This is a genomic window from Burkholderia anthinoferrum (genome assembly GCF_002925705.1).
GTDB classification, from domain to species: Bacteria; Pseudomonadota; Gammaproteobacteria; order Burkholderiales; family Burkholderiaceae; genus Burkholderia; species Burkholderia semiarida.
Window position 1 is genome coordinate 55517 of sequence record NZ_LFZP01000004.1, and the last position, 55827, is coordinate 111343.

A 55827-nucleotide genomic window follows, 5' to 3' on the forward strand; every position below is an offset into this window, starting at 1 on the left:
CGATCCCGCTGTCGCGCGTGAGCGGTTCGAGCACCAGCTGGATCGTGCCGCCGCACGGCAGCCCGAAGCGGTGCGCTTCCTCGGCGGTCACGCCGTACTTGAGCGCTTCCGGGCGCGCATCGGCCGCGATGCCGCTCGCATGCACGCGGGCGATCAGGTCGTCCTCGATGCATCCGCCGGACACGGAGCCGACCACGAGGCCGTCCTCGCGCACCGCGAGCATCGCGCCTTCGGGGCGCGGCGACGAGCCCCACGTTTTCACGACTGTCACGAGCAGCACGCGCCGCCCTTCTTCGAGCCAGCGCGCGCTGGATTTCAGTACATCGAGATCGACGCTTTCCATCGTTTTTCCTGTTGCCGGACGGCCCGCCGCGCGGCGCCGTCGTTCGATGGCGGGATTATGAACCGCCCGGCGCGCGCGTGCAGGCGGCGCGCGGCTCGCGCGGGCAAATCCGGAGGATCGGGCAAGATTTCGCGACGATCGGACAGTGATCGCGCGGGCGCCGAGGGGGCGGGAGAGAAGGGGGCGTGCGGGGCCGGCAGCGGCCCCGCGCGGGAGGCGTCATCGCGCCATGACGGCGCTCAGTGCGCGTCGGGGTGGCCGTGCGCGAGCTTCGAGTGGTGCCGCGAGTACAGGAAGTAGATCACGAGGCCGATCACGAGCCAGATGGCGAACGCGGCCCACGTGACGGCCTGCAGATTCAGCATCAGGAACAGGCACGACGCGACCGCGAGGATCGGCACCACGGGCACGCCCGGGCAGCGGAACGCGCGCGGCAGCTCGGGGTGCGTGCGGCGCAGCACGAGCACGGCGATCGACACCATCGAGAACGCCGCGAGCGTGCCGATGTTGATCAGCTCGGCGAGCACGTTGAGCGGCACGAGCGCGGCGATCAGCCCGAAGAACAGGCCGACCAGCCAGGTGGTCAGGAACGGCGTCGCAAAGCGCGGATGCACGCGCGACAGCGTGGCCGGCAGCAGCCCGTCGCGCGACATCGCGAAGATCACGCGCGTCTGGCCGTAGCTCATCACGAGGATCACGGTCAGCATGCCGAGCACCGCGCCGAGATCGATGAAACCCGCGACCCACTTCTCGCCGGCGACCTGCAGCGCATACGAGATCGGGTGCGAGATGTTCGCGTACTCGGCCGACGGCACGATGCCGGTCGCGACCGCGGCGACCGTCACGTACAGCACCGCGCACACCGCGAGCGACGCGATGATGCCGATCGGCAGGTCGCGCTTCGGGTTCTTCACTTCCTCGGCCGCCGACGACACCGCGTCGAAGCCGATGAACGCGAAGAACATCACGGCCGCCGCGCCGAACACGCCGTTCCAGCCGTGCGGCATGAACGGCTGCCAGTTCGCGGGCGTTACGTGGAACAGGCCGACCGCGATCACGAGCAGCACGACCGACACCTTGATGAACACCATGATGTTGTTGATGCGGGTCGATTCGCGGATGCCGATCGACAACAGCGTCGTGATCACGATCATCACGAGGAACGCGGGCAGGTTGAACCACGTGGTGACGCCCGGCACCGCGCCCGGCGCGGCCGTCAGCACGGCCGGCAGCGTGAGCCCGAAGCCCTGCAGCAGCGACTGCAGATAGCCCGACCAGCCGACCGACACGGCCGACGACGCGAGGCCGTACTCGAGCATCAGGTCCCAGCCGATGATCCACGCCACCAGCTCGCCGAGCGTCGCGTACGAATACGTGTAGATCGAGCCGGCGACGGGGATCGTCGACGCGAACTCCGCGTACGACAGTGCGGCGAGGCCGCACGCGATCGCGGCGATCACGAACGACAGCATCAGCGCGGGGCCGGCCTGGACGGCGCCGGTGCCCGTCAGCACGAAGATGCCGGTGCCGATGATCGCGCCGATGCCGAGGAAGGTGAGGTCGATCGCGCCGAGCGCTTTCTTGAGCCCGGCGGCTTGCGCGCCGGCGATCATGCGATCGACGTTTTTCTTGCGGAAGAGAGACATTGCGGAGGAATCGCCGGCACGCGCGGGCACGGCGCGCCGATTGAGTGAAAACCCGTAATTTTAGCCGATTTGGCGTGCAAGCCCTGCTGCGGTGCAGCGGCGCGCCGCGGAATCGGCCGAGAAAACAAGCGCCTGCGTGCGCAACGGGCGCGCCTGGGCGCGGCGCGGCATGCACCGCGCCGCCGGATCGGACGAATTCGAACTGGCCGGGGGATCAGGCGCCGGCCGTGGGCGCCATGTCGACGAGCTGGTTGCTCATCACGTAGAACGTGAGTTCCGCGTTGTTCGACAGCCGCATCTTCTCGAGCAGCCGCGACCGGTACACGCTCACCGTCTTCACCGACAGCGACAGCGTGTTCGCGATATCGGTGAGCCGCTTGCCCGACGCGAGCATGCAGAGCGTCTGGTATTCGCGGTCGGACAGCTTCTCGTGCGGCAGCGGCTCGTTCTCGAACGACACGTATTCGGCGAGCGCCTCGGCCATCGCGGGGCTCACGTACTTGCGGCCGGCCGCGACCTGCTGGATCGCGCCGATCATCTGCGCGGCGTTCACCGTCTTCGACAGGTAGCCGGACGCGCCTGCCTTCAGCGCGCGCACCGCGTACTGGTCCTCGCGGTACATCGAGAACATCAGCACCGGCGTGCGCGACAGCTTGCGCTTCAGGCGCTTGAGCAGCTCGATGCCGTTCGTGTCGGGCAGCGAGATGTCGAGCAGGATCACGTCGAATTCCTGCTTGTCGACGGCGGCCATCGCATCGCCGCCGTTCTCGGCCTCGGTCACGTCGCGCGCGACGCCGCGATCGATCAGCAACTGGCGGATCCCTTGCCGGACAATCGCGTGATCGTCCACGAGCAGGATGTTCAGGCTCATCGCGGCCTCACGAAAGCGACGTGCGACGTGCCGCGACGGGCACCGCGAGCAGCGAATTCCACGCGAAGCGCGCGATGACGCGCGTGCCGCGGCCGGTTGCCGGCGTGACCGTCTCGAAGCTGCCGCCGAACGCCTCGCAGCGCGCGCGCATGCCGGCGAGGCCGTAGCCGTTGCGGCGGCGCCGGGCGAAACCGGTCCCATCGTCGGTGACACTCAGCGACAGATGGGTGCCGTCGGTGACGATCCGGACGTCGACCGACGTCGCGCGGGCGTGCTTCGCGACGTTCGACAGCGCTTCCTGCGCGACGCGGAACACCGCGAGCGCACCGGCGCCGGCGATCTGCGTCAGGCGCGCGTCGGCCGCGCACACGAAGCTCGTGCGCAGGCCCGTGCGCGCCGCATGGGTGTCGATCCACGACGACAGCGCGCCGACCACGCCTGCGTCCAGCGCCGGCGTATCGCGTTCGTCGATGAGCCGGCGATTCGCGTCGGTCGCGGCATCGAGCGCCTGCTGCGCCAGCGCCAGCGCGCGCAGGCAGCCTTCCGGCGCGTCGGCCGGCAGCCACGTTTGAACGTTTGCGAGTGCGAAGCGGGCGGCGGTCAGTTCGGCGCCGAGCCCGTCGTGCAGCTCGCCGGCCAGATGGCGGCGGGCCGCTTCGTCGGCGGCCAGAAGCTCGGCGGAAAGGGCGGCGATCCGTGCGGCGGACGCGTCGCGTTTCGACGCGGCGTCGGCCATGGGCGGAGTAGCAGCGCAGCCAGGCATGCGCTGCCGTGACGGGAACGGGGCGTGGGCGCCCGAGGGCGCGTTAAGCGACGTATCCATGACTCTCCTGCTCTCAGAAAGCGGTTCAGACACCGGCTGGCTGCGTGCGCTGGCTGCCGTTTCGATGACGGTCGCCGCCAGAGAATCGCTCCATGCCGAGGTAACAAAAGTTACATCTTGTAACACATGCATCCGACCCTTCCATGCTCTTCCGAACGGCAACCACGCGCGCCGAATAATATCTCAAAACTACTGAAAACGTCATGTCGGGCGGACATTTAAGGGTAAATGTGAATAATCGGAATGAAGGTGTTGTAGGAAAAACACTGACATCCGACCACCGGGCGATGACGTATCCAAATGTAACTATTTGAGATGGAATGGTCCCAGTTTGTTACGAATTCGCCAAGTGGGGACGAAAAAAAACCGGAGCTTTTGCTCCGGTTCTTGATGACGCGCAATGAGGGCCTGTTCCCGTTATTGGCGGGAACGGCCCTGAGGGATCGGTCAATCCACGAACGCGCGCTCGATCACGTAGTGGCCCGGCGCGCTGTTCTTGCCTTCGACGAGGCCGGCCTGCTTCAGCAGCTCGGTCGTGTCCTTCAGCATCGCGGTGCTGCCGCACAGCATCACGCGGTCGTTTTCCGGCGAGAACGCGGGCACGCCGAGATCCGTGAACAGCTTGCCCGTCGCGATGAGGTCGGTGATCCGGCCTTCGTTGTCGAACGCTTCGCGCGTGACCGTCGGGTAGTAGACGAGCTTTTCCTTGATGATGTCGCCCAGGTACTCGTGGCCCGGCAGGTCGTGCTTGATGTAGTCCATGTACGCGAGCTCGCCCTTCAGGCGGCACGTGTGGGTCAGGATCACCTTGTCGAAGCGGTCGTAGATGTCCGGATCCCGGATGATCGACATGAACGGCGCGAGGCCCGTGCCCGTCGACAGCATCCACAGCGTCTTGCCCGGCAGCAGGTTGTCGGCGACCAGCGTGCCCGTCGGCTTCTTGCCGATCAGCACCGTGTCGCCCACCTTCAGGTGCTGCAGGCGCGACGTCAGCGGGCCGTTCTGCACCTTGATGCTGAAGAATTCGAGATGCTCTTCGTAGTTCGGGCTGACGATCGAGTAGGCGCGCGCGAGCGGCTTGCCGTCGACTTCGAGGCCGACCATCGTGAATTCGCCGTTGTTGAAGCGCAGGCTCGGCTCGCGGGTGCAGGTGAAGCTGAAAAGCGTGTCGGTCCAGTGATGGACGGATTGGACGGTGGCGGTGTCGTATTTGCTCATGGCTTTGAAAACGGACGCGCGTAGCGGACGCGTGTAACGGGCCCAAAAACGGGCAAAAAAACCGAGTGCGTCGGCCCGATCGCGGACCGGCCGGCCGGCGCGTCGGACACGCGCCTTCTCGATGACAGACGTTTGAGGAACTCGTTATTTTACCCTGCTTGGGGCAGATGCGGGCTTGACCCGCGCGGCCGCGCGGATTTGGCGCAACGCATCCTTTCAACGGGCTTTCGTCGATCGGCCGCGCTCGACCATGCGTTTCGCGCCGAGGCCGACACGTTCGGGCGGCGCCTTGACGGGAGCGCGCGGCCGCCGGCGCGTTACTGCGGATCGAGGCGCAGCCGCGCGATGTACGGCAGGTGGTCCGACAGCCAGGCGGCTTCGCCGGACGGCGCGCGCCATTCGAGCGGCGTCAGGCCGCGCACGAACATCTTGTCGAGCGCGAGCGCCGGCGAGAACGCGGGGAACGTGCGGCCCGATTCACCGAGCAGCGTCGCGACCTCGGACAGCCCGATCTCGCCGAACAGCGCGACCGAGTCGTTGCGCCAGTCGTTGAAGTCGCCGGCGAGCATCAACGGGCCGTCGCCCGCGTTGCGCACGATCCAGTGCGCGATCCAGTGCATCTGGCGCAGCCGCGCGGCGCGCGTGAGCGCGAGGTGCGCGCACAGCAGCGTGACCGGGCGCGCGCCCGCGAGCGTCGCGCGCGCGACCAGCAGCCCGCGCCGCTCGAAGCGGTGCGCGGAGATGTCCCAGCGGCCGCCGAGGTCGAGCGGATGCGGCGACAGGATCGCGTTGCCGTGCCGCCACGACGGCTTGAACACGTTCGGCCCGAGCGCGATCTGCCAGTCGAGCGCCTGCGCGATCTCGGTGGCCTGGCAATGCCACACGTCGTCGACCGCGTCGTCCATCGGCGAGCCGAAGCCCGGTGCGAGCATCGGGCGCGGCATGCGGCGCGCCATCGCTTCCTGCAGGAAATACACGTCGGCATGCATCGACTGCATCCAGTCGCGCATCGCGTTCCACGCGGTGAAGCCGAGCGGCGAGCGGCCCTTGTGCAAGTTCCAGCTCACGGCGGTGATTTCATCGGGCGTGGCGTGCGGCTCGGCGAACGGCAGGGACAGGGCGTCGGCGGACATGACGCTCAATCCTTCGCGACGTGCGCACGCACGCGGTACACGAGATGCGGATGCTGCTCGACGAGCGTCCAGTCGGTCCATGCATCGCCCCCGACCGCCAGGCCGGGGTGGCTCGCGACGATCTGCCGCGGCGCCGCGGGCACGCACGCATCGCCATGCGTCGCATTGTCGTCGTCGAGCGTTTCCTGCACGTCGAGCCCGAGCGACACGGTGTGCGCGTTGGCGTCGACGGCGAGCGGGGCGACCGTCACCGAGCGCGAGCGCTCGGTCGGCACGACGCGCGCGGCATTGCCGCAGCCCACCGGCACGGAGGACGGATAGCGATGGGTATCGGTGCGGGACTGACCCACGGTGGTGTTTTGCTGGAACGTGTCGATCGTCTGACCGTCGCGCACCACCTGGATTTCCCATGCGACGACGGCCGGCGCGGGGCTCTGCGCATGGGCGGCGAGCACGATGCTCGCAAGCAGGACGGCCAGGCCGTGTTTCAGCATGAAACGTCTCCGGAAACGCGCGATAGCAGGGAACGGACGCACATCTTACGCCCGATCGATTTCGGCCGTGATGTGACAGGACGTGCCGCGGCAGGTTCGCAGCACGATGCGGTCCTGCCCGACAAGTGAGGCCGCGTCATGCGTTTTCAAGCGAAAAAGCGCGTGAACTCGGCGACGCTCGCGCGCTCGGTGACGAGGCGGTTCTCGATCGCGTCGGGGTCCGCATGGCCGAGCGCCATGCCGCAGACGAACTGCTCGTTGGCGGGAATGCCGAGGTGTTCGGCGACGATCCGGTGAAACGGCACGAACGCGGCCTGCGGGCAGGTGTCGAGGCCGCGGGCGCGCGCCGCCGTCATCACGCCCTGCAGGAACATCCCGCAGTCGAGCCACGCGCCCTGCGCCATGATGCGCTCGAGCGTGAAGAACAGCGCGACCGGCGCATCGAAGAAACGGAAATTGCGCGCGTGCTGCGCGTGCATGCGCGCCTTCTCGTCGCGGCGGATGTTCAACAGCCCGTACAGGTCCCAGCCGACCTTGCGGCGCCGGTCGAGATACGGCGACACCCATTCGCGCGGATAGTAGTCGTATTCGGCGACGTATTTCTCGTCGCGCGCGGGATCGTCGTAGGCCGCGGTGAGCGCGGCCGCGAGCGCGTCGCGCGTCGCGCCCGTGGCGACGTACACGCGCCATGGCTGGATGTTGGTGCCCGACGGCGCGCGGCTCGCGGCTTCGAGGATCGCCTCGATCGTGTCGCGCGGCACGGGCGTCGGCAGGAACGCGCGGACCGCGCGGCGCGACTTGAGCGCGGCGTCGACGGCATCGACCGCATCGACGCAACGGAGCGCGTCGGCGTCGACGCGCGGGGAAGCGGGGACGGACATCGGCAACCCTTCGGGCGAGGTGTCAGGCGAGGTGCGGAGCGGCATGCGCGCGGCCGCCATCGGCGAGCCCCGCGCGAGCGTCGTGAATCTTCGATGATACGCCGCGGCGCGCGGCCGTGCAGCGTGCGCGCGCTGTTAGCAGCAGACGCGCCCGGCTGCTTGCTTGCGCGGCGATGCGGGATCGCTACACTGAAATCGTAAGGGTCTGATGCATGTATGACGGCAAGTGCAGCGAGGTGAGTATGACGACGGCGATGGTGAAACATGAACTGGCGGTGGCGTCCTTCAGCACGGTGTACGACCTCGAGCAGGTCGAGACGGCGCTGGGCGACCTGAACGAGAGCGCGAGCGACGCACTGCGCTCGACCTACGAGAAGATGCTCAAGACGGGGAATCTGCGTTTCTGCGTGAAGCCGAACCGGATGCCGTCGTTCGACGCGCTCGGCGAGGCGTTGCCGAATTTCGGCGAGCCGCTCGACGACGTGCGCAAGCAGATCGCGCTGTGCCTCGAAACGGACGACCGGCTCGAACTGATGCCGATCCTGCTGCTCGGGCCGCCCGGGATCGGCAAGACGCATTTCGCGAAGGCGCTCGCGCAACTGCTCGGCACCGCGTATCACTACGTGCCGATGAGTTCGCTGACGGCCGGCTGGATCCTGTCGGGCGCGTCGTCGCAATGGAAGAACGCGAAGCCCGGCAAGGTGTTCGATGCGCTCGTGAACGGCAGCTACGCGAACCCGGTGATCGCCGTCGACGAGATCGACAAGGCCGGCAGCGATGCGCAATACGATCCGCTCGGCGCGCTGTACGCGTTGCTCGAGCACGACACCGCGCGCGCGTTCGTCGACGAATTCGCGGAAGTGCCGATCAACGCGGGCAACGTGATCTGGATCGCGACCGCGAACGACGCGCAGGCGATTCCGGAGCCGCTGCTCAACCGGATGAACGTGTACGAGATCGCGCCGCCTGATGCGGCCGGCGCGCGCCGGATCGCGCAGACGATCTACGACGAGATCCGCACGTCGCATGCGTGGGGGCGGCGCTTCCCCGAGACGCTCGGCGACGATGCGCTCGACGTGCTGGCCGCGACGCCGCCGCGCACGATGCGCCGCGCGCTGCTGCACGCGTTCGGCGCGGCGCGGCTCGACGGCCGCGATGCGATCGGGCCGGCCGACATCCGCGCCGACGAAGGCGCGGCGAAGCGCCGGCCGATCGGCTTCTGACGCGGCCGGGCGCGCACGGCCGCGGCGCGCGCGCGTGGCGTTCGTGGCGCGCGCGCCCGCATCGTCGGCCTCGTCGCGATGCGCGGGCGTTCGGCAAGCGGGCGAACCGGGACGTACAATCGTCCTCTCTCCCTTCGACGCGCGAGCAGCGCGAAAAGCCATGGAGCAGACGGATTGTGTCGTGATCGGCGCGGGTGTCGTCGGTCTGGCGATTGCACGCGAACTGGCCGCGCGCGGGCGTGAAACGATCGTGCTCGAGGCGGCCGACGCGATCGGCACGGGCACGAGTTCGCGCAACAGCGAGGTGATTCACGCGGGGCTCTACTATCCGCGCGGGTCGCTGAAGGCGACGTCGTGCGTGCACGGGCGCGACCTGCTGTACGAGTTCTGCGACACGCATCACGTGCCGCACCGGCGCACCGGCAAGCTGCTCGTCGCGACGAGCGCCGCGCAGGTGAAGCAGTTGAAGGCGATCGCCGCGCGCGCGGCCGAAAACGGCGTGCTCGACCTGTTGCCGCTCACGCGCGCCGAGGCGCAGACGCTCGAGCCCGCGCTCGAATGCGTCGAGGCGCTGTTCTCGCCGTCGACCGGCATCGTCGACAGCCATCAGCTGATGCTCGCGCTGCTGGGCGACGCGGAACGCGACGGCGCCGTATGCGCGCTGCACGCGCCGGTCGAATCGATCGACGTGCTGCGCGGCGGGCGCTTCGTCGTGCGCACCGGCGGCGCCGCGCCGGCCGAGATCGACGCCGCGTGCGTGATCAACAGCGCGGGGCTCGGCGCGCAGACGCTCGCGCGCCGCACGCGCGGCCTCGATCCGCGCTGGGTGCCGCCGCTCTATCTCGCGCGCGGCAATTATTTCAGCCTGTCGGGCCGTGCGCCGTTCTCGCACCTGATCTACCCGATGCCCGAGCGCGCGGGGCTCGGCGTGCACCTGACGTTCGATCTCGGCGGGCAGGCGCGCTTCGGCCCGGACGTCGAGTGGTGCGATTCGCTGCGCTACGAAGTCGATCCGGCGCGCGCGGGGGCGTTCTATGCGTCGATCCGCGCGTTCTGGCCAGGCCTGCCCGACGATGCGCTGCAGCCCGCGTACGCGGGCATCCGGCCGAAGCTCGCGGGGCCCGGCGAGCCGCCGGCCGACTTCATCGTGCAGGGCGCCGCGCAGCACGGCGTGCGCGGGCTCGTGAACCTGTTCGGCATCGAGTCGCCGGGGCTGACCGCGTCGCTCGCGCTCGCGCAGCGCGTGGGCGACATGGTGTCGCGCGCGTGACGCATGGGCCGCCGCCGCGCGGGCCGGCCGCGTGAAGCGCGTGTGAAGCGCGTGTGAAATCCCTTATCTCCGGAATTTCGGCGCGCACATTTATCCGCTTGAGCGTTATTCTGTTGGACGCCGTCGCCAGAACGGCTTTCAAACCGATAACGTTGGAGCGAGTCCCCCATGAAAACATCCCGTCGGAGTTTCCTGATTACGAGCATTGGTGCCGTGTCCGCGCTGGCGCTGTCGCGCGAAGCACTGGCCGATGCGCCGATGCTGTCGGAAACCGATCCGACCGCGGTGGCCCTCGGCTACAAGGCCGATGCCACGAAGGTCGACAAGACGAAGTACCCGAAATACGCCGCAGGCCAGGATTGCGCGGCCTGCATGCTGTACCAGGGCAAGAAGGGCTCGGCTTCGGGCCCGTGCGGCGCGTTCCCCGGCAAGCAGGTGTCGGCGAAGGGCTGGTGCAGCGCCTTCTCGAAGATGGGTTGAGGCCCGTGCGGCATCGTGCGATGCCGCAATGCGGCGAAAACCACAAACGCCCGCCGTCGTTCGATGGCGGGCGTTTTTTTAATGCTTGAAAACGGTTCCGTCGCTTTCTACACTCGCTGCACACCAGCGCGCCGCGGCACCCCGCGCGCCGAACCGCCCGATACGGCGAATCCACGAGGACGAGGCACGCATGGCGACGATTGCGAATTCAACGAAAACGACCCGGCCCGAGCGCGCGCTGAACCGGCGTGCCGTCGTGGCGGCCGTGATCGGCAATGCGCTCGAGTGGTACGACTTCACGGTGTTCGGCTTCATGACGGTCGTGATCGCCGAGCTGTTCTTCCCCACCTCCAGCGAATACTCGTCGCTGCTGCTCACCACCGCGACGTTCGGCGTCGCATTCTTCATGCGTCCGATCGGCGGCATCGTGTTCGGCCTGTACGCGGACCGCGCGGGCCGCAAGGCCGCGCTGTCGCTCGTGATCCTGCTGATGACGGCCGGCATCTTCCTGCTCGCGATCGCGCCGCCCTATGCGGCGATCGGCATCGGCGGCCCGCTTCTGATCGTGCTCGGCCGCCTGCTGCAGGGCTTCTCCGCGGGCGGCGAATTCGGCAGCGCGACGGCGCTGCTGATCGAGGCCGCGCCGTTCTCGAAACGCGGCTTTTACGGCAGTTGGCAGATGGCGAGCCAGGCGGCCGCGCTGCTGATCGGCGCGCTCGTCGGCGCGGCCGTCACGCGCGGGCTGTCGCCCGACGCGCTGCGCAGCTGGGGCTGGCGCGTGCCGTTCGTCCTCGGGCTCGTGATCGGCCCGATCGGCTTCTACATCCGCCGCCATCTCGCGGATTCCGAAGCATTCCTGCATGCGCAGCAAAGCGCGCGCCGCGCGACGCTCGGCGAAGTGTTCACGCGCCACCCGCGCGAGGTGCTGTGCGGGCTCGGCTCGGTGATCGCGCTCACCGTGACGATCTACGTGCTGATCAGCTATCTGCCGACGTTCGCGGTGAAGCAGCTGAAGCTGCCCTATGCGGAATCGTTCTACGCGGTGATCGCGGGCAACCTGCTGCTGATGGTGCTGTCGCCGGTCGCGGGCGCATGGTCGGACCGCATCGGCCGCAAGGGGCTGTCGTTGTGGTCGCTGGTGCTGACGCTCGCGCTGATGTATCCGCTGTTCGCGTGGCTCGACGCGGCGCCGAGCATCGGGCGGCTGATCGCGGTGCAGGCCGTGCTGTCGGTGACGCTCGCGGGCTACTACGGGCCGTTCGGCGCGATGATCGCCGAGCTGTTCCCGGCCAACGTGCGCTCGACCGGGCTGTCGATCGCGTACAACGTCGCGGTGATGCTGTTCGGCGGCTTCGGGCAGTTCATCGTCACGTGGCTGATCAAGGTCACGGGCACGCCGCTCGCGCCCACCTACTACGTGATGGCGGGCATCGCGCTGTCGATCGTCGCGGTCGCGTTCGTGCCCGCGCGCAGCGCCGACCTCGATGCGCCGGCGTGAGCGCGTGACGGATCGAATCCCGTCATTACATCGTTTCGCAAAACGCAACGATCGGCGGCCGAACGACGAGGATCGCGTGCCGCACCTTCGTGTTCGCGTCCGGATTGTTTAGTCGCCGAACGAAACACGCGCGAAATGAACGGAATCGCCGCTCACGCGCGCTGTCGCATTTTTTACCCACACTAAACATCGGCAAAAACCCGGCGGGCGTCTGGAAGAGTTTTTTCTCCAGCTTGTTGCAGAATCGATAGCTCAAGTAATATCCGCGTACGCCGGCTCCCTGGCGGGACCGGTTCCGATCTGGAGACCTGGAGGAAACATGGAATACAACCGTCTGTTGCACACCCTGCGTGTTACCGCCATGGCAGGCGTGGCAGCGGCATCGCTCGGCGTCGCGGGTTCTGCATTCGCACAGATCCCGAACAAAACGCTCGTCTACTGCTCAGAAGGCAGCCCGGCGGGTTTCGATTCCGCGCAATTCACGACCGGCGTCGATTTCACCGCCGCCACGTTCACCGTCTACAACCGCCTCGTCGAATTCGAGCGCGGCGGCACGAAGGTCGAGCCCGGCCTCGCCGAGAAGTGGGACGTCTCGTCCGACGGCAAGGTGTACACGTTCCACCTGCGCCATGGCGTGAAGTTCCACACGACCGACTTCTTCAAGCCGACGCGCGAATTCAATGCGGACGACGTGCTGTTCACGTTCCAGCGCATGCTCGACCCGAACAACGCGTTCCGCAAGGCGTACCCGGTGTCGTTCCCGTACTTCACCGACATGGGCCTCGACAAGCTGATCACGAAGATCGAGAAGGTCGATCCGTTCACCGTGAAGTTCACGCTGGCCGAGCCGAACGCGCCGTTCATCCAGAACATGGCGATGGAATTCGCGTCGATCCTGTCGGCCGAATACGGCGACCAGCTGATGAAGGCCGGCAAGGCCGCCGACATCAACCAGAAGCCGGTCGGCACGGGTCCGTTCATCTTCCGCAGCTATACGAAGGACGCGACGATCCGCTTCGACGGGAATCCTGATTACTGGAAGAAGGGCGAAGTGAAGCTGTCGAAGCTGATCTTCTCGATCACGCCGGACCCGGGCGTGCGCGTGCAGAAGATCAAGCGCAACGAATGCCAGGTGATGAGCTATCCGCGCCCGGCCGACATCGCGACGCTGAAGGCCGACTCGGGCATCGACATGCCGTCGCAGCCGGGCTTCAACCTCGGCTACCTCGCGTACAACGTCGAGCACAAGCCGGTCGACAAGCTCGAAGTGCGTCAGGCGCTCGACATGGCGATCAACAAGAAGGCGATCCTCGATTCGGTCTACCAGGGCGCCGGTCAGGCCGCGACCGCGCCGATGCCGCCGACCCAATGGTCGTACGACAAGAACCTGAAGATGGCTGCCTACGACACCGCGAAGGCGAAGGCGCTGCTCGCGAAGGCCGGCTTCCCGAACGGTTTCGAGATCACGCTGTGGGCGATGCCGGTGCAGCGCGCGTACAACCCGAACGCCCGCCTGATGGCCGAGATGATCCAGGCCGACTGGGCGAAGATCGGCGTGAAGGCGAAGATCGTCACGTACGAGTGGGGCGAGTACATCAAGCGCGCGCACGCGGGCGAGCAGGACACGATGCTGATCGGCTGGACGGGCGACAACGGCGATCCGGACAACTGGCTCGGCACGCTGCTCGGCTGCGAGGCGATCAAGGGCAACAACTTCTCGCACTGGTGCTACAAGCCGTTCGACGAGCTGATCCAGAAGGGCCGCACGACGACGGGCCAGGATGCGCGCACGAAGCTCTACACGCAGGCGCAGCAGATCTTCGCGCAACAGCTGCCGTTCTCGCCGATCGCGAACTCGACGGTCTACCAGCCGGTGCGCAAGAACGTGGTCGACATGCGTATCGAGCCGCTCGGCTATGCGCGTTTCGACGGTGTCAGCGTGAAGTAACGGGGCTGGCGTAAGCTGTCGTCATTGAGAAAACCGGCTTGAAATCATCCGGCGGCGAGGGGCCAGAAGCCCCTCGTCGCCGGTCGCACATTTCCCACAAGAAAATACGAGACGCATCATGTTCAGATTCGTGTTGCGCCGCGTGGGGATGGTGATCCCGACCTTCATCGGCATCACCATCCTGGCGTTTGCGCTGATTCACCTGATACCGGGCGACCCCATCGAAGTGATGATGGGCGAGCGCGGCGTCGATCCCGCGATGCATGCGGAGGCGATGAAACGCCTCGGGCTCGACCAGCCGCTGCCGCTGCAGTATCTGCACTACATCGGCCGGGCGCTGCACGGCGACCTCGGCATGTCGATCATCACCAACACGAGCGTCGCGGGCGAATTCTTCGCGCGCTTCCCGGCGACCGTCGAACTGTCGCTGTGCGCGCTCGTGTTCGCCCTCGCGGTCGGGCTGCCGGCCGGCGTGATCGCCGCGCTGCGGCGCGGCTCGGTCATCGATCACGGCGTGATGGGCACCGCGCTCACCGGCTATTCGATGCCGATCTTCTGGTGGGGGCTGATCCTCATCATGGTGTTTTCGTCGACGCTCGGCTGGACGCCCGTGTCGGGGCGCATCGCGGTCGAATACGATTTCCCGCACCCGACCGGCTTCATGCTGATCGACGCGCTGCTCGCGCCGGACGAAGGCGCGTTCAAGTCGGCGGTGAGCCACCTGATCCTGCCCGCGATCGTGCTCGGCACGATCCCGCTCGCGGTGATCGCGCGGATGACGCGCTCGTCGATGCTCGAAGTGCTGCGCGAGGACTACATCCGCACGGCTCGCGCGAAGGGGCTGTCGCCCGTGCGCGTGGTCGTCGTGCATGCGCTGCGCAATGCGCTGATTCCGGTCGTCACCGTGATCGGCCTGCAGATCGGCACGCTGCTTGCTGGCGCCGTGCTGACCGAGACGCTCTTTTCGTGGCCCGGCGTCGGCAAGTGGCTGATCGACGCGATCGGCCGCCGCGACTATCCGGTCGTCCAGGGCGGCATCCTGCTGATCGCGACGCTCGTGATCGTCGTGAACCTGGTCGTCGACCTGCTGTACGGCGTGCTGAATCCGCGCATCCGCCACACGAGGTAATTCCATGAGCAATCTGCAAAATACCCTGCCGACCGAATCCGCGCCGGCCGGCGGCCGTGCGCTCGCGCTGCGCGAGTTCTGGGCCAACTTCTCGCGCAACCGCGGCGCCGTCGGCGCGGGCATCGTCGTGATCGTGCTGATCGCAGTCGCGCTGCTCGCGCCGCTGATCGCGCCGCACAGCCCGGTCGAGCAATATCGCGACTACGTGAAGATTCCGCCCGCGTGGCTCGCCGGCGGCAACTGGCAATTCATCCTCGGCACCGACGAAGCGGGCCGCGACATCCTTTCGCGGCTGATGTTCGGCGCGCGGATGTCGTTCTGGATCGGCTTCGTGTCGGTCGTGCTCGCGCTGATTCCCGGCATCGTGCTCGGGCTCGTCGCCGCGTTCTTCCAGAAGTGGGCCGACACGCCGGTGATGCGCATCATGGACGTGCTGCTCGCGCTGCCGTCGCTGCTGCTCGCGGTCGCGGTCGTCGCGATCATTGGCCCGGGCCTCACCAACACGATGTTCGCGATCGCGATCGTCGCGCTGCCGGCCTACGTGCGCCTCACGCGCGCGTCGGCGCTCGGCGAGTTGCAGAAGGAATACGTGACCGCGTCGCGCGTGGCCGGCGCCGGCACGCTGCGCCTGATGTTCTCGCAGGTGCTGCCGAACTGCACGGCGCCGCTGATCGTGCAGGCGACGCTCGGCTTCTCGTCGGCGATTCTCGACGCGGCCGCGCTCGGCTTTCTCGGCCTCGGCGTGCAGCCGCCGACCGCCGAGTGGGGCGCGATGCTGGCCTCCGCGCGCGACTACATCGACAACGCATGGTGGATCGTGACGATGCCCGGCCTGTCGATCCTGATTTCGGTGCTCGCGATCAACCTGCTCGGCGACGGGCTGCGCGACGCGCTCGATCCCAAACTGAAACGGATGGCGTGAACATGAGCAGCCAGAATCTTCTGACCATCCGCAATCTCGCGGTGAATTTCAACGGCCTGCCCGCGGTCGACCGGATCAACCTGTCGGTCGCGCCGGGCGAGGTGGTGGGCGTCGTCGGCGAATCGGGCTCGGGCAAGAGCGTGACGATGATGGCGCTGATGGGCCTGATCGACGCGCCCGGCAAGGTGACGGCCGACGAGGTCACGTTCAACGGCGTGGATCTCCTGAAGGCGTCGCCGAAGGCGCGCCGCAGGATCGTCGGCAAGGACATCGCGATGGTGTTCCAGGACGCGCTGACGAGCCTGAACCCGAGCTACACGGTCGGCTACCAGATCAAGGAAGTGCTGAAGCTGCACGAAGGGCTGCGCGGCGACGCGCTGCACCGGCGCGCGCTCGAGCTGCTCGACCAGGTCGGCATTCCCGATGCGAAGAACCGCATCGCGTCGTTCCCGCACCAGATGTCGGGCGGGATGAACCAGCGCGTGATGATCGCGATGGCCGTCGCGTGCAACCCGAAGCTGCTGATCGCCGACGAGCCGACCACCGCGCTCGACGTGACGATCCAGGCGCAGATCATGGATCTGCTCGTGAAGCTGCAGAAGGAACGCGGGATGGCGCTCGTGCTGATCTCGCACGATCTGGCCGTGGTGTCGGAGGTCGCGCATCGCGTCGCGGTGATGTACGCGGGCGAGATCATCGAGACCAACCGCGTGCCCGACATCTTCCGCGCGCCGCATCATCCGTACACCGAAGCGCTGCTCGCGGCGATTCCCGAGCACAATCAGGGGGCGCGTCGCCTTGCCGCATTGCCCGGCATGGTGCCGGGCCGCGATGATCGCCCGTCCGGGTGCCTGTTCGCGCCGCGCTGCAAGTACGTCGTCGACGATTGCCGCAAGGCGCGGCCGGCGCTCGACACGCTGGTGCCGGCCAACGATGCGATGCGCGCGCGCTGCATCAAGCCGCTCAATGTTTCGAACCTCGACCTGACGGCTTTGCATGGGGCCGGAGTAAGCGCTAAAGCGCAAACTCCGGTCGACAGGAGTTCACGATGAATGTAAATCAAGAAGTCCGTGCCACGCCGCACGACGAGGAAGCGGTACTGGTGGCCGACGGACTCGCGAAACACTACACGGTGAAGCGCGGGATGTTCGGCCAGGGCACGGTGAAGGCGCTGAACGGCGTGTCGTTCTCGCTCAAGCGCGGCAAGACGCTTGCCGTCGTCGGCGAGTCGGGCTGCGGGAAGTCGACGCTCGCGCGCCAGCTCACGATGATCGAGGCGCCTACCGCGGGCAGCCTCGTGATCGACGGCAAGAACGTGGCCGGCGCGAGCCGCGACACGGTCGCCGACCTGCGCCGCCGCGTGCAGATGGTGTTCCAGAATCCGTTCGCGTCGCTGAACCCGCGCAAGACCGTCGAGCAGACGCTCGCCGAGCCGCTCGAGATCAACGCGAACCTGACGGCCGCCGAGCGCGCCGCGCGCGTCGCGCAGATCATGCGCACGGTCGGCCTGCGGCCCGAGCACGCGAAGCGCTATCCGCACATGTTCTCCGGCGGCCAGCGCCAGCGGGTCGCGATCGCGCGCGCGATGATCCTCGATCCGCGCATCGTCGTCGCCGACGAGCCGGTGTCCGCGCTCGACGTGTCGATCCAGGCGCAGATCCTGAATCTGTTCATGGATCTGCAGGAGCAGTTCAAGACGAGCTACGTGTTCATCTCGCACAACCTGTCGGTGGTCGAGCACGTCGCGGACGACGTGATGGTCATGTACTTCGGCAGCGTCGCCGAGCTCGGCGACAAGGCGACGATCTACGCACGGCCGCGCCATCCGTACACGCAGGCGCTGATGTCGGCGACGCCGGCGATCTTCGAGGAAGACCGCCGCGTGCAGATCAAGCTGCAGGGCGAACTGCCGTCGCCGCTCAATCCGCCGTCGGGCTGCGCGTTCCATCAGCGCTGCCCGTACGCGATCGAGCGGTGCCGCGTCGAGGAGCCGCAACTGCGCGAAGTGGACGGCCGGCGCGTGGCCTGCCATCGCGCCGAGGAAGTCGGGGAGGCGAATGCCTGAAGCGTTGGCGGCGCGCGTGTCCGGCGCGCGCCGTGCGGGGGCAGGCGGCGCGCGCGCAATGCGCGCGTACCGCGACGCGCGGCGCTGGAGCGTGCGTACCGTCACGGGCGCGGCGCTGGCCGGCGCGTGCGTGGCGGCCAGCGTCGTGGCCCCCGTCGAACCGGCGCGCGCCGAAGGGCGTGCGCCGGCGACCGCGCCGATTCATCCGTCGCAGGTTCCGCCGCCCGGCATGAGCCTGCCGGGCTTCCATGCGCCGGCCGTGTCCGACGGCACGGTGTCGCGCGGCACCGTGCGTGTGCAGCCGGCACGCATGCCGTTCTACGTCGCGACCAGGGGCAAGGTCACGCTCTACGTGCTCGGCACGCTGCACACGGGCGATCCGTCCGACTACCCGAGCGCGCAGCCGTTCCGGCCGCCCATCCTCGCGGCGCTCGCCGCGTCGCCGACGCTCGCGCTCGAGCTGTCGCCCGACGATCTGCTCGAATCGCAGGACGACGTGTCGAAGTACGGCGTGTGCCGCTATCCGTGCCTGCAGCGCCTGCTGCCCGAGCCGCTGTGGCAGCGGCTCGCGGCGCGCCTGCGCGGCAACCCGGCCGCGCTCGCCGAGATCCGCAAGATGCGGCCGTGGCTCGCGGCGCTCGTCGTCGAGACCTACGATTCGCTGTCGGCCGGCCTGCAGACCGAATACGGCACCGAGGCGCAGCTGCAGAACGTGTTCCTGAGGAAGAAGGGCGGCCGCGTGATCGGGCTCGAGACGCTCGCCGAGCAGATGCGCGCGTTCACCGGGCTGACGCTCGCGGAGCAGCGCGAGATGCTCGCGCAGGACATGGTGCAGACGCCCGCGCAGAACGCCGACGACATCAAGGCGCTGCACCGGCTGTGGCGAATTGGCGACGCCGATGCGATCTCGGCGTGGGCCGTCGCGAAGAGCGAACGGCTCGCGCGTTCGAAGGCGTTGTCGGCGTCGCTCGACAACAAGATCGTGTACGAGCGCAACCGGCGCTTCGTTGCACGGATGACGGCAATCGCCGCGCCGAACCGGCCGCTGTTCGTCGCGATCGGCGCGCTGCATCTGGGCGGCCCGCGCGGCGTGCTCGAATTGTTGCGCCAGCAAGGATACCGGGTCGACGCGAACTGATCGCGCCCGGCTGCCCGCCGTGATCATCCCCTGTTTGATCGACGACTCGCGCGCCGCGCGACGCGCCGGCGCGGTGGCGTCGGCCGATAAGGAAAACCCTTGAATCGTCGGAAAATAGCGTTTAAAACGATTGACATCCCGTTCGGCCGATCTCTATTCTTCATCCCACAAGTTGAAAAAATGAAAAGAATAGATAAGTTCTACGGGGTAGCAGAAATAAAGCGCGGGGTGAGCGTCGCCGGCACGTGAAGCACGTGCCGGCCGCGGAGAGTCTGCATGCACGGCGGGGCCAACGTCGTCTACAACACATGCATGCGGGCCGACTTGCACATAAGCGACGTTCCGTCGTCTGACCGGGGAAGGCAGTGATCGGGCGGCGGCGGACGTTTTTTAATCCGGAATATTTTTCCGGTCACCGTCGAAAGACGGTTTCGGGGGGGGAATCGACAGACGGCGAAGCCGCGGCGATTGCACCAACGGAAAAGCGCCGCGAGGGCGCTTTTTTCTTTGCCTCGACGAACACGTGCGGCCCGCGGCAATGTGCCGAATACGCCGAATACGCGAATGCTTCGTTACGCGCGTTCGTCGGCCTGCAGTGCGCCGGGCGCCACGACGTCGACACCGGCGGCCTCGAGCGCCGCGCGGATCCGCTTCGCGAACGCCAGCGCATGCGGCCCGTCGCCATGCAGGCAGACGGTCTGCGCATTGAGCGGCACCCACTCGCCGCTCAACGCGCGCACCTGCCGGTTGCGCACCATGTCGAGCGTGCGCGCGAGCACCGCGTCTTCGTCGTCGATCAGCGCGCCGGGCTGACTGCGCGGCACCAGCGAACCGTCCGCGCGGTAGCCGCGATCGGCGAACACCTCTTCCACCGCCGCGAGCCCCGCATGCCGCGCGGCCGCGATGAACACGCTATTCGCGAGGCCGAACACCGCGAGCGACGGATCGAAATCGTGGATCGCGGACACCACGGCGTCGGCGATCATCGGGTCGCGCGCGGCCTGGTTGTACAGCGCGCCGTGCGGCTTCACGTGCGCGATGCGCCCGCCCTCGGCCTGCGCGATCGCCGACAGCGCGCCGAGCTGGTACAGCACGCCCGCATAGATGTCGCCGGCCGGCAGCTGCATTTCCTTGCGGCCGAAATTCTCCGGATCGTGAAAGCTCGGGTGCGCGCCGATCGACACGCCCTTGCGCACGGCCCAGCGCACGCAGTCGCGCATCGCGTTCGCGCCGCCTGCATGCCAGCCGCATGCGATGTTCGCCGACGTGACGAGGTCGAGCAGCGCCTCGTCCGATCCGCATCCTTCGCCGAGATCGGCATTCAGATCGATTTCCATATGTTCCTCGTCCACTGGTTGCGTGGCGCGTCTTTCGCTGCTGCTTCCGCCATTGTCACGCCGCGCGCGATCCGGCGCGGCGGCGCGCCTCCTCGCGCATTTCGATCGCGACGTCGATCTGCCGCAGGTACGCCCGTTCCGCGACGAGGGCGGCACGCGCGGCACCGGGCGTCGTGCGCACGAAGCGGATCGGCAGGTTGAGCCGCGCCTGCGCGAGCTTCCACAGATCGGCGCGGATCACCGTGCCGATCTTCGGGTAGCCGCCGGTGGTCTGCGCGTCGTGCATCAGCACGATCGGCTGGCCGTTCGGCGGCACCTGGACCGTGCCGGGCAGTACCGCGTGCGACAGCAGCTCGACCGGCCGCTCGCGCGCGAGCTCGGCGCCGGCGAGGCGATAGCCCATCCGGTTGCTGTTCGCGGTGACGAGCCATTCCTCGTCCCAGAACGCCTGCTGCGCATCGGCCGCGAACGACGCGTAGTCGGGGCCCGGCAGCACGCGCACGGGCATCGCCCACGGCGCGTGCGCGGGGCGGTGACGGCGCGGCGGCTCGTCGACCCGCACGAACGCGCACCACGCGGGCGCCTTCACGCCGAATTCGGGCGCATCGGGCGCCAGGCAGCCCGCGCCGGCCGGCGGCACGCCGACCGGCAGGCGATCGCCGTCGCGCAGCGCGCGGCCGCCGAGGCCGCCGAAGCGCGACGCGAGATCGGTGCTGCGCGAGCCGAGCATCGGCAGCACGTCGATGCCGCCCGCGATGCACAGGTAGCCGCGCATCCCGCGTTTCGCGGCCGGCAGCACGAGCGTCTGCCCGGCGTCGACCGGCAGGCTCCACCACGCGTGCACGGGCTTGCCGTCGAGCGTCGCGCCGAATTCGGTGCCGGTGATCGCGATGCGCGTGGCGCGCGGGAAGCGGAACGCGGCGGGGCCGATCGTGATTTCGACGGCCGCGGCGTCGGGGCGGTTGCCGACGAGCCGGTTGCCGACCTCGAGCGCGAGGCCGTCGAGCGCGCCGCCCTGCGCGACGCCGAGATGGCGCATGCCGCGGCGCCCGAGATCCTGCACGGTCGACAGCGGCCCGGCCCGCACGACTTCGATGGTGCCCGGTGCGTTGCTCTGGGTCATCGTGTGTGGACTCCGGCGATGGTGAAGCGTACGCGGTCGCCGGGCAGCAGCAGCGTCGGCTGCGGCCGCGCCGGATCGAACAGCACCTGCGACGTGCGGCCGATCAACTGCCAGCCGCCGGGCGACGTGGCCGGGTAGATGCCCGTCTGCGCGCCGCCGATGCCGACCGAGCCGGCCGGCACCTCGAGCCGCGGCGCCGCGCGGCGCGGCGTGTGCAGCGACGCGTCGAGGCCGCCCAGATACGCGAAGCCCGGCTGGAAGCCGACGAAGAACACGACGTAGGCGCCGCCCGCGTGGCGCGCGACGACTTCATCGGCCGACAGGCCCGTGTGCGCGGCGACGGCGGCCAGGTCGGGGCCGGCGGCCCCGCCGTATTCGACCGGAATCTCGACCTCGCGGCCGTCGGCGTGCTCGACGTCGGCCGTCTCCCACGCGTCGCGCAGCGCGGGCGTGAGCGAGTCGGCCGTCGCGGCGAGCGCGTCGAACACGATGGTCAGGTTGTTCATGCCGGGGACGACGTCGATCACGTCGGGCCATGCGCGCGCGGCCTCCGCCACGGCCCAGACGCGGCGCTGGCAATCGAGCGTGGCGGGCGGCGGCACCTCGCAGACGAGGGCGGCATCGCCGAGCGGATAAATGCGGGGTTGCGTCATCGGACTGGCACGGTTCGGACGGCAATGTTAGCGCACATTGTCAATAAAATATCGACAACTTCTCAATAAGCGTTTTCGCCTAGCTCGTCGGCCGGGGCTTCTGGCGTACACTCGGGCACATCCTGTCATCCGGCTTGCGCCGCCTTTCCATGAAGCGTCCTGCGACCAAGATCGTGTCATCCGAACACCTCGTTTCCGAATCGAGCGCGGAGCTGTCGGAGCTCGAATACGGGCTCATCATGGCCGGCAACGCGTTCAACCGCTGGATGGTGCGCTGCATGTCGGCGGCGGGCGCGAAGGACATGACGGCGGTCGAGGTCTCGCTGCTGCATCACGTCAGCCATCGCGAACGCAAGAAGAAGCTCGCCGACATCTGCTTCGTGCTCAATATCGAGGATACGCACGTCGCGACCTATGCGCTGAAAAAACTGATCGCCCGCGGCTATGTGAAGAGCGAGAAGAGCGGCAAGGAAGTGTTCTTCTTCGCGACCGACGCGGGCCGCGAGCTGTGCCTGAAATACCGCGAGGTGCGCGAGCACTGCCTGATCGAGACGCTGAAGGACAGCGGCCTCACCAACGAGCAGATCGGCGACGCGGCGCAGTTGCTGCGCCACGCTTCGGGCCTCTACGACACGGCCGCGCGCGCGGCGGCGTCGCTGTAGGCGCCGGCGCAAAGCGGCGCGCGCGGCGATGCGCTCACGGGCGCATGGCGACGATCGCGGCGCCGCGCGCGGCATTATCCGGCGCCCGGGTAAAGCGCGCCGTCGGTGACGATCCAGCGCAGCGCGAGATCGTGCGCTTCGGCCGGCAGCGCATCGACGCGGCATGCTTCGTACGCGATGCCGACCGTCACGGGCAGCGCGTCGCCCGGCCACGCGGCGAGCGTGCGGTCGTAGTAGCCGCCGCCGTAGCCGAGCCGGTAGCGCTGAAGATCGAATCCCACGCAGGGAATCAGCAAAAGATCGGGCACGACGACGATTCCCGACGCCGGTTCGGGAATCCGGTGATGGCCTTCGCGCATCGGCGTGCGCGCATCCCACGCGTGGAACGCGAGCGGCGTGTGACGCTCGCCGATCACCGGCAGCGCGGCGCGCCGGCCGGCGCCCGCCGCGCACCATGCGAGCACCGCGTCGCGCGCATCGAATTCGCCCGGCAGCGGCCAGTAGAACCCGACCGTGCGCGGCGCCAGACGGTCGAGCAGCGCGCGCAGCCGCGCGTCGAGCGCGGCGTTCGCGGCGGGTTGCGACGCGGCGTCGCGACGGGCGCCGGACAGCGTTTTGCGCAGCGCAACCTTCGGGTTCGGCACAGGGTTGCGTGCTATGCTTTCGCTCACTTCGTGCTCCATTCAAAACGATGTCGAACAGCCTTTTCCGAGTATATCGCGCGCTCGCGCTGACGCTTTCGGCCGCCGCGCTCGTCGCGGGCACGGCCGCATGCGCCGCACCGAACGACGACACGCTCCCCGGGGATGACCAGATCTTCGTGCAGCTTCGCGAAGCCGCACGCCGCAACGACGCCGCGAAGGCCGCGCAGCTTGCGTCGATGATCCCGAACTATCCGGTTCCGTCCTACGTCGAGTATTTCCAGATCAAGCCGCAGTTGTTCGATTCGACGGGCCGCGCGCGCGTCGATGCGCCGGACGCGCCCGTGCAGTCGTTCCTGCAGCGCTACGACGGGCAGGCGATCGCCGATCGCCTGCGCAACGACTACCTGCTCGTGCTCGGCGCGCGTCACGACTGGCGCAATTTCGACGACCAGTACAAGCGCTTCGTGCTCGACGACGACACGCAGGTCAAGTGCTATGCGCTCGAATCGCGCGCGGCGCGCAACGAGAACGTCGCCGACGCGGCGCGCGCGCTGCTCGTCGAGCCGAAGAACTACGGCGACGCGTGCGTCGACCTGATCACCGCGCTCGCCGTCAACCAGCAGTTCACGAGCGACGACGTGTGGCAGCAGGCGCGCCTCGCGTACGAGCAGAACTACACGACGCTCGGCGGCAAGATCGTCGACGCGCTCGGCCCGCGCCCGGCCGGCTTCGACCAGGCGACGAGCGCGCCGCCGCTGTATCTCGCGCGCGGCGTCGGGCCCGACGCCGCGTCGCATCAGCTCGCGCTGATCGCGCTCGGCCGCATGGCGCGCAACGATCCGGACGCGGCCGCCGGGATGCTGACGACGGTCGCGCCGTCGCTGACCAAGCAGGAACAGGCGATCGCGTGGGGCGCGATCGGCTACCAGGGCGCGATCAAGCGCTCGCCGATGGCCTCGGTCTGGTATGCGAAATCGGCGAACGCGCCGCTGTCGAACCCGGGCTACGAATGGCGCACGCGCGCCGCGCTGCTCGCCGGCAACTGGCCGATGGTGCGCTGGTCGATCGAGCAGATGCCGCCGTCGCTGCGCAACGATCCGGCGTGGATCTACTGGCATGCGCGCGCGCTCAAGCAGAGCGGCGACACGCTGCAGGCGAACCAGGAATTCGAGCAGGTGGCCGGCCAGTTCAACTTCTACGGGCAGTTGGCCGGCGAGGAGCTCGGCCAGCGCACGACGATTCCGCCGCGCACGAAGGTGAGCGACGCCGAGATCGACGCGATGAGCAAGATCCCGGGCTTCGCGCTCGCGCAGCGCTTCTATGCGCTGAACCTGCGCCTCGAAGGCAATCGCGAATGGAACTGGCCGCTGCGCGGGATGACCGATCGCCAACTGCTCGCGGCCGCCGAATACGGCAAGCGCGTCGAGCTGCTCGACCGCACGGTCAACACGGCCGACCGCACGAAGGCCGAGCACGACTTCACGCTGCGCTATCCGTCGCCGTACCGCACGACCGTCGAGCGCTACGCGCAGTCGACGGGCCTCGACGTCGAGTGGGCGTACGGGCTGATCCGCCAGGAATCGCGCTTCATCATCAGCGCGCGTTCGTCGGTCGGCGCGGGCGGCCTGATGCAGCTGATGCCGGCGACGGCCCAGATGGTCGCGAAGAAGCTCGGCATGGGCACGATCTCGCGTGCGCAGATGCACGACATCGACACCAACATCCAGCTCGGCACCTGGTATCTCGCGGACATCTACAACAACTTCGACAGCTCGCCGGTGCTCGCCACCGCCGGCTACAACGCGGGCCCGGGCCGGCCGCGCCAGTGGCGCCAGGTGTTGACGCAGCCGGTCGAAGGCGCGATCTTCGCGGAGACGATTCCGTTCAACGAGACGCGCGACTACGTGAAGAACGTACTGTCGAACACCGTCTACTACGCGGCGCTCTTCGAGGGCAAACCGCAGTCGTTGAAGAAGCGTCTAGGCATGATCTCGCCCTGATACATGAACTGCCGCGCGAGACGCGGCAGTGTTCTTTCGAGGCCCACATCATGGATCGCCAGACCGTCGCGCTGCTGGGCGGCACCGGCTTCATCGGCAGCCGGCTCGTCAATGCGCTGATCGACGCCGGCAAGCACGTGCGGATCGGCACGCGGCGGCGCGACCACGCGCGCCACCTGCAGATGCTGCCGGTCGACATCGTCGAGCTCGACGCGCTCGACACGCGCACGCTCGCGCGCTTCGTCGCCGGCGCGCACGCGGCGATCAACCTGGTCGGCGTGCTGCACGGCGGGCGCGGCACGCCGTACGGGCCGGGCTTCGAGCGCGCGCACGTCGCGCTGCCGGCCGCGCTCGCGACGGCCTGCACCGAGGCCGGCGTGCGGCGTCTGCTGCACATGAGCGCGCTCGGCGCCGATTCGCACGGCGCGAGCATGTACCAGCGCTCGAAGGGCGACGGCGAAGCCGCGCTGCATGCGATCGCGGCCACCGATTCGCTCGCGCTGACGATCTTCCGTCCGTCGGTCGTGTTCGGCCCGGGCGACGCCTTCCTCAATACGTTCGCGACCCTGCAGCGCACGGTGCCCGTGCTGCCGCTCGCGATGCCCGACGCGCGCTTCCAGCCGGTGTTCGTCGGCGACGTCGTGCGCGCGTTCGTCAACACGCTCGATCTCGCGGGCGCGCACGGCAAGACCTACGAGCTCGGCGGCCCGACCGTCTACACGCTCGAGCAACTGGTGCGCTACTGCGGCACGCTGGTCGGCCGGCAGGCACGCATCGTGCGGCTGCCCGACGCGCTTGCGCGGCTGCAGGCAAGCGTGTTCGAATGCCTGCCGGGCGAGCCGGTGCTCACGCGCGACAATCTCGCGACGATGTCGGTGCCGAACGTGCTGTCGGGGCCGCTCGCGCCGGAACTCGGGCTCTCGCCCGCGAGTCTCGAAAGCATCGCGCCCGCGTATCTCGGCGAAGCGACGGAACGCTCGCGGTTCGACTGGTTCCGCTCGCGTCGTTAGCCCGCGCGCCGGGCAACGTCGGCCGGCCCCTTTCTTTTCCTTTTTCGCGTTTTCGGGAACCCCGTCATGAAGCTCGTCATTGGAGACAAGAACTACTCGTCGTGGTCGATGCGGCCGTGGCTGCTGCTCGTGCATTTCGGCATCCCGTTCGACGAGATCGTGGTCGAGCTGCGTCGCGACGACACGGCCGCGCGCATCCGCGAATACTCGCCGACCGGCAAGGTGCCGTGCCTCGTCGACGATCACGGCTCGGCGATCTGGGATTCGCTCGCGATCGCCGAGACGCTCGCCGAGCGCTATCCGCAATTCCCGATGTGGCCGGCCGACCCGCTCGCGCGCGCGCATGCGCGCTGCATATCCGCCGAGATGCATTCGGGCTTCGCGGCGCTGCGCACGCAGATGGGCATGAGCATCCGCGCGTCGATGCCGGGGCGCGGCGCGACGCCGGAAGCGCTCGCCGACGTCGCACGCATCGACGCGCTGTGGAGCGAATGCATCGAGGCGTCGGGCGGGCCGTTCCTGTTCGGCGAATTCGGCATTGCCGACGCGATGTACGCGCCCGTCGTGATGCGCTTCAACACGTACGCGCCGGCGCTGTCGCCGGAAGCCGCCGGCTATGCGGCGCGCGTGACGGCGCTGCCGGCGGTGCGGCAGTGGATCGACGGTGCGCGCCGCGAAACCAACGTGATCGCCGAATACGAGCCCCAGTGATGAACATCTACGCAGTAGGCGGAGCGATCCGCGACGAATTGCTCGGCGTGTCGGTGCAGGACCGCGACTACGTGGTGGTCGGCGCGACGCCCGAGCAGATGACCGCGCAGGGCTTCCGGCCGGTCGGCAAGGATTTCCCGGTGTTCCTGCATCCGCGGACGCAGGAGGAATACGCGCTGGCGCGCACCGAGCGCAAGACGGCGGCCGGCTATCACGGCTTCCAGTTCCATTACGCGCCGGACGTGACGCTCGACGAGGATCTCGCGCGGCGCGACCTGACGATCAACGCGATGGCGCGCGAGGTGAGCCCGGATGGCGCGCTGGTCGGCCCGGTGATCGACCCGTTCGACGGGCAGGCCGACCTGCGCGCGCGCGTGTTCCGGCACGTGAGCGACGCGTTCGTCGAGGATCCGGTGCGGATCCTGCGCATCGCGCGCTTTGCCGCGCGGTTCGCGGATTTCACGGTCGCGGACGAAACGCTCGCGCTGATGCGGCGCATGGTCGACGCGGGCGAGGTCGATGCGCTCGTGCCCGAGCGCGTTTGGCAGGAAATCGCGCGCGGGCTGATGGAGGCGAAGCCGTCGCGGATGTTCGCGGTGCTGCGCGACTGCGGCGCGCTCGCGCGCATCCTGCCCGAGGTCGACGCGCTGTGGGGCGTGCCGCAGCGCGCCGATTACCACCCGGAAGTCGACACCGGCGTGCACGTGATGATGGTGGTCGACTACGCGGCGAAGCAGGGCTATTCGCTGGCGGTGCGCTTCGCGGCGCTCACGCACGATCTCGGCAAGGGAACGACGCCCGCGGACGTGCTGCCGCGCCACGTCGGCCACGAAGGCCGCAGCGTCGAACTGCTCAAGCCGTTGTGCGAGCGGCTGCGCGTGCCGAACGAATGCCGCGATCTCGCGCTGGTGGTCGCGCGCGAGCACGGCAACCTGCATCGCGTGATGGAAATGGGCGCGGCCGCGCTGGTGCGGCTCTTCGAGCGCAGCGACGCGCTGCGCAAGCCGGCGCGCTTCGCCGAGCTGCTGCAGGCTTGCGAATCGGATGCGCGCGGCCGGCTCGGGCTCGAGGCGCAGCCGTACCCGCAGGCCGAGCGGCTGCGCGTCGCGCTCGCGGCGGCGCGCAGCGTCGATGCCGGCGCGATCGCGCGCGGCATCGGCAGCGACACGGAGAAGATCAAGGATGCCGTGCACCGCGCGCGGATCCAGGCTGTCGCGCAGGCGCTCGCGATCGGCGAGTAGGCGGCGCGGAACAGCGCGCAGGGCGTGCGCGCCCGTCGGCCGTTACGGTTTCTTCCTGCGTGCCGGGGTCGCGGCCGCCGGGCGTTTGCCGGCGGCAGCGCGCGCCTTCGCCGTCCCCTTCCTTTCGGCTGCGCCGGCCCTCGACGGCCGTGCCGCGGCGGCGTCGCGGCCATTCCGTTCGGGAGCCGGCGCGCGGCGGCGCACGCGCGGCGCGCTAGCGGCCGGCTGCCCGATATCCGTCGTCGCGGGCACGCATTCCGCACCGCTGTCGTCGAACAGCGGCAGCGTGCTGACGGTGATCAGCTCGGCCGGCCCGTCGCCGACGTTGGCCACGCGATGGCGCTTGCGCGCGTCGAAGTGCAGCGAGTCGCCGGCCGTCAGCGGGTAATGCTTCTTGCCGACCGTGTAGCAGACGCGGCCGGCCAGCACGTACACGAATTCGTCGCCGCCGTGCGCGACCCATTCGGACCGGTAGCCTTCCAGCATCTGCACCTTGAGCGCGTTGATCTGGCTGCCGTCGAACGTGGTGGACAGCCGCTCGTACCACTGCGACGCGGCGTCGAGCGCGTACGGCCGGCGGCTGCCCTCGTGCGAATCGGGCTGCGCCTGGCGCGGCTGGTCGATCAGCGCGCCGAGCGGCACGCCCAGCGCCTTCGCGACGTTGACGAGCGACGACAGCGAGATGCCCGTCAGATGACGCTCGACCTGCGACAGGAACCCCACCGACAGTTTCGCTTCGGACGCGACTTCCAGCAGCGTCTTCTTCGCTTCCCGGCGCAGGCGGCGAATGCGCTGGCCGATACGCATGAGGTCTGAATCCATGAATCTCTTTCGTGTGGCAACGAGTCGGGACGCGGGCGAAGGGGCTAAGCGGCCGCCGGGGCGGGGCGGCGGCTGGGCCGGCGCATTGTACCGCGCGGCGTCGCCGGCCGAATTGGCGTTGTGCCGGGATCCGCGGGCAGGGCGCCGATTTTAGTGCTACGAAAATTTTGGCTTGACCTCGATTTCAGCGTGCTCTAGATTCTGTCGCGCATCAAACAAAGTTAAGTGAGACAAAAATTTTACCGTGGGCCTGCCGCCTGAACGGCGGCGCGGCCGCGGCCGCGCGTCGTGCCGTGCGTGACCTGAACCGCGGCGACGTGTCGCGTCAGGCAGGCGCGACGCCGCGACATGCTTCCGGCCGCCGACAGCAACGAATAACGGGCATCCGATGATCGATCGACTGAAATACAGCTTCTCCGGCCTTCCCCCGTACGACGCGTCCGTCGCCGACACGCAGGCCGGCCTGTCGCGCCTGCTCGATGCCGCGCGGCTCGACGCGGTGGTGATCACGTCGCAGGACGAATACGTGACCGAATACCTGCCGCGCGGCAACAACCCGCGCTACGCGGTGTCCGGTTTCGACGGATCGGCCGGCTGCGGAATCTTTCTGAGCGCGGCGACCGCGCAGGCGCTCGATCTGCCGCCGTTCGTGCTGTTCGTCGACGGCCGCTATCACTTCCAGGCCGACGAGCAGTGCGATCCGGCGCGCGTGCGCGTCGAGAAGCTCGGCATCGACGTGACGATCTGGCAGGCGATGGCCGACTGGCTGCTCGCGCACGCGAGCCGGCTCGCGCGGGTCGGCTACGACGCGCGGCGGATCAGCGTCGCGCAGCGCGACCGGCTGTTCGAGCAGACACGGGCCGCGTCGCTCGACTGGGCGAGCCTCGCCGACCGCGAGATCGATCGCGCGATCGCGCTGCCGGGCTGGAACGTCGAGCGGCCGATCTTCGAGATTCCGGCCGCGATGACCGGCGCGAGCGTCGCGCAGAACCTCGACGCGCTGAACCGCCGGCTCGCCGCGCATACCGGCGCGGCCGACGGCAGGACGGCGTTCTTCACCTGCGCGTCGGACGATCTCGCGTATCTGCTGAACAGCCGCGGCTATCACATCCCGAATGCGTCGTCGCACCTCGGCTTCCTGTTCGCGATCGGCGGCCAGGTGGCGCTGTTCTTGCCGGAAGGCTGCGACCGCTGCGAGGTCGCGCTCGATTCGTATCCGGCGCTGCACGTGATCCGGCGCGACGTCGCGGCGCTCGAACGGTTTCTGGCCCGGTTCGCGGTCGAGCACGTGTGCTACGGCTTCGAATCGGTGAACTGCGCGCTCGTCGACGCGGTGAAGCGCGTGTGGCCGCACGCGCGGCATGCCGATTTCAACCCGGTCGAGGCGATGCGGGCAAGCAAGACGCCGGCGGTGCTCGAGCGCTTCCGCGACGCGTTCGCGCGCAGCTCCGCGGCGATCGCCGAGACGATGCGCTGGGCGAAGACCGGCGAGCCGGGCGTGCGCCACACCGAGTACGACCTCGCGCGCAGGATCAACGACGCGTACGGCGCCCGTTCGGCGGTCGCGCTGTCGTTCCCGTCGATCGCGGCGAACGGCGCGAACAGCGCGTTCGCGCATTACACGGCGGCGAGCGCCGACGTCGAGCTGACCGAGGGCGAGCTCGTGCTGCTCGACAGCGGCGCGTACTACGAAGCCGGCTTCGCGACGGACTGCACGCGCGTCGTGCTGCGCCGCACGCGGCCGGAGACGGTCGCGCAGCCGTGGCAGCGCGAGATCTACACGGTCGCGCTGAAGGCCTGCATCAAGGGGCTCGTCGCGCGCTTTCCGGCCACGGCGACGGGCGGCGACGTCGATGCGCTGGTGCGCCAGGTGTGCCGCGATCATGGCCACGATTTCGGCCACGGCACCGGGCACGGCGTCGGGATCCACGTGCACGAGGGCGGCGTGCGGTTCGCGCCGGGCGCGACGTACGGGCTGGTGCCGAACGCGGTGATTTCGGTCGAGCCGGGCATCTACCTGCCGGGCAAGGGCGGCGTGCGGATCGAGAACATCGTGATCGTGCGGCCGGACGACGCGCAGCCGGGCACGGTGACGTTCGAGAACATCGTGACGGTCGGCTACGACTGGGACCTGATCGATGTCGATCTGCTGGACGACGCCGAGTGCGCATACCTGCGCGACTACGAGCGGCTGTGCGTGGAACGCGGCACGCAGGTCACCGCGTGTCCGCTGTTGTAACGAAGGGGAAAGCAGGGGGCGCGGCCGCCGGGCGGCCGCGCGGCGCGGCTCGACGCCGGCCGGTCAGCGCGTGAGCGCCGACACGCGCCCGTCGGGGCCGTACACGCCGGCCGGCGCGGGCGCCGAGCGCAGCACCGCGAGCGCGCGCTCGTTGTAGTCCATCCGGATCCGGATCAGCATCCCGTTGTTCGCATTGGCCTGGCGCGCGCGTTCGGCGGCCTGCTGCAGCAGTTGCCAGCGGCTCGCGAGGCGCGCATCGCGCTCGGCCGCCTGGTCCATGCCTTTCTTGCCGGCCGGAAAGCCGAGCGCGGAAAGCTGCGTGTCGCGCGTGCGTTCGAGCTGCGCGAGCCGGTCGATCAGCGCGCTTTTCTTTTCGACGATCCCCGGCAGCATCTCGAGCGGCTCGGCCGTCGTCAGCGCCTTTTCCTCGTAGACGAGCAGGGACGCGAACGCCTCGACCGTCGCGTGTTCGTCGTTGACCGTGGCCAGCAGCTCTTCTCTCATCGCGTCATGCTCGTCACGCCGGTGCGCGCAGTGCTGCGCGCGCCGGCAAACCGGGGTGACCCGGCCACGAGGCCGGGGATTAGCTGCCCGGACGCTGCTGCTGCAGCAGCTCGCGGGCGGTGTTCAATACGCCGTCGGCAATCTTGTTCGCGTCGATCGTCAGCGTGCCGTCGTTCAGCGCGTCCTTGATCGACTGGACCAGGCCTGCGTCGATATCGGCGTCGCCCGATGCGGACACCGAACGCAACTGGCCGGACAGACCCGACAGGTTCACGGTCGCGTCGCCGCCGGTCGATCCTGCGTCGGCTGCCGGTGCGGACGGCTGGTCCGTGCCGGACGGCGCACGGGCCGCGCCGTTGCCGGTCGGCGCGAGGGGGCTCGGTTTCGGAGTGGAATCGATCTTCACGATGGGTTTCCTGTACGGTTTGACCCAGATAACGGCCGGGTCGGCCCGAACTTTAGCATCGCGAGCCCGACAGGCTCCGAATAAACAATTTTTTACATTTTTACGGCCGATCCGTCCCTACAGCGGAATTTCCACGGTGCCGGCGTCCTTGACGACCGCCGTGACGATCTGGCCCGCCGCCATTCGCACCCGCACCGACTGGCCGGGCGCCGCATTCGCGAGCGCGCTGCCCTCGGCCGAAATCGTGAAGCCGGGGCCGGCCGCGACGACCCGCACCGTCTGGCCGGCCGACACCGACGCCGCGCTCTTCAGCATGTCCTGCCGCAGCGGCAGCCCGGCCGAGATGCGCGCGAGCGCGGTCGCGCCGATCGCCTGCGCCGGATCGGTGATCACCGCGAGCGGCAGCACCGTCAGGTCGCCGTCGCGCGCGACGAGATCGGCCGCGGAGAGCGGCTCGCCGGGCGCGATCTGGCGCGCGGCGACGTAATAGGTAGCCTGCACGGCGACCTTCGCCTGCAGGTAGACGGTCCACGGCCGTTCGCCCGCGCAGCGCACGCCGACCGTCGTGCGGCCCCACAGGCGCGCGCCGGTCGGCAGGAACGGTTCGAGCGTCGTGCACGCGGCGAGCCCGCGCGGAAAGGCGGTCGTGACCGTCGCGGTGGTCTTGCCGGGCAGGCCGGCGATCTGCTGCTGCAGGAACGCGAGGGCCGCGCGCCGGATCGTTTCGGGATCTTGCTGGCCGGGCGGCGTCGCGGGCGGGGGCGCGGCGGCAGCCGGGGCCGGGTGGGCGGAGGCGGCCGCCGTGCGCGGCGCCGCCGCGACCGACGCGGCGCGGGCAGCCGCGAGGCGGGCCGATGCTGCCGGTGGCGGCGCCGGCCGCGCGGCATTCGATGCCGGCTCGGCCGTGCCGGCGACGACCGTCGCGATGGCGGCCGGGTCCGCCGCACGCGGCGACGTGCCGTACCCGGCGTTCGCGCGGGCTGCGTAGACGGGGACCGGCGCGGGAGCCGGCGCGGCGGCCGGCGGCGGCACGCTCGTCACGACCATCTGGCCGGCCGGTTGCGCCGCGTAGCCGGCGCCGGTCGCGGCGCTCGCTCCGCCGGCCGCGCGCTGCGCGCCCGAAGCGGAAGCGGCGCCCGCATTCGCGCCGAACTGCCCGCCGCTCGCCGCGTTGGCGTGCGCGAGCGCGGTTTCGGCCGTCTCGCCGCGTCCGGGAATCACGATCATCCCGTCGTCCGCGTGCACGGCGGGCGCGGCGATCCACAGCGCCGCGGCGAGCGCGAATGCACGCCGGACGTGCGTGAGCCGCCCGTTCCTGTCGCGAAGTGCGCCGCCCGTCATCGCCGTGTCCTCGATCCGTTGATCCGCTTCGCATTCTAGGGAGCGCGAGCGTCGCGCAAACGATGAATAGAGGGGGCCTTTGCCGCGTTATTCGCCCGATTGCCGGTTGCGTGCCGCGCCTACCATCGCTGTCATGGAAAAAAGCCGCTCGGGCCGCCATCCGGCGCGAGGGGCGTGCAGCGCTTCATACGGAGAGACGCACACATGCTGGACAAACTCGATGCGGAATTCGCGTTCGGCCGACAGGCGCTCGACGTGCGCGCCTACCGGCAGGAACTGCTGTCGTCGAACATCGCGAACGCCGACACGCCCGGCTACCAGGCCCGCGACGTCGATTTCGCGTCGACGCTCGCGCGCTCGCTGAAGCAGACGGGCGGCGGGCTCGCGCCGAGCAACGCCGCGCCACTGCCGATGGCGCAGCCGGCCGGCGTGACGAGCGGCATGTCGATGGTGTCGACGGCGCCGGGCCACATGGCCGGCACCGCGAAGCTGATCCCGACCGGCGGCCCGTCGGACGACTACGGCCGCGCGCAATACCGGATGCCGCTGCAGCCGTCGCTCGACGGCAACACGGTCGATCTCGACGTCGAGCGCGTGCAGTTCGCGAACAACGCGCTGCACTACGAAACCGGGATGACCGTGATGACCCAGCAGATCAAGGCGATGATCGCCGCGATCTCGACGAACTCGTAAGCGCCGCTTCCGAATCCGGACCCGGACCCAAGCACAAGGAGCCTCCATGCCTTCGTTGATGAACATCTTCGGCGTCGCCGGTTCGGCGCTGTCCGCGCAATCGCAGCGCCTGAACGTGACCGCGTCGAACCTCGCGAACGCCGACAGCGCGACCGGCCCCGACGGCAAGCCGTACAAGGCCAAGCAGGTCGTGTTCGCGACCGACCCGATGGGCGGCGCGCGCACCGCGTCCGGCCAGGGCGTGGGCGGCGTGCGCGTGACGAAGGTGATGGACGACCCGTCGCCGATGAAATCGACCTACGACCCGGCGAACCCGGCCGCCGACGCGAACGGCTACGTGCAGATGCCGAACGTCGATCCGGTGCAGGAGATGGTGAACATGATCTCGGCGTCGCGCTCGTACCAGGCCAACGTCGAGACGCTGAACACCGCGAAGACGCTGATGCTCAAGACGCTGACGATCGGCTCGTAAGCCGCGCGCCGCCGACCCGACCGACCCGACACCGACAGTTCCGACAGAAGGCCACCCAGGATGACTTCCTCCAACACGACGATCGGCAGCAACGGCACCAACGTGTCGACGCTGCCGACCGACACGATGAACACCAACAAAGTGTCGTCGACCAACGGCACGTCGGCGAGCGACCTGCAGGCGACGTTCCTGAAGCTGCTCGTCACGCAGTTGCAGAACCAGGATCCGACGAGCCCCGTCGACAGTTCGCAGATGACGTCGCAGCTCGCGCAGATCAACACGGTGAGCGGCATCGCGCAGTTGAACACGTCGCTCACGTCGCTGTCGTCGCAGCTCGCGGCCGGCCAGCAGACGCAGGCCGCGCTGCTGATCGGCACCAACGTGCTCGCGCCGGGCAACAGCGTCGGCGTGAAGAGCGGCGCGGCGTCGCCGTTCGGCGTGTCGCTCGCGAACGACGTGTCGAACCTGACGATCACCGTGAAGGACAAGACGGGCGCCGTCGTCAACACGATCGACGCGGGCAAGCAGTCGGCCGGCACCGTGCCGTTCAACTGGACGCCGACGGACGCGGCCGGCAACGCGCTGCCCGACGGCACCTACACCGTGAGCGCGCAGTACACGGGCAGCGACGGCAAGACGTATGCGCCGACCGTGCTCGCGGCCGCGACGGTGCAGAGCGTGATCAAGCAGGCGGACGGCACCGCGGGGCTCGTGCTGTCGAACGGCACGACGGTGGGGCTCACCCAGGTTGCGTCGATCTTCCCGAACACGAAGTCGTCCTCGTCCGGCGACACCACCACCAACTGATTGATCGAGCTTTTTCCTAACGGAGACCGAAATGGGTTATCAACAGGGTCTGAGCGGCCTCGCCGGCGCATCGAACGCGCTCGACGTGATCGGCAACAACATCGCGAACGCGAACACGGTCGGCTTCAAGTCGAGCACCGCGCAATTCGCCGACATGTACGCGAACTCGGTCGCGACGTCGGTCAACACGCAGATCGGCATCGGCACGTCGCTGAACGCGGTGCAGCAGAACTTCGGGCAGGGCACGATCAACACGACGAACTCGTCGCTCGACGTCGCGATCAACGGCAACGGCTTCTTCCAGATGTCGAACAACGGCGTGACGACGTACTCGCGCGACGGCACGTTCCAGCGCGACAAGAACGGCTTCATCATCGACTCGCAGGGCCGTAACCTGATGGGCTACGCGGCCAACGGCGGCGGCGTGATCAACACCGCGCAGACCGTGCCGCTGCAGGCGCCGACCAGCAACATCGCGCCGACCGCGACGACCAAGATCACCGGCCAGTTCAACCTGAACTCGCAGGACAAGGTGCCGGCCAAGACGCCGTTCGACCCGAACGACAACACGACGTACAACTATTCGACGTCGATCCAGGTGTACGACTCGCTCGGCGGCTCGCAAGCGGTGAACATGTACTTCGTGAAGTCGGCGGCCGGCACGTGGGAAGCGTATGCGAACGTGCAGGGCGCCGCGACCCCGACCGACCTCGGCACGATCACCTTCGATTCGTCGGGCGCGATCAAGAGCACGACGCTGCCGGGCTCGACCACGCCGACCACGTCGCTCGGCCAGTTCGACTTCACGGTGCCGACCACCGACGGCTCCACGACGCCGCAACAACTGACGCTCAACCTGACCGGCACGACGCAGTACGGCGGCAAGAACGGCGTGAACAACCTCGCGCAGGACGGCTACGCGAGCGGCACGCTGACGACCTACACGATCGGCGCCGACGGCAAGCTGACCGGCAACTACTCGAACGGCCAGACCGCCGTGCTGGGCCAGATCGCGATCGCGAACTTCAACAACCCGAACGGGCTGGTGAACCTCGGCGGCAACCAGTACGCCGAATCGTCGGCGTCGGGCGTGCCGCAGGTGTCGGCGCCGGGCAGCACGAACCACGGCACGCTGCAGGGCAGCGCGCTCGAGAACTCGAACGTCGATCTGACGGCGCAGCTCGTCAACCTGATCACCGCGCAGCGCAACTACCAGGCGAACGCGCAGACGATCAAGACGCAGCAGACCGTCGACCAGACGCTCATCAACCTGTAAGCGCGGATAACCGGCAGCCATGGACCGACTGATCTATACGGCGATGACGGGCGCGTCGCAGTCGCTCGACCAGCAGGCGGTGGTCGCGAACAACCTCGCGAACGCGTCGACGACGGGCTTTCGCGCGCAGCTCGCGACGTATCGCGCGGTGCCGATGAATTTCGGCGACGGCAGCAACATCGACCCGACGACGACGCGCACCTACGTGCTCGCGTCCACGCCCGGCGCCGATTACGCGCCGGGTCCGATCACGCGCACCGGCAACCCGCTCGACGTGGCCGTGCAGGGCGCCGGCTGGCTGTCGGTGCAGACGGCCGACGGCAGCGAGGCGTACACGCGCGCCGGCAACCTGCACGTCGACGAGAACGGCCAGCTCGTGAACGCGGGCAACCTGCCGGTGATCGGCAACGGCGGCCCGATCTCGGTGCCGCCGAACGCGGAAGTGACGATCGGCAAGGACGGCACGGTGTCCGCGCTGATGCCGGGCGACCCGCCCACCGCCGTCGCGATCGTCGACCAGATGAAGCTCGTCAATCCCGATCCGGCCACGCTCACGCGCGGCAACGACGGGCTGTTCCGCACCGCCGACGGCAATCCGGCCGACGCCGACCCGAACGTGGTCGTCACGCCGAATTCGCTCGAAGGCAGCAACGTGAACCCGGTGACCGCGATGGTCGCGATGATCGACAACGCGCGCGCGTTCCAGCTTCAGTCGAAGCTGATCCAGACGGCCGACCAGAACGAGCAGACGGCGAACCAGCTGCTCAATTTCAGCTGAGCGGCACGGCCCTCGCTATCAGGAGAAGATTCAAATGAACCGTTCGCTCTACATCGCCGCCACCGGCATGAATGCGCAGCAGGCGCAGATGGACGTGATCTCGAACAACCTCGCGAACACCAGCACGAACGGCTTCAAGGCGTCGCGCGCGGTGTTCGAGGATCTGCTGTACCAGACCATCCGCCAGCCCGGCGCCAATTCGACGCAGCAGACCGAGCTGCCGTCGGGCCTGCAGCTCGGCACCGGCGTGCAGCAGGTCGCGACCGAGCGCCTGTACACGCAGGGCGGCCTCACGCAGACCGGCAACTCGAAGGACGTCGCGATCAACGGCGCGGGCTTCTTCCAGGTGCTGATGCCGGACGGCACCAACGCGTACACGCGCGATGGCTCGTTCCAGACCAATGCGCAGGGCCAGCTCGTCACGTCGAGCGGCTATCAGGTGCTGCCGGCGATCACCGTGCCGCAGAACGCGCAGTCGCTGACGATCGGCAAGGACGGCGTCGTGTCGGTCACGCAGCCGGGCTCGAGCAACGCGGTGCAGATCGGCTCGCTGCAGATCGCGACCTTCATCAACCCGGCCGGCCTCGAGGCGAAGGGCGAGAACCTGTTCGCGGAAACGACGTCGTCGGGCGCGCCGAACGTGTCGCAGCCGGGGCTGAACGGCGCGGGCGTGCTCAACCAGGGCTACGTCGAGGCGTCGAACGTGAACGTCGTGCAGGAACTCGTCAACATGATCCAGACGCAGCGTGCCTACGAGATCAACAGCAAGGCCGTGACGACGTCCGACCAGATGCTGCAGACCGTCACGCAGATGAAGAGCTAACCGGAAGTCCCGTCGTCGCCATGAAGCAGGTTCGCCTCCCCTCGTCAGCCACCGTCCGCGCCGCGTGCGCGGTCGCGGTGGCGGCGCTCGCCGGTTGCGCGCAGATTCCGCGCGACCCGATCATCCAGCAGCCGATGACGGCGCAGCCGCCGATGCCGATGTCGATGCAGGCGCCCGGCTCGATCTACAACCCCGGCTTCGCGGGGCGGCCGCTGTTCGAGGATCAGCGCCCGCGCAACGTCGGCGACATCCTGACGATCATGATCGCGGAGAACATCAACGCGACCAAGTCGTCGGGCGCGAACACGAACCGGCAGGGCAACACCGATTTCAACGTGCCGACGGCCGGCTTCCTCGGCGGGCTGTTCGCGAAGGCGAACCTGTCGGCGACCGGCGCGAACAAGTTCGCGGCCACCGGCGGCGCGAGCGCGGCGAACACGTTCAACGGCACGATCACGGTGACCGTCACGGGCGTGCTGCCGAACGGCAACCTCGTGGTGAGCGGCGAAAAGCAGATGCTGATCAACCAGGGCAACGAATTCGTGCGCTTCTCGGGGGTCGTCAACCCGAACACGATCTCGGGCGCGAACTCCGTCTATTCGACGCAGGTCGCCGACGCGAAGATCGAATACTCGTCGAAGGGCTACATCAACGAAGCCGAGACGATGGGCTGGCTGCAGCGCTTCTTCCTCAACATCGCGCCGTGGTGATGACGATGCGAACGACCCTGTTCAGCCGCCTGTCGGCCCGCGCGCACACGGCCGCGCGGCTCGCCGTCGCGTTCGCGGCGGTGGCCGCCGCGTGCGTGCTCGGCGCCGCGCCCGCGCACGCGGAACGCCTGAAGGATCTCGCGCAGATCCAGGGCGTGCGCGACAACCCGCTGATCGGCTATGGCCTCGTCGTCGGCCTCGACGGCACGGGCGACCAGACGATGCAGACGCCGTTCACGACGCAGACGCTCGCGAACATGCTCGCGAACCTCGGCATCTCGATCAACAACGGTTCGGCCAACGGCGGCCCGTCGTCGCTGAACAACATGCAGCTGAAGAACGTCGCGGCCGTGATGGTGACGGCCACGCTGCCGCCGTTCGCGCGGCCCGGCGAGGCGCTCGACGTCACCGTGTCGTCGCTCGGCAACGCGAAGAGCCTGCGCGGCGGCACGCTGCTGCTCACGCCGCTGAAAGGCGCGGACGGCCAGGTCTACGCGCTCGCGCAGGGCAACATGGCGGTCGGCGGCGCGGGCGCCAGCGCGAACGGCAGCCGCGTGCAGGTGAACCAGCTCGCGGCCGGCCGGATCGTCGGCGGCGCGATCGTCGAGCGCGCGGTGCCGAACGCGGTCGCGCAGATGAACGGCGTGCTGCAACTGCAACTGAACGACATGGATTACGGCACCGCGCAGCGCATCGTGTCCGCGGTCAACGCCAGTTTCGGCCCGGGCACCGCGACGGCGCTCGACGGCCGCACGATCCAGCTCGCGGCGCCGGCCGATTCGGCGCAGCAGGTCGCGTTCATGGCGCGGCTGCAGAACCTCGACGTGAGCCCGGACAAGGCCGCGGCCAAGGTGATCCTGAACGCGCGCACCGGCTCGATCGTGATGAACCAGATGGTCACGCTGCAAAGCTGCGCGGTCGCGCACGGCAACCTGTCGGTGGTCGTCAACACGCAGCCGGTGGTGTCGCAGCCGGGGCCGTTCTCGAACGGGCAGACGGTGGTCGCGCAGCAGTCGCAGATCCAGTTGAAGCAGGACAACGGCGCGCTGAAGATGGTGACGGCCGGCGCGAATCTCGCCGACGTCGTGAAGGCGCTGAACACGCTCGGCGCGACGCCCGCGGACCTGATGTCGATCCTGCAGGCGATGAAGGCGGCCGGCGCGCTGCGCGCCGACCTGGAGGTGATCTAAATGGCAGCCACGCTCCCCAACGCAAACGACCTCACGCAGCGCTTCGCGCTCGACGTGCAGGGTTTCGATGCGCTGCGCGCGCAGGCGAAGCAGTCGCCGCAGGCCGGCGCGAAGGCCGTCGCCGGCCAGTTCGACGCGATGTTCACGCAGATGATGCTCAAGAGCATGCGCGACGCAACGCCCGACGGCGGCTTGCTCGATTCGCACACGTCGAAGATGTACACGTCGATGCTCGACCAGCAGCTCGCGCAGCAGATGTCGACGCGCGGGATCGGCGTGGCCGACGCGCTGATGAAGCAGTTGCTGCGCAACGCGGGCGTCGGCGCCGGCGGCGCCGCGGCGGACGTTGGCGCGGGCGGCATGGGCGGCATGGGCGTGGGCGGCCTCGGCACGGCCGGCAACGAAGGCGGCCTCGCCGCGATGAACGCGATGGCGAAGGCCTATGCGAACGCGGCGAACAACGGCGGCCTTGCCGGCGCGCGCGGCTATTCGGCCGGCAGCGCGCTGACGCCGCCGCTCAAGGGCGCGAGCGGCGTGCGCGACGCGGACGCGTTCGTCGACCGGCTCGCGGGCCCCGCGCAGGCGGCCAGCGCGACGACCGGCATCCCGGCGCGGTTCATCGTCGGCCAGGCCGCGCTCGAATCGGGCTGGGGCAAGCGTGAGATCCGCGCGACGGACGGCTCGACCAGCTACAACGTGTTCGGCATCAAGGCGAACAAGGGCTGGACCGGCCGCACCGTGTCGGCGCTGACCACCGAATACGTGAACGGCACGCCGCGCCGCGTGGTCGCGAAGTTCCGCGCGTACGACTCGTACGAGCACGCGATGACCGACTACGCGAACCTGCTGAAGAACAACCCGCGCTACGCGGGCGTGCTCAGCGCGAGCCGCAGCGTCGAAGGCTTCGCGCACGGGATGCAGAAGGCCGGCTACGCGACCGACCCGAATTACGCGAAGAAGCTGATCTCGATCATGCAGCAGATCGGCTGACGGCCCGCCCGCCACCGATTGGCCCCTTCGGACCGCGCCCGGCACCTTGCCGCGCGCGGTTTCAACGTTTGCGACAAATAAATGGCCGTTTCGATCTAAACTTTCGGTCAGCACTGCCGCTAAGTGTGAGAGACCTGCGACCGGGCCCCCGTTCTGGCCCGGTTTTATTGCGCACCGGTTGCCCCGGGCGCCCATGACAAGAAAGACCGGCTAGCCATGAATATCGAAACGTCGACGGACCCCAGCCTGGATGCAGGCCACTCCGGGCCCGACTATGCCCGCCGCAATCCGCTGGAAATCGGCGTGCAGCTGCGCAACCTGGTGAATCGCGGCGATTTCCTGACCGTCCAGTACCCGGGCGGCCAGCTCGTCACGCGTTTGCTCGAGGTCGACGTCGGCGCGCGGACGTTCACGTTCGACTGGGGCGCGTTGTCCGAGCAGAACGCCGGCATCCTCGGCGCATCGCACTGCACGTTCGCGGCCGCGCCGGAGGGCGTGCGCGTCGAATTCACCACGGGCACGCCGCGCGAGACGCGCTACGAGGGGCTGCCCGCGTTCGTCGCCGATTTCCCCGACGTGCTGGTCTGCATCCAGCGCCGCGAATATTTCCGCGTCGACGCGCCGATCGTCGATCCGTTCCTGTGCCGCGGCAAGCTGCCGGACGGCGAAAGCTTCCTGTTCGAGGTGCACAACCTGTCGCTCGGCGGCGTGGGGCTGCGCACGGCCGACGAGCGCGTCGAGGCGCTCGAGGTCGGCACGCTGCTGCCGGACGTCGAGCTCGAGCTGACGGGCCACGGCAAGCTGTCGCTCGACCTGCAGCTCGTGTCGCAGCGTTCGACGCAGATGCCGAACGGCGCGCGGCGCTACCAGCTCGGCTTCCGCTACATGTCGCTGCCGGGCAGCGCGGAGAACACGCTGCAGCGGCTGATCACGCAGCTCGAAATGAAGCGCCGCTCGCTCGCGCGGGCCTGACGCGCCTCCGGCGGGCGGCCTCCACGGGCGGCCCGCGCGGCGCCGCCGGCGCCTCGTGCCGGCCGCTTCCGACGGCGACGCACGCTCGTGCGCCGCGCGTGCATTTTTTCCTCAATTTTTTCGATCCGCGGCCGTTATACCGGGAGTCACGCAACCCGGCGGCCGCAACGCGCGGCCGGCTCATCAGGATCGCGCATGTCCAACACACTCATGAACCTCGGCGTCAGCGGCCTGAATGCCGCGCTCTGGGGCCTCACGACGACCGGCAACAACATCAGCAACGCCGCGACGCCCGGCTATTCGGTCGAGCGGCCCGTGTATGCCGAAGCGAGCGGCCAGTACACGGGCAGCGGCTACATGCCGCAGGGCGTGAACACCGTCACCGTGCAGCGGCAGTACAGCCAGTACCTGAGCGACCAGCTGAACACCGCGCAGACGCAGGGCAGCGCGCTGTCGACCTGGTACACGCTCGTCGCGCAGCTGAACAACTACATCGGCAGCCCGACGGCCGGCATCTCGACCGCGATCACGAGCTACTTCACCGGCTTGCAGAACGTCGCGAACAACGCGTCCGACCCGTCCGTGCGGCAAACCGCGATCAGCAACGCGCAGACGCTGGCCAACCAGATCAACGCGGCCGGCCAGCAGTACGACGCGCTGCGCCAGAGCGTGAACACCCAGCTCACCAGCACGGTGTCGCAGATCAACACGTACACCGCTCAGATCGCCGAGCTGAACCAGCAGATCTCGGCGGCGAGCAGCCAGGGCCAGCCGCCGAACCAGCTGATGGACCAGCGCGACCTCGCCGTGTCGAACCTGTCGAGCCTCGCCGGCGTCCAGGTCGTGCGCAACGAGGGCGGCTACAGCTTGTTCCTCGCGGGCGGCCAGCCGCTCGTCGTCGCCGACAAGAGCTACCAGCTCGCGACCGTCTCGTCGCCGTCGGACCCGAGCGAGCTGACCGTCGTGTCGCAGGGCATCGCCGGCGCGAACCCGCAGGGGCCGAACCAGGCGTTGCCCGATTCGTCGCTGTCGGGCGGCACGCTCGGCGGCCTGCTCGCATTCCGCAGCCAGACGCTCGACCCCGCGCAGGCGCAGCTCGGCGCGATCGCGACCAGCTTCGCCGCGCAGGTCAACGCGCAGAACGCGCTCGGCATCGACCTGTCGGGCAATCCGGGCGGCAACCTGTTCACCGTGCCGTCGCCGACCGTGTACGCGGCCCAGGGGAATACGGGCAACGCGTCGCTGTCGGTGTCGTTCGCGAACGCGTCGCAGCCGACGACGAGCGACTATACGCTCTCGTTCGACGGCGCGAATTACACGCTGACCGACCGCGCGAGCGGCGCGGTGGTCGACCAGAAGGCGGGCCCGATGCCGGTTTCGCTCGGCGGGCTGAACTTCTCGGCCGCGACCGGCACGCAGATGCAGCCGGGCGACAAGTTCACCGTGCTGCCGACGCGCGGCGCGCTGAACGGCTTCGGCCTTGCGACGACGAGCTTCTCGGCGATCGCGGCCGCGTCGCCGGCCGTCACGTCGGCGGCGAGCACCAACACGGGCACGGGCAAGATCACGCTGGGCGGCGTGACCTCGGGCTATCAGGTGCCGACGACCAAGCTGACCTTCGACGCGACGGCAAAGACGCTGACGGGCTTCCCGGTCGGCACGACGGTGACGGTCGGGACGACGCCGCCGACGACGGTGACCATCGTGAATCCGACGGACACCGTCCCGTACGACCCGGCGTCCGGCGCGACGATGACGATGTCGGGGACGGCCGCGGGCGCACTCAACGGCGTGAGCGTGTCGCTGTCCGGCGCGCCGGCGACCGGCGATTCGTTCACGATCGGGCCGTACGCCGGCGGCACCAGCGACGGCTCCAACGCACGGGCGCTGTCGCAACTCGTCAATGCGAAGGCGCTCGGCGGCGGCACGACGACCCTCACGGGCGCGTACGCGACCTACGTCAACGGCATCGGCAACACGGCGACGCAGCTGAAATCGTCGAGCACCGCGCAGACCGCGCTGGTCGGTCAGATCACGCAGGCACAGCAGTCGGTGTCGGGCGTGAACCAGAACGAGGAAGCGGCCAACCTGATGCAGTATCAGCAGCTTTACCAGGCGAACGCGAAGGTGATTCAGACGGCGGCGACGCTGTTCCAGACCGTCCTTGGCCTGTTCAACTGACCGGATTCGAGAGGATAGAAACGATGCGGATCTCCAGCGCCCAGTATTTCCAGCTGAACGTCACGCAGATGAACGACCAGCAGGCCCAGCTTGCGCAGCTGTACCAGCAGATCGCGAGCGGCGTGAGCCTGCAGACGGCGGCGGACAATCCGGTCGGCGCGGCGCAGGCCGTGCAGTTGTCGATGACGTCGGCGACGCTGTCGCAGTACGCGACCAACCAGACCACGGCGCTCGCGTCGCTGCAGGCCGAGGACCAGGCGCTGCAGAACGTGAGCGGCGTGCTCACGAGCGCGCAGACGCTGCTCGTGCGGGCGGGCGACGGCTCGCTGTCCGACAGCAACCGGGCGGCGCTGGCGACGCAGCTGCAGGGCTACCGCGACCAGTTGTTGACGCTCGCGAACACCAACGACGGCGCCGGCACCTACCTGTTCGCCGGCACGAACAATTCCGCGCCGCCGTTCAAGGCCGCGCCGAACGGCAGCGTGGCGTATGTCGGCGACACCGGCACGCGCGACGTGCAGATCGCCGATTCGAGCACCGTGTCGCAGAGCGACACGGGGGCGGCCGTCTTCATGTCGGTGCCGGCGATCGGCAGCACGCCCGTGCCGTCGGCGGGCGCCGCCAATGCGGGCACCGCCACGATCGGCACGGTGACCGTGACGAACCCGGCGGCCGCGACGAACGGCCATCAGTTCGCGATCACGTTCGGCGGCACGCCCGCCGCGCCGACCTACACGGTGACCGACAACTCGGTCAGCCCGCCGAGCACCACGCCGGCGCAGGCCTATTCGGCCGGCTCGGCGATCTCGCTCGGCAACGGCATGACGGTGACGGTGTCGGGCACGCCGGCCGTCGGCGACACGTTCGCGGTCGACCCGGCGCCGCAGGCGAGCGGCGGCGCCGACATATTCTCGACACTCGACGCGATGATTTCGGCGCTGAACAAGCCCGTGACCGGCAACCCGGTGGCGAGCGCCGCGCTGACGAATGCGCTGATGACGGGCTCGACCAAGCTCGGCAACACGATGCGCAACGTCACGACGATCCAGGCGTCGGTCGGCGGCCGCGAGCAGGAAGTCAAGGCGATGCAGGCCGTCAACCAGTCCGCGGCGCTGCAGACGAGCAGCAACCTGTCGGATCTGACGAGCACCAACATGGTGACGACGATCAGCCAGTACCTGCAGGTGCAGAACGCGCTGACCGGCGCGCAGAAGGCCTACGTGCAGTTGCAGAACATGTCGCTGTTCCAGTACATCAATCCGTGACGTACGCGGCGCCGGCTGCGATGTGAGCGCATGCTTGCTTCGCGGCCGGCGCGCGCCGCCGCCCCGCGCGTCGGGCGCGGACGGGCGCTTCACCGGGCCGCGCGCCCGCGCACCGGTTCTCTGGCGCGACCTGCCGCTCCGGCACCTGGCCGTTCCGCTTGCCGGCCCCGCCTGCCGGTTCGCTTGCCAGCCCCATTTCCGCTCCGTAAACTCGCGCCAGATTCCAGACCGGCGCATCCCTGGCAGCCGGCGACCGACGACCGACAGGAGCGCTTTCCCCATGTCCGATTCCTACTTCCCGCGCTGGCGGGTCCAACCGACCGGCGCGGCCTCGCGCGTGGTCGGCCCCGACGAACGTCTCGCGTGGCCGCAGATGGTCGCGATGGGCGTGCAGCACGTCGTCGCGATGTTCGGTTCGACCGTGCTCGCGCCGCTGCTGATGGGCTTCGACCCGAACCTGTGCATCTTCATGTCGGGCATCGGCACGCTGCTGTTCTTCGTGCTGGTCGGCGGGCGCGTGCCGAGCTACCTCGGCTCGAGCTTCGCGTTCATCGGCCTCGTGATCGCGGTGACTGGCTACGGCGGCAGCGGCCCGAACCCGAACATTCCGGTCGCGCTCGGCGGGATCGTCGCGTGCGGCGTCGTGTACGTGGCGCTCGGCGCGCTCGTGCAGGCGATCGGCACGCGCTGGATCGAGACGCTGATGCCGCCCGTCGTGACCGGCGCGGTGGTCGCGGTGATCGGGCTGAACCTCGCGCCGATCGCGGTCAAGGGCGTGTCGGGCTCGACCTTCGATTCGGTGATGGCGCTCGTCACGGTGCTGTGCGTCGGCGGCGTCGCGGTGTTCGCGCGCGGGACGGTGCAGCGCCTGCTGATCCTCGTCGGGCTCGTGATCGCGTACGTGATCTACGCGATCGCGACCAACGGGATGGGCTTCGGCAAGCCGATCGATTTCGCGATCGTCGCGCATGCCGCGTGGTTCGGCGTGCCGGGCTTTCGCGCGCCGGTGTTCGATCCGCACGCGATGCTGATGCTCGCGCCGATCGCGGTGATCCTGGTCGCGGAGAACCTCGGCCACATCAAGGCCGTCAGCGCGATGACGGGCACCAACCTCGACCGCTACGTCGGCCGCGCGTTCATCGGCGACGGGCTCGCGACGATCGTGTCGGGCAGCGTCGGCGGCACGGGCGTGACCACCTACGCGGAGAACATCGGCGTGATGGCCGTCACGCGGATCTATTCGACGCTGGTGTTCGCGGTCGCCGCGCTGATCGCGATCGGGCTCGGCTTCTCGCCGAAGTTCGGCGCGGTGATCCAGACGATCCCGGGCCCCGTGCTCGGCGGCGTGTCGATCGTGGTGTTCGGGCTGATCGCGGTGACGGGCGCGCGGATCTGGGTCGTCAACAAGGTCGACTTCTCCGACAACCGCAACCTGATCGTCGCGGCCGTCACGCTGGTGCTCGGCGCCGGCGACTTCTCGCTGAAGATCGGCGGCTTCGGGCTCGGCGGGATCGGCACCGCGACGTTCGGCGCGATCATCCTGTACGCGATCCTGCGCAAGGAGAAGGAGCCGGGGCCGGTGGTGTGAGGCGCGGGGGAGGCCGGCGCATCGGCCATCACGGATTCGGCTGCACCGAAAACGTGAGTGGCCACGCAAAGGTTCCGTCCTTCGCCTTCGGCGCGAACACGAACCGATAGGTCAGCGTAAACGTCGTGTTCAGCGCCGTATACGGCACGTTGATCGTGCCGCCCGTTCCCGGCAGCACCACCTTGCCGCCGAAGCCGCTGATCTCGATCGAACTGAACTGCGACAGGCTCGCGGCGGCAACCTGTACGCGCACCGTATAACCGGCCCGGTCGTTGGTCTGGACCGCGAGGGTCGTCCCCGACGGGTTGTTCGCGTTCGGCACGGCCAGGTAGCCGATGCTCGTGTCCTTGTTCGCGATCACGAGCTTCGCCGGATGGGTCGCGTTCAGCCGCGCATACGCCTGGACCGTTGCCCCGACCTGCACCGGGCGGCTGGCCTGCTTCGCGGCGCTCGGGCCGGGCACCGCGCCGACGAGCGCGATCGAGAGCGCGGCCAGTGCGGCCAGCAGCCCGCGCGCGCGGCCCGCACCGCATGGCGCGAGTGGCGCCGCACCGGTCCGTCCGCGGGCGCGCCGCGCTGCGGCGGCGCTCGCTGTCTGGGTTCGATTCATGTCTGCCCCCGTTGTCCGAGTCCGTGATGGTGGTCGATGGCGGCATGCGCGACGCACGCGCCGTTGGCTCGCCTAGTAGTTGAACAGGATCGTGATGTTGTGGTCCGCGTAGCTGCCCGGCACGGCGTTCTGGCCGCCGCGGATCAGCCCGTACACGGTCGCGCTGAATGCGCCGGCGCCCGTGATCTTGCCCCATGAAATCGTCGACGTGCCGCTCGTGCCGTCTCCCCAGACCGACGTGTGCGCGCTGTCGAGATACAGGTTGTAGCCGAGCGTCTGCGTGTCGCCGGTGCGCGTCATCAGCCGGTTCGCGAACGTGCCGCCGCCCGCGCTCGCCGTGACCGTCGGCGTCGCGTTGCCGCTGCCGGTGCAGTTCACCGAGACGGTGACGGCCGACGTCGCCGCGTTGATGGTGTCGTACGTGCCGAACACCATCGACGACGGTGCCGCCATCGTGCACGTCGTCGCCGCGCGCGCGGCCGGCACGGCCATCAGCGCGGCGCCGGCGGCGAACAACGCGAACGCGGCGGACGCCGCGGAGGTCGCGGCCGTCGCGCGAACGCGCGGGAGCCGGACCGGCCGCCCGGCATGCTTGCGATGTCTCATGGTGTGACTCCCTTGCAAAGATGGGTGCCGAGGTCCGGCAGCGGATCGTCACCGGCGGGAAAGCGCACGGTCACGTCGCACTGCCGGTCGCGCCACGCCGCATGCAGGCGGTTCTGCTCCGACAGTCCGGTGACGTACACGACGCCGTCGCGGCCGACTGGAAACGCGTCCTTCCGCCCGTCGATCGTGACGATCGCGCCGGCCGGCAGGTGCGCGCCGTCCGCGAGATCGAGCGTGAGCATCGCGCCGCGCGAGCGCGTGATCGGGAACACGAGCGCCATGCCGCTGCGGAAGTAGGGCACCGCGTCGAGCTTCAGCGTGCCGATCGTCGCGTCGAACGGAAGATCGGCCTGCTCGATCGAAATCGGGTTGTTTTCATACGCGCGCAGCCGCGGCAGCAGCGCGACGCCGCTCGCGTCCGTGTGCGCGACGAGCTGGTTGTCCGCGAGGATGCCGACGTTGGCGAAGCCCGGCACCTTGACCAGCGCGAAGCTGTCGGTGATCTGCCGCGACAGGCGCGCGGTGCCGTCGACGAACGCGACGCCGCCCGCGACGTTGGCGCGCACGCCGGCGCGGCCGCGATACGCCGCCGCCTCGACGCTGTAGGTGCCGGTGCGCGTCTGCAGCGTCGCGCTCGCGTCCTGCGTATCGTTGCCGGCCTGCAGCGCGTAGCCGAAACCTTCGCCGACCGGCAGGCTGCGCTGCAGTTGCGCGAGCATTTCGGTGCGGCCCTGCTGGTGCATCATCGTGACCGATGCGCTCGTGCGGTTGTCGACCGGAATCGTCCACGCGACGCCGACGATCGTCGCGCCAGCGCCGCTCAGCGGCTTGCTGACGCTGACGTTGGCGAAGCCGAAGCGACCGAGCTGCGCGCTGTAGCTGAGCGACAGCAACTGGGTCTTGTAGCCGTCGCGATCGTCGAGGAACACGTGCGCGAGCCCGAGCGAGCCGAAGCGGCCCATCCCGAGGCCGACGTTGACGCTCGTCAGCAGCTTCGGCGCGAGCCTGCCCGGCTCGAGCCCGATCTGCGCGAAATGCGGGGTCGCCCATTGCGCGTGCGCGCCGATCTCCACGAGGCCGGCCTGGCTCTCGGCGCCGATCGTCGCCAGCGCGCCCGCGCCACCGGCGCTGCGGCTCGCCGCCGCCGCCGCGTTGAGGACGCCGAGCGGCCCGGCCAGCACCACGCCGCCGACGCCGACGTTTTGCCGCGACGCTTCGGCTTCCGCGTGGATCTCGCCGGTGAACCGGTCGGTCATGCCGATCCGGTGCGTCGCGCTGGCGAACCAGCGCCCGTAGTCGTTGCTCGCGAGGCCGAAATCGCGCCGCTCCTTGCCGATCTCGTACGAGAAATCCTGCATCCCCCGCTTCAGCAGATTCGCGCTTGCGTAGAACGATTGCGTGATCACCTGCTCGCGACCCATCACGTCGCGCACCACGACCCGCACGTCGCCCTGGCCGGTCACCACCGGCACGTTGTTGATCGCGAACGGGCCGGGGGCGACCTCGCGCGTCGACGTCAGCGCGTTGTTGACGTAGACGTCGACCGTCGAAGGCAGCACGGCCTGCCCGCTCACGCCCTGCAGCGGGATCGTGACGAGCCCCGGCTGCGTCGCGAAATTGGTCGCGTACTGGATGCCGCCGAAGCGGACCGCGCGGCCCCACATCCCCGCCCGGCTGATCGCGTCGCCGATGCGCAGGCTCGCGAGATGGCCGGGCCGATCGGTCGTCCACGTGGTTTCGAGGCGCGTGAGGCGCCGCGTCGGGCCCGCTTCGTCCGCGAGAAACGTGCCGACGCCCACGCCGAAGCGGTTGAAGAAGCCAAGCTCGAACAGTCCGGAGCCGTGCGTCTGGCCCGCGGCCTGTTCGGCAAGCAGGTCGTAGTTGAAGAAGCCGCCGATGCCCGGCTCGACGGCCGACGCGCGGTGCCGCTCGGTCTCGTCGAAGGTCGCGCCGACGAATGCCTGGGCCGGAGCGCTGATCGCCATCGTCAGATTCTGCTCGTCGACGGTGTACGTGAGGCCCGCGATCGCGTTCAGCGGGTAGTACGGCGTGTCGTTGCCGGCCAGCGGCGCGACGTCCGGCCGCCTGAGCCGCCAGCGCTTCAGGTCGTCGGCCGACACGTAGAACGCGCCGTCGGCCGCCTTGATCAGCAACGCGGTTTCGTCGAGGCCCTGGCGGTTGATGTCGACCTGGTACAGCAGCTCGGCCGGGCCGCCCGCCGCGCCATGCGACGCCTGCGCGGCCGCGGCGGCCGGTGCCGCGACGAGACGTTCTTGTGCGTGTGGGGTCTGCGCGCTCATGAGAATCGCGATCAGCAGCGCCGCGTCAGCGCGCGTTCGGCGCGAGCGTCGTATCGATGTCGCCCGCATCGGAGTAGCCGATCAGGTGCATGCCGGAGGCAACGGCCGGCGCGGTTCCGGCGCCGGGCTTGAACGTCAGTTCGCGCGACTGGCCGGGCAGCACGTACGCGAATTCCGCATGCGTGGCGACGGGGCGATCGCTGCCCGGCGCGAGCAGCGCGAGGTTCGCCACCTGCGCATGCGCGGTGCCGTCGTTGGTCACGCGTAACGCGAGCGTGCCCGAGCCGCCCGGGCGCGGCTCCGCGCTCCAGCGCAGCCGCGGGGCGGTGTCGACGGCCGGCTTCACGAAGATCGGCAGGCTCATTTCCAGCGCGATCTGCACGCCGGTGAAACCGGGCTTCGGCGCGGGCGGAATCTCCTGCAGATACAGCCGGTAGCTGGTTTCGCGGTCAGCGGCGGGCGGATGCCGCAGGCCGACGCGCACGACCTGCGCACTGCCGGGCGCGATCGTGAAGATCGGCGGCGCGGCGATCAGGTCGCCGGTCGACGCATAGACGTCGTCGCCCGCGTTTTGCGACCACGCGACGGTGCGCAGCTGGACGATCACGGGCTGGTCGGGCGATTCGTTGCGCACCGTCAGCGCGACGCTGCGTTGCGCGGCCGACAGCTCGACGCGCACGGGCGACACGGTGAAGTCGGTGGCCCGGCTGTCGGCGGAGGCGGCGGCGAGCGTCACGGCCGCGAGCCAGGTCGCGAGTTTGTACACGTTCGGTTTCATCACGGATCCACCTCCAGGGGGGCGCTGCTGGATGTTCGACGTCTGCCGGTCGGGAGGGCGCGCATCTGCGCTGCCGCACGCCCTCCGCGCGGCACTAAAACGTGACGGTGACCGTCACCGTGTCCGCATAGCTGCCCGGCACCGCATTGGGCTGGTCCGGCACCTTGCCGTACACGGTCTTGGTGATCGCCTGCGCCATCGCCATCCCCTGGCCGGTGCCGTTGACGGTATCGCTCGGCGGCGTGTTGCCCCACACGACCGTGCGGTTCGAATCCTGGTACAGCGAGTAGTTGAGCTGGTTCGAGCCGCTCGTCATGATGCGGTTGGCGACCGTGGCGCCGGACGTCGTGCCCGCATTCAGGCCGATGTTGAAGTTCGTCCCGTTCGTGCAGCGGACCGTGATCGCGGACTGCGCCGATTGATCGCCGGTTCCCGGTGTGTAGGCGGGGAAAGTCAGCGCGCCGGCCGAGTCGATCAGGCACGTTGCGTTGACGGTGGCGGATACGCCGAACGTCGTGGTGGTCTGTCCGGCCGATGCCGAGAGGGCCGTGCAGGCGAGCGATGCGGCAAGCGCCGCGTGGGTCAGTACGGAGTGCTTCATGATGCAGTTCTCCCTTGAGAGCTGGAATGTGCGGCCGGTGCGTCGAGCCGTTCGGGACGGGATCTCGATCGTCAGCGCGCGATGCGTCTTCTGGTCGTGTCGGAATCGGGTCGCTTGCTGGGCGGGCACCTCCTTTGTGTCGTCGTGCGGAATCGGGCGCGCGGCCGGGCAGCCGGCCGCTGCTGCAGCGCGTACCGCGCGAGCCGTGGCCGTTGCCGCTCGCGTGCGCGTCGGCACGCGGGCGGCGCCGCCCTGGCGAGCGGCACGACTCGGCGCGGCGCGCATGCGCGCGGCGAGGGATTTCCGGGATTCGCCTATCGGATCGGCGCGTCGTGACTTCGGGTAACGGTGTGGGCCGTGTGCGCGCATCGGACGGCGACGGTGCGAAGCCGCGCCGCCGGCATCAGCGGATGCGTGACAGGAGCAGTGATGCAGGACAGCAGCCGTGTGACGGCCGATATGAGATTCGACATGATTTCCCCGACCCGCTTGATGATTGTTCGTCGCCTGCATCGAGCCGCCGGCCCGTGCAGTGTCGTTGTCTGCACCGCTGCATCAGCAAGCAACGGGCCAACGCGCGCAGAGCCGCGCAAACAGGGGCAGGGAGGACCGCGTGGGGCCGTCGGCGACGGTGTGCGCGCGCAAATGTTTCAGTCGTGCAACACGGCGCGGCGCGGGCTGGCCGGCGGCGGGCCCGGCGGGCGGGCGATGGCGGGATGACGGGGGCGGCTCACGGCGCACGCGGCCGCGATTCCGCTGGGGAATCGCACGCGCCGCAGGCCGATCGGTTTCATTCGTGCAACGTGCGCGCGGCCGATTCGGTCAGGTGTCGGCGGCACCGCGCATCATGCGTTCACATTCGACTGCGCGGCGAGCCACGCACAGAACTGGGCGACGAGCGGATCGTCGGCCGGCGCGCCCGGCGCGATCCACCAGTAGCTGCGCGTCGCGATGCGCGGGCCGGGCAGCGGCATCACGAGGCGCCCGCTCGCGAGCTCGTCGTCGATCAGCGGCAACGGGCCGAGCGCGACGCCGAGCCCGTCGACGGCCGCCTGCAGCGCCAGGTAGAAGTGGTCGAACGACTGCCGCTTGCGCCCCTTCATCGTCACGCCGGCCGCCGCGAACCAGTCGCGCCAGCCTTCCGGTCGCGTATCCGAATGCAGCAGCACGTGCCGCGCGAGATCGTCCGCGCGGGTAATCGGCGCGCGCTTGAGCAGCGCGGGGCTGCACACCGGGATCACGCTTTCGTCGAGGAAGTGGCCGCTCGTGCAATTCGGCCAGTGGCCGGGGCCGCGGCGGATCGCGACGTCGAAGCCGTTCAGCGTGTCGAGCGGCGCGTTCGACGTCGACAGCTTCAGCTCGACGTTCGGCACGTCGCGCTGGAACCGCGACAGGCGCGGCAGCAGCCATTTCATCGCGAAGGTCGGCAGCGCATTGATGCGCAGCACGCGCGCCGCGCCGGTGCTGCGCAACTGTTCGGTCGCGTGCGCGATGCTGTCGAACGCCGCGCGCACGGTGTCCAGGTAGCGGCGGCCTTCGTCGGTGAGCTTCACGCGCTTGCCGTGGCGATGGAACACCGGCTTGCCGAGCCATGCCTCGAACCCGGCGATCTGCCGGCTGATGGCACCGTGGGTCACATGCAGTTCGTCGCCCGCGGCGCTGAAGCTTTCATGTCGTGCCGCGGCTTCAAAGGCCCGAAGCGCGGAAAAGGGTGGGAGATCGCGTGCCATGCTTGTGATTCTAGATCACAAGGACGCGCCGATAAAATCGTTTTGACGGCATCCCGAACAGCGGTAACCTCGGTTCACCGCTTGATGAGGAGCCCCATGCAATCCGCCTTCCCGCCGGCCTCGCCGCCGCCTGCCGCGTCCCCCCGCAGCGTCGGTCTCACCGAGCTGTTCACCGGTTTCCTGTCGCTCGGCCTGATGTCGTTCGGCGGCGCGTTGCCGTTCGCGCGGCGCACGATCGTCGACGAGCGCAAGTGGCTCTCCGCCGACGAATTCACCGATCTGCTCGGCCTCTGCCAGTTCCTGCCGGGCGGCAACGTGATCAACCTGTCGGTCGCCGTCGGCATGCGCTTTCGCGGCGTGGCCGGCGCGTTCGCCGGCATTCTCGGGCTGATCGCCGGCCCGACGCTCGTCGTCGTCGCGCTCGGCGTGCTGTACGCGAAGACGCAGAACGATCCGCGCGTGCAGCACCTGTTCGCGGGGCTCGCGGCCGCGGCGGCCGGCCTGCTCGTCGCGATGGCCGTGAAGGTCGCGAAGCCGCTGCTTCAGGCGCCGCGCGCGGCGGCCGCGATCGCGGTGCTCGCGTTCGTGGCGATCGCGGTGCTGCGCATGCCGCTCCTGACCACGATGCTGGTGCTGACGCCCGTCAGCATCTGGCTCGCGTCGCGCCGCCGCGCGGCCGGCACGCCGCGGCCGGCGCCGGCTGCCGCGCGGGGCACGCACGATTCGCACGATTCGCCCCACGGGCAACAGGAGCGCCGGCCATGAGCGACACGCTGATCGCCATCGCGACGATCTTCAGCCAGTTGTCGCTGCTCGCGTTCGGCGGCGGCAACACGATCCTGCCGGAGATGCAGCGGCAGGTCGTCGACGTGCATCACTGGATGAGCGCGCACGAGTTCACCGCGCTGTTCGCGCTGGCCCAGGCGGCGCCGGGGCCGAACATGATGATCGTGTCGCTGGTCGGCTGGCACGTGGCCGGCTGGGCCGGGCTGCTGGTCGCGTCGCTCGCGAAGTTCGGGCCGTCGTCGATCGTCACCGTGCTCGCGCTGCATGCGTGGGAGCGCTTTCGCGACCGGCCGTGGCGCCGCTACGTGCAGCAGGGGATGATGCCGGTGACGGTCGGGCTCGTCGCGGCAAGCGCGGTGCTGATTTCCGATGCGTCGAACCGCACCGCGATCCAGTGGGGCATCACGGCCGCATGCGCGGTGCTGGCGTGGCGCACGCGCATTCATCCGCTGTGGCTGCTCGCGGGCGGTGCGTTGATCGGGCTCACGGGCATCGGGCAGTGACTGGCGTGTCGCGTGTCGCCGGCCGTTGCGCGCGACGGTTCAGCGGCTAGTGCGACGCACGGCGCCCGGTGGCGCACGTTATATTGGCGCACGGCAGGCGGCGAAGCCCGGCCGCGCAGTGCCGGCGGCGCGCCGCGCCTGCCGGCACGACCGACATTCGCGCCGCCCGCCGCGCACACCACGGAGGATCGATGGATCTCGACGGCGCCAGCCGCAATCTCACTGTCGCCGCATTGCTGACGCTGTCCGGCGGCTATCTCGACGCGTACACCTACGTCGGCCACGGCCACGTGTTCGCGAACACGATGACCGGCAACGTCGCGCTGCTCGGCATCAACCTGTCGGCCGGCGAATGGGCCGCCGCGCTGCACCACGTGCCCCCGCTCGGCGGCT

General features: G+C 69.0%; 55 protein-coding genes (2 of these 55 only partly in view). 32 read left to right on the forward strand and 23 right to left on the reverse strand.

All coding sequences use genetic code 11. The annotated features are described in order from the left end of the window. The 8 genes from C5F75_RS02160 to C5F75_RS02195 form a co-directional block, all read right to left on the reverse strand. Positions 1–343, reverse strand: the 5' end (the start) of a protein-coding gene (locus tag C5F75_RS02160; protein ID WP_059583951.1) for an XdhC family protein. Its footprint begins 683 nt before the window's first position; 343 of the gene's 1026 nt are visible here — the first part of the coding sequence; the start codon lies at positions 341–343; the stop codon falls past the left edge of the window. A gap of 239 nt (positions 344–582) precedes the next feature. Further along, entirely contained in the window at positions 583–1989 is a 1407-nt protein-coding gene (locus C5F75_RS02165; RefSeq protein WP_059583949.1) for an amino acid permease, read from the reverse strand. A 214-nt stretch (positions 1990–2203) separates the two neighbouring features. Further along, complete coding sequence (rqpR, locus tag C5F75_RS02170; protein WP_059583947.1) at positions 2204–2860, reverse strand: response regulator transcription factor RqpR; 657 nt, start codon at positions 2858–2860, stop codon at positions 2204–2206. A 7-nt stretch (positions 2861–2867) separates the two neighbouring features. Continuing rightward, complete coding sequence (gene rqpS / locus C5F75_RS02175) at positions 2868–3683, reverse strand: quorum system sensor histidine kinase RqpS (protein ID WP_059583946.1); 816 nt, start codon at positions 3681–3683, stop codon at positions 2868–2870. 447 nt (positions 3684–4130) lie between these two features. Then, complete coding sequence (locus C5F75_RS02180; RefSeq protein ID WP_059583944.1) at positions 4131–4901, reverse strand: ferredoxin--NADP reductase; 771 nt, start codon at positions 4899–4901, stop codon at positions 4131–4133. A gap of 317 nt (positions 4902–5218) precedes the next feature. After that, a complete protein-coding gene (locus tag C5F75_RS02185) occupies positions 5219–6034 on the reverse strand; it encodes an endonuclease/exonuclease/phosphatase family protein (protein ID WP_059583943.1) in 816 nt (271 codons plus the stop codon). A 5-nt stretch (positions 6035–6039) separates the two neighbouring features. Then, a complete protein-coding gene (locus C5F75_RS02190; protein ID WP_059583941.1) occupies positions 6040–6528 on the reverse strand; it encodes a hypothetical protein in 489 nt (162 codons plus the stop codon). Positions 6529–6674: 146 nt separating this feature from the next. Beyond that, positions 6675–7409 carry a nitroreductase gene (locus C5F75_RS02195; RefSeq protein WP_059584035.1) on the reverse strand — a complete coding sequence of 245 codons (735 nt, stop codon included), beginning with the start codon at positions 7407–7409 and terminating at the stop codon, positions 6675–6677. 242 nt (positions 7410–7651) lie between these two features. Here C5F75_RS02195 and C5F75_RS02200 point away from each other — a divergent pair, with 242 nt between their 5' ends. The 4 genes from C5F75_RS02200 (at position 7652) to C5F75_RS02215 (ending at position 11880) form a co-directional block, all read left to right on the forward strand. Continuing rightward, entirely contained in the window at positions 7652–8632 is a 981-nt protein-coding gene (locus C5F75_RS02200; protein WP_059584034.1) for an AAA family ATPase, read from the forward strand. Between the two features lie 160 nt (positions 8633–8792). Further along, positions 8793–9902, forward strand: coding sequence for an NAD(P)/FAD-dependent oxidoreductase (locus tag C5F75_RS02205; RefSeq protein ID WP_104011820.1), 1110 nt, complete (start codon positions 8793–8795; stop codon positions 9900–9902). Between the two features lie 168 nt (positions 9903–10070). Next, entirely contained in the window at positions 10071–10382 is a 312-nt protein-coding gene (locus C5F75_RS02210) for a high-potential iron-sulfur protein (RefSeq protein WP_021163765.1), read from the forward strand. A gap of 190 nt (positions 10383–10572) precedes the next feature. After that, entirely contained in the window at positions 10573–11880 is a 1308-nt protein-coding gene (locus C5F75_RS02215; RefSeq protein WP_059583938.1) for an MFS transporter, read from the forward strand. Positions 11881–11905: 25 nt separating this feature from the next. Here the strand turns inward: C5F75_RS02215 and C5F75_RS36150 are convergent, their stop codons facing one another. Beyond that, positions 11906–12136, reverse strand: coding sequence for a hypothetical protein (locus C5F75_RS36150; protein ID WP_146075162.1), 231 nt, complete (start codon positions 12134–12136; stop codon positions 11906–11908). A 63-nt stretch (positions 12137–12199) separates the two neighbouring features. On the opposite strand from C5F75_RS36150, the gene C5F75_RS02220 reads away from it, so the two are divergent. The 6 genes from C5F75_RS02220 to C5F75_RS02245 all read left to right on the forward strand — a co-directional run bounded on the left by C5F75_RS02220 (position 12200) and on the right by C5F75_RS02245 (position 19082). Then, a complete protein-coding gene (locus C5F75_RS02220; RefSeq protein WP_104011821.1) occupies positions 12200–13828 on the forward strand; it encodes an ABC transporter substrate-binding protein in 1629 nt (542 codons plus the stop codon). Positions 13829–13946: 118 nt separating this feature from the next. After that, positions 13947–14957, forward strand: coding sequence for an ABC transporter permease subunit (locus C5F75_RS02225; RefSeq protein ID WP_059583935.1), 1011 nt, complete (start codon positions 13947–13949; stop codon positions 14955–14957). Between the two features lie 4 nt (positions 14958–14961). Beyond that, positions 14962–15879, forward strand: coding sequence for an ABC transporter permease subunit (locus C5F75_RS02230; protein ID WP_006489141.1), 918 nt, complete (start codon positions 14962–14964; stop codon positions 15877–15879). Between the two features lie 2 nt (positions 15880–15881). Continuing rightward, positions 15882–16931 carry an ABC transporter ATP-binding protein gene (locus C5F75_RS02235; protein ID WP_099316901.1) on the forward strand — a complete coding sequence of 350 codons (1050 nt, stop codon included), beginning with the start codon at positions 15882–15884 and terminating at the stop codon, positions 16929–16931. Further along, entirely contained in the window at positions 16928–17944 is a 1017-nt protein-coding gene (locus C5F75_RS02240) for a peptide ABC transporter ATP-binding protein (protein WP_059642483.1), read from the forward strand. The genes C5F75_RS02235 and C5F75_RS02240 overlap by 4 nt, the downstream gene beginning before the upstream one ends. Further along, positions 17937–19082, forward strand: a complete 1146-nt coding sequence (locus C5F75_RS02245) for a TraB/GumN family protein (protein ID WP_104011822.1) — start codon at positions 17937–17939, stop codon at positions 19080–19082. Before C5F75_RS02240 ends, C5F75_RS02245 begins: the two co-directional genes overlap by 8 nt. A 572-nt stretch (positions 19083–19654) precedes the next feature. On the opposite strand, the gene pxpA is transcribed toward C5F75_RS02245, so the two are convergent. Genes pxpA through pxpB form a run of 3 tightly spaced genes read right to left on the reverse strand, consistent with a single transcriptional unit; the run spans position 19655 to position 22195 of the window. Continuing rightward, positions 19655–20419 carry a 5-oxoprolinase subunit PxpA gene (pxpA, locus tag C5F75_RS02250; RefSeq protein WP_059642477.1) on the reverse strand — a complete coding sequence of 255 codons (765 nt, stop codon included), beginning with the start codon at positions 20417–20419 and terminating at the stop codon, positions 19655–19657. A 55-nt stretch (positions 20420–20474) separates the two neighbouring features. Then, on the reverse strand, positions 20475–21542 hold the full coding sequence (locus C5F75_RS02255) for a 5-oxoprolinase subunit C family protein (protein ID WP_104011823.1): 1068 nt from the start codon (positions 21540–21542) through the stop codon (positions 20475–20477). Further along, positions 21539–22195, reverse strand: coding sequence for a 5-oxoprolinase subunit PxpB (gene pxpB, locus C5F75_RS02260; protein WP_059642472.1), 657 nt, complete (start codon positions 22193–22195; stop codon positions 21539–21541). Before pxpB ends, C5F75_RS02255 begins: the two co-directional genes overlap by 4 nt. A gap of 149 nt (positions 22196–22344) precedes the next feature. Here pxpB and C5F75_RS02265 point away from each other — a divergent pair, with 149 nt between their 5' ends. After that, entirely contained in the window at positions 22345–22857 is a 513-nt protein-coding gene (locus C5F75_RS02265; RefSeq protein ID WP_059583924.1) for a winged helix DNA-binding protein, read from the forward strand. A gap of 74 nt (positions 22858–22931) precedes the next feature. Here the strand turns inward: C5F75_RS02265 and C5F75_RS02270 are convergent, their stop codons facing one another. Further along, positions 22932–23540 carry a 5-formyltetrahydrofolate cyclo-ligase gene (locus C5F75_RS02270; protein ID WP_059642468.1) on the reverse strand — a complete coding sequence of 203 codons (609 nt, stop codon included), beginning with the start codon at positions 23538–23540 and terminating at the stop codon, positions 22932–22934. Positions 23541–23548: 8 nt separating this feature from the next. Here C5F75_RS02270 and C5F75_RS02275 point away from each other — a divergent pair, with 8 nt between their 5' ends. The 4 genes from C5F75_RS02275 (at position 23549) to C5F75_RS02290 (ending at position 28463) form a co-directional block, all read left to right on the forward strand. Then, positions 23549–25501 carry a lytic transglycosylase domain-containing protein gene (locus C5F75_RS02275; RefSeq protein ID WP_060966543.1) on the forward strand — a complete coding sequence of 651 codons (1953 nt, stop codon included), beginning with the start codon at positions 23549–23551 and terminating at the stop codon, positions 25499–25501. 50 nt (positions 25502–25551) lie between these two features. After that, complete coding sequence (locus tag C5F75_RS02280) at positions 25552–26511, forward strand: complex I NDUFA9 subunit family protein (protein WP_104011824.1); 960 nt, start codon at positions 25552–25554, stop codon at positions 26509–26511. A gap of 66 nt (positions 26512–26577) precedes the next feature. Next, the gene (locus C5F75_RS02285; RefSeq protein ID WP_059583917.1) at positions 26578–27222 is read left to right on the forward strand and encodes a glutathione S-transferase family protein; all 645 of its coding nucleotides are present in this window, start codon (positions 26578–26580) and stop codon (positions 27220–27222) included. After that, positions 27222–28463, forward strand: a complete 1242-nt coding sequence (locus C5F75_RS02290) for a multifunctional CCA addition/repair protein (protein WP_104011825.1) — start codon at positions 27222–27224, stop codon at positions 28461–28463. The genes C5F75_RS02285 and C5F75_RS02290 overlap by 1 nt, the downstream gene beginning before the upstream one ends. Before the next feature lie 42 nt (positions 28464–28505). On the opposite strand, the gene C5F75_RS02295 is transcribed toward C5F75_RS02290, so the two are convergent. Next, on the reverse strand, positions 28506–29285 hold the full coding sequence (locus C5F75_RS02295) for a helix-turn-helix domain-containing protein (RefSeq protein ID WP_104011826.1): 780 nt from the start codon (positions 29283–29285) through the stop codon (positions 28506–28508). A 388-nt stretch (positions 29286–29673) separates the two neighbouring features. On the opposite strand from C5F75_RS02295, the gene C5F75_RS02300 reads away from it, so the two are divergent. Further along, on the forward strand, positions 29674–31524 hold the full coding sequence (locus C5F75_RS02300; protein ID WP_104011827.1) for a M24 family metallopeptidase: 1851 nt from the start codon (positions 29674–29676) through the stop codon (positions 31522–31524). Between the two features lie 63 nt (positions 31525–31587). Here the strand turns inward: C5F75_RS02300 and C5F75_RS02305 are convergent, their stop codons facing one another. From C5F75_RS02305 to flgA, 3 genes are all read right to left on the reverse strand, one after another. Beyond that, positions 31588–32028: a flagella synthesis protein FlgN gene (locus tag C5F75_RS02305; protein WP_006477557.1), complete on the reverse strand. Its 441-nt coding sequence runs from the start codon at positions 32026–32028 to the stop codon at positions 31588–31590. A 79-nt stretch (positions 32029–32107) separates the two neighbouring features. Further along, complete coding sequence (flgM, locus tag C5F75_RS02310) at positions 32108–32434, reverse strand: flagellar biosynthesis anti-sigma factor FlgM (protein ID WP_059642451.1); 327 nt, start codon at positions 32432–32434, stop codon at positions 32108–32110. Positions 32435–32551: 117 nt separating this feature from the next. After that, positions 32552–33775: a flagellar basal body P-ring formation chaperone FlgA gene (flgA, locus tag C5F75_RS02315; protein ID WP_104011828.1), complete on the reverse strand. Its 1224-nt coding sequence runs from the start codon at positions 33773–33775 to the stop codon at positions 32552–32554. Between the two features lie 204 nt (positions 33776–33979). Here flgA and flgB point away from each other — a divergent pair, with 204 nt between their 5' ends. The 13 genes from flgB to C5F75_RS02385 all read left to right on the forward strand — a co-directional run bounded on the left by flgB (position 33980) and on the right by C5F75_RS02385 (position 47520). Next, a complete protein-coding gene (gene flgB, locus C5F75_RS02320; RefSeq protein WP_059583906.1) occupies positions 33980–34468 on the forward strand; it encodes a flagellar basal body rod protein FlgB in 489 nt (162 codons plus the stop codon). Positions 34469–34514: 46 nt separating this feature from the next. Further along, positions 34515–34940, forward strand: coding sequence for a flagellar basal body rod protein FlgC (gene flgC, locus C5F75_RS02325; RefSeq protein ID WP_006485701.1), 426 nt, complete (start codon positions 34515–34517; stop codon positions 34938–34940). A 60-nt stretch (positions 34941–35000) separates the two neighbouring features. After that, positions 35001–35747, forward strand: coding sequence for a flagellar hook assembly protein FlgD (gene flgD, locus C5F75_RS02330; protein ID WP_059583904.1), 747 nt, complete (start codon positions 35001–35003; stop codon positions 35745–35747). Positions 35748–35778: 31 nt separating this feature from the next. Next, on the forward strand, positions 35779–37023 hold the full coding sequence (flgE, locus tag C5F75_RS02335; protein WP_059583903.1) for a flagellar hook protein FlgE: 1245 nt from the start codon (positions 35779–35781) through the stop codon (positions 37021–37023). Between the two features lie 19 nt (positions 37024–37042). Then, the gene (flgF, locus tag C5F75_RS02340) at positions 37043–37801 is read left to right on the forward strand and encodes a flagellar basal-body rod protein FlgF (protein WP_104011829.1); all 759 of its coding nucleotides are present in this window, start codon (positions 37043–37045) and stop codon (positions 37799–37801) included. 34 nt (positions 37802–37835) lie between these two features. Further along, positions 37836–38624 (forward strand): flagellar basal-body rod protein FlgG, encoded by a 789-nt coding sequence (gene flgG / locus C5F75_RS02345; RefSeq protein WP_006485706.1) that lies wholly within the window; start codon positions 37836–37838, stop codon positions 38622–38624. A 20-nt stretch (positions 38625–38644) separates the two neighbouring features. Continuing rightward, a complete protein-coding gene (flgH, locus tag C5F75_RS02350) occupies positions 38645–39334 on the forward strand; it encodes a flagellar basal body L-ring protein FlgH (protein WP_059583900.1) in 690 nt (229 codons plus the stop codon). 5 nt (positions 39335–39339) lie between these two features. Continuing rightward, complete coding sequence (locus C5F75_RS02355) at positions 39340–40524, forward strand: flagellar basal body P-ring protein FlgI (RefSeq protein ID WP_059584032.1); 1185 nt, start codon at positions 39340–39342, stop codon at positions 40522–40524. Next, the gene (flgJ, locus tag C5F75_RS02360) at positions 40525–41514 is read left to right on the forward strand and encodes a flagellar assembly peptidoglycan hydrolase FlgJ (RefSeq protein ID WP_099316894.1); all 990 of its coding nucleotides are present in this window, start codon (positions 40525–40527) and stop codon (positions 41512–41514) included. It abuts the gene before it with no gap. A 216-nt stretch (positions 41515–41730) separates the two neighbouring features. Beyond that, positions 41731–42486: a flagellar brake protein gene (locus tag C5F75_RS02370; protein ID WP_059583897.1), complete on the forward strand. Its 756-nt coding sequence runs from the start codon at positions 41731–41733 to the stop codon at positions 42484–42486. Positions 42487–42681: 195 nt separating this feature from the next. Then, entirely contained in the window at positions 42682–44667 is a 1986-nt protein-coding gene (gene flgK, locus C5F75_RS02375; protein WP_104011830.1) for a flagellar hook-associated protein FlgK, read from the forward strand. A 23-nt stretch (positions 44668–44690) separates the two neighbouring features. Next, complete coding sequence (gene flgL / locus C5F75_RS02380; RefSeq protein ID WP_104011831.1) at positions 44691–45932, forward strand: flagellar hook-associated protein FlgL; 1242 nt, start codon at positions 44691–44693, stop codon at positions 45930–45932. Between the two features lie 280 nt (positions 45933–46212). Further along, positions 46213–47520 carry a solute carrier family 23 protein gene (locus C5F75_RS02385; protein WP_059583890.1) on the forward strand — a complete coding sequence of 436 codons (1308 nt, stop codon included), beginning with the start codon at positions 46213–46215 and terminating at the stop codon, positions 47518–47520. 28 nt (positions 47521–47548) lie between these two features. Here C5F75_RS02385 and C5F75_RS02390 read toward each other — a convergent pair whose 3' ends face one another. The 6 genes from C5F75_RS02390 to C5F75_RS02415 form a co-directional block, all read right to left on the reverse strand. Continuing rightward, complete coding sequence (locus C5F75_RS02390) at positions 47549–48130, reverse strand: hypothetical protein (RefSeq protein ID WP_081066434.1); 582 nt, start codon at positions 48128–48130, stop codon at positions 47549–47551. Positions 48131–48202: 72 nt separating this feature from the next. Further along, complete coding sequence (locus C5F75_RS02395; RefSeq protein WP_226094052.1) at positions 48203–48736, reverse strand: Csu type fimbrial protein; 534 nt, start codon at positions 48734–48736, stop codon at positions 48203–48205. Then, positions 48733–51036 carry a fimbria/pilus outer membrane usher protein gene (locus tag C5F75_RS02400; protein ID WP_226094051.1) on the reverse strand — a complete coding sequence of 768 codons (2304 nt, stop codon included), beginning with the start codon at positions 51034–51036 and terminating at the stop codon, positions 48733–48735. The genes C5F75_RS02395 and C5F75_RS02400 overlap by 4 nt, the downstream gene beginning before the upstream one ends. A gap of 25 nt (positions 51037–51061) precedes the next feature. Then, entirely contained in the window at positions 51062–51814 is a 753-nt protein-coding gene (locus C5F75_RS02405; RefSeq protein ID WP_059583888.1) for a fimbrial biogenesis chaperone, read from the reverse strand. Positions 51815–51908: 94 nt separating this feature from the next. Beyond that, entirely contained in the window at positions 51909–52415 is a 507-nt protein-coding gene (locus C5F75_RS02410; RefSeq protein WP_059583886.1) for a Csu type fimbrial protein, read from the reverse strand. An 845-nt stretch (positions 52416–53260) separates the two neighbouring features. Further along, on the reverse strand, positions 53261–54145 hold the full coding sequence (locus C5F75_RS02415) for a transcriptional regulator GcvA (RefSeq protein ID WP_059583884.1): 885 nt from the start codon (positions 54143–54145) through the stop codon (positions 53261–53263). 96 nt (positions 54146–54241) lie between these two features. On the opposite strand from C5F75_RS02415, the gene C5F75_RS02420 reads away from it, so the two are divergent. The 3 genes from C5F75_RS02420 to C5F75_RS02435 form a co-directional block, all read left to right on the forward strand. Beyond that, a complete protein-coding gene (locus C5F75_RS02420; RefSeq protein ID WP_059583882.1) occupies positions 54242–54910 on the forward strand; it encodes a chromate transporter in 669 nt (222 codons plus the stop codon). Further along, positions 54907–55434: a chromate transporter gene (locus C5F75_RS02425; RefSeq protein ID WP_059583880.1), complete on the forward strand. Its 528-nt coding sequence runs from the start codon at positions 54907–54909 to the stop codon at positions 55432–55434. Before C5F75_RS02420 ends, C5F75_RS02425 begins: the two co-directional genes overlap by 4 nt. Positions 55435–55625: 191 nt before the next feature. Further along, positions 55626–55827, forward strand: the 5' end (the start) of a protein-coding gene (locus C5F75_RS02435; protein ID WP_060010296.1) for a YoaK family protein. Its footprint extends 545 nt past the window's final position; 202 of the gene's 747 nt are visible here — the first part of the coding sequence; the start codon lies at positions 55626–55628; the stop codon falls past the right edge of the window.

Excerpts from the sequence above, each read along its gene's own strand:
- C5F75_RS02215 (WP_059583938.1), top strand. The coding sequence starts at position 10,573 with ATGGCGACGATTGCGAATTCAACGAAAACGACCCGGCCCGAGCGCGCG.
- C5F75_RS02390 (WP_081066434.1), bottom strand. The coding sequence starts at position 48,130 with ATGAATCGAACCCAGACAGCGAGCGCCGCCGCAGCGCGGCGCGCCCGC.
- C5F75_RS02385 (WP_059583890.1), top strand. The coding sequence starts at position 46,213 with ATGTCCGATTCCTACTTCCCGCGCTGGCGGGTCCAACCGACCGGCGCG.
- C5F75_RS02200 (WP_059584034.1), top strand. The coding sequence starts at position 7,652 with ATGACGACGGCGATGGTGAAACATGAACTGGCGGTGGCGTCCTTCAGC.
- rqpS (WP_059583946.1), bottom strand. The coding sequence starts at position 3,683 with ATGGATACGTCGCTTAACGCGCCCTCGGGCGCCCACGCCCCGTTCCCG.
- C5F75_RS02405 (WP_059583888.1), bottom strand. The coding sequence starts at position 51,814 with ATGAAACCGAACGTGTACAAACTCGCGACCTGGCTCGCGGCCGTGACG.
- C5F75_RS02300 (WP_104011827.1), top strand. The coding sequence starts at position 29,674 with ATGATCGATCGACTGAAATACAGCTTCTCCGGCCTTCCCCCGTACGAC.
- C5F75_RS02240 (WP_059642483.1), top strand. The coding sequence starts at position 16,928 with ATGAATGTAAATCAAGAAGTCCGTGCCACGCCGCACGACGAGGAAGCG.
- C5F75_RS02305 (WP_006477557.1), bottom strand. The coding sequence starts at position 32,028 with ATGAGAGAAGAGCTGCTGGCCACGGTCAACGACGAACACGCGACGGTC.
- C5F75_RS02290 (WP_104011825.1), top strand. The coding sequence starts at position 27,222 with ATGAACATCTACGCAGTAGGCGGAGCGATCCGCGACGAATTGCTCGGC.
- C5F75_RS02225 (WP_059583935.1), top strand. The coding sequence starts at position 13,947 with ATGTTCAGATTCGTGTTGCGCCGCGTGGGGATGGTGATCCCGACCTTC.
- C5F75_RS02265 (WP_059583924.1), top strand. The coding sequence starts at position 22,345 with ATGAAGCGTCCTGCGACCAAGATCGTGTCATCCGAACACCTCGTTTCC.
- pxpB (WP_059642472.1), bottom strand. The coding sequence starts at position 22,195 with ATGACGCAACCCCGCATTTATCCGCTCGGCGATGCCGCCCTCGTCTGC.
- flgL (WP_104011831.1), top strand. The coding sequence starts at position 44,691 with ATGCGGATCTCCAGCGCCCAGTATTTCCAGCTGAACGTCACGCAGATG.
- flgC (WP_006485701.1), top strand. The coding sequence starts at position 34,515 with ATGCCTTCGTTGATGAACATCTTCGGCGTCGCCGGTTCGGCGCTGTCC.
- C5F75_RS02280 (WP_104011824.1), top strand. The coding sequence starts at position 25,552 with ATGGATCGCCAGACCGTCGCGCTGCTGGGCGGCACCGGCTTCATCGGC.
- C5F75_RS02205 (WP_104011820.1), top strand. The coding sequence starts at position 8,793 with ATGGAGCAGACGGATTGTGTCGTGATCGGCGCGGGTGTCGTCGGTCTG.
- C5F75_RS02220 (WP_104011821.1), top strand. The coding sequence starts at position 12,200 with ATGGAATACAACCGTCTGTTGCACACCCTGCGTGTTACCGCCATGGCA.
- C5F75_RS02270 (WP_059642468.1), bottom strand. The coding sequence starts at position 23,540 with ATGGAGCACGAAGTGAGCGAAAGCATAGCACGCAACCCTGTGCCGAAC.
- flgG (WP_006485706.1), top strand. The coding sequence starts at position 37,836 with ATGAACCGTTCGCTCTACATCGCCGCCACCGGCATGAATGCGCAGCAG.
- flgJ (WP_099316894.1), top strand. The coding sequence starts at position 40,525 with ATGGCAGCCACGCTCCCCAACGCAAACGACCTCACGCAGCGCTTCGCG.
- rqpR (WP_059583947.1), bottom strand. The coding sequence starts at position 2,860 with ATGAGCCTGAACATCCTGCTCGTGGACGATCACGCGATTGTCCGGCAA.
- flgB (WP_059583906.1), top strand. The coding sequence starts at position 33,980 with ATGCTGGACAAACTCGATGCGGAATTCGCGTTCGGCCGACAGGCGCTC.
- C5F75_RS02185 (WP_059583943.1), bottom strand. The coding sequence starts at position 6,034 with ATGTCCGCCGACGCCCTGTCCCTGCCGTTCGCCGAGCCGCACGCCACG.
- C5F75_RS02255 (WP_104011823.1), bottom strand. The coding sequence starts at position 21,542 with ATGACCCAGAGCAACGCACCGGGCACCATCGAAGTCGTGCGGGCCGGG.
- C5F75_RS02230 (WP_006489141.1), top strand. The coding sequence starts at position 14,962 with ATGAGCAATCTGCAAAATACCCTGCCGACCGAATCCGCGCCGGCCGGC.
- C5F75_RS02165 (WP_059583949.1), bottom strand. The coding sequence starts at position 1,989 with ATGTCTCTCTTCCGCAAGAAAAACGTCGATCGCATGATCGCCGGCGCG.
- C5F75_RS02195 (WP_059584035.1), bottom strand. The coding sequence starts at position 7,409 with ATGTCCGTCCCCGCTTCCCCGCGCGTCGACGCCGACGCGCTCCGTTGC.
- C5F75_RS02235 (WP_099316901.1), top strand. The coding sequence starts at position 15,882 with ATGAGCAGCCAGAATCTTCTGACCATCCGCAATCTCGCGGTGAATTTC.
- C5F75_RS02245 (WP_104011822.1), top strand. The coding sequence starts at position 17,937 with ATGCCTGAAGCGTTGGCGGCGCGCGTGTCCGGCGCGCGCCGTGCGGGG.
- C5F75_RS02275 (WP_060966543.1), top strand. The coding sequence starts at position 23,549 with ATGTCGAACAGCCTTTTCCGAGTATATCGCGCGCTCGCGCTGACGCTT.
- C5F75_RS02190 (WP_059583941.1), bottom strand. The coding sequence starts at position 6,528 with ATGCTGAAACACGGCCTGGCCGTCCTGCTTGCGAGCATCGTGCTCGCC.
- pxpA (WP_059642477.1), bottom strand. The coding sequence starts at position 20,419 with ATGGAAATCGATCTGAATGCCGATCTCGGCGAAGGATGCGGATCGGAC.
- flgD (WP_059583904.1), top strand. The coding sequence starts at position 35,001 with ATGACTTCCTCCAACACGACGATCGGCAGCAACGGCACCAACGTGTCG.
- C5F75_RS02400 (WP_226094051.1), bottom strand. The coding sequence starts at position 51,036 with ATGAGCGCGCAGACCCCACACGCACAAGAACGTCTCGTCGCGGCACCG.
- C5F75_RS02410 (WP_059583886.1), bottom strand. The coding sequence starts at position 52,415 with ATGAAGCACTCCGTACTGACCCACGCGGCGCTTGCCGCATCGCTCGCC.
- flgA (WP_104011828.1), bottom strand. The coding sequence starts at position 33,775 with ATGACGGGCGGCGCACTTCGCGACAGGAACGGGCGGCTCACGCACGTC.
- C5F75_RS02420 (WP_059583882.1), top strand. The coding sequence starts at position 54,242 with ATGCAATCCGCCTTCCCGCCGGCCTCGCCGCCGCCTGCCGCGTCCCCC.
- C5F75_RS02295 (WP_104011826.1), bottom strand. The coding sequence starts at position 29,285 with ATGGATTCAGACCTCATGCGTATCGGCCAGCGCATTCGCCGCCTGCGC.
- C5F75_RS02355 (WP_059584032.1), top strand. The coding sequence starts at position 39,340 with ATGCGAACGACCCTGTTCAGCCGCCTGTCGGCCCGCGCGCACACGGCC.
- C5F75_RS02370 (WP_059583897.1), top strand. The coding sequence starts at position 41,731 with ATGAATATCGAAACGTCGACGGACCCCAGCCTGGATGCAGGCCACTCC.
- flgE (WP_059583903.1), top strand. The coding sequence starts at position 35,779 with ATGGGTTATCAACAGGGTCTGAGCGGCCTCGCCGGCGCATCGAACGCG.
- C5F75_RS02285 (WP_059583917.1), top strand. The coding sequence starts at position 26,578 with ATGAAGCTCGTCATTGGAGACAAGAACTACTCGTCGTGGTCGATGCGG.
- C5F75_RS02210 (WP_021163765.1), top strand. The coding sequence starts at position 10,071 with ATGAAAACATCCCGTCGGAGTTTCCTGATTACGAGCATTGGTGCCGTG.
- flgK (WP_104011830.1), top strand. The coding sequence starts at position 42,682 with ATGTCCAACACACTCATGAACCTCGGCGTCAGCGGCCTGAATGCCGCG.
- C5F75_RS02415 (WP_059583884.1), bottom strand. The coding sequence starts at position 54,145 with ATGGCACGCGATCTCCCACCCTTTTCCGCGCTTCGGGCCTTTGAAGCC.
- C5F75_RS02425 (WP_059583880.1), top strand. The coding sequence starts at position 54,907 with ATGAGCGACACGCTGATCGCCATCGCGACGATCTTCAGCCAGTTGTCG.
- flgH (WP_059583900.1), top strand. The coding sequence starts at position 38,645 with ATGAAGCAGGTTCGCCTCCCCTCGTCAGCCACCGTCCGCGCCGCGTGC.
- flgF (WP_104011829.1), top strand. The coding sequence starts at position 37,043 with ATGGACCGACTGATCTATACGGCGATGACGGGCGCGTCGCAGTCGCTC.
- C5F75_RS02395 (WP_226094052.1), bottom strand. The coding sequence starts at position 48,736 with ATGAGACATCGCAAGCATGCCGGGCGGCCGGTCCGGCTCCCGCGCGTT.
- C5F75_RS02180 (WP_059583944.1), bottom strand. The coding sequence starts at position 4,901 with ATGAGCAAATACGACACCGCCACCGTCCAATCCGTCCATCACTGGACC.